Source organism: Paenibacillus sp. FSL R5-0914 (genome assembly GCF_038004525.1).
Taxonomy (GTDB): Bacteria; Bacillota; Bacilli; order Paenibacillales; family Paenibacillaceae; genus Paenibacillus_AQ.
Genome location: NZ_JBBORH010000003.1, coordinates 173,015 through 230,685, shown reverse-complemented (window position 1 = coordinate 230,685; position 57,671 = coordinate 173,015). Strand labels below are relative to the sequence as shown.

Sequence of the window (57,671 nt, the reverse complement as noted above, 5' to 3'; positions counted from 1 at the left end):
TAGTGCTGAGGCAGAAACAGCGGTCAATGCCTCCATTTCAACTCCGGTCTTTCCGGTAGTATGGACTGTTGCTTCTATATAAAGTTCATCTTCGCTGTTATCGGAGAAGCGGATGTCAATACCGGTAAGTGGGAGCGGATGGCACATCGGAATCCAGTCAGACGTCTTCTTGGCCGCCATAATTCCAGCGATCTGCGCAACGGCAAGTACGTCTCCTTTACTGATCTTGCCTTCCTTGATGGCACTAAGCGTCTCAGTTGCCATCTTGATCTTACTCCGCGCGACAGCTGTCCGCTTCGTAATCTCCTTTTCGCTCACATCCACCATACGAGCTCTTCCCTGCTCGTTAAAATGGGTCAATTCCACGGCTCACTCTCCTTTTCGGCAGTGCACTATGCCATTTTCAGTAATCAGCATGTCCATAAAGGCATCATGCTCATCCATGGGCACTTTCGGAACCAGTTGCATACCAAAGGCTAGCCCGATCCAGACAGGGGGCTTCGCAGCAGCATACTCTTCCGTCTCCCATGACGCACGCAATCGATCATAGTATCCTCGGCCGTAACCAAGCCTGCCTCCCTGAAGATCAAAAGCCAGCCCCGGAACAAACACAACATCCGGTAGTGTAACAACTTCAATCTCTTGTGAATCTTTGCCGGATACAATAGGTTCATGGATACCATACGCCCCCGGCTCAAGCTCACTCCAAGCGTTTACCATATGGACACTCATTGCACCACTTGCCGGAATGACACGCGGCAGCAGTACCCTGCGCTGGTCCTTCCACGCCTGTGTAAGAAGCGCGTTGGTATCGAGTTCAGAACGGAAAGATACATAGGCCATCAGTGAGGCTATGTCTTTCGTCTTCAGCCACTCTGATGCATGCTTGCAGACCAGAAAAGACAATTCCCTTCTCTGGTCCGAGGAGAGCTCGTTTCGGGCGATGGTCTTCTCAGTTCTTAGTTGTTGCTTTGCTTTGGAGATCACCGACTCCTTGCTTGACATCGTCGGCCACCCCCATATATTTATCCCAAGCTTATCCTTGTTTGTAAATCCAGTTTACCACTCTTCTCCCCGGTTCGCCAAGGTGGATAGGACTGTGTTTCTGGGCCAGGTCGTTATTCTCTGCTTCCGATATATCGAGCTCTCGCTTGGGAAACGCTTTTCATGTAAACTATAGAATAAGTTGTTCATACGGCTGAGGTATAAATGCCAAGGCGAAATATGCAAGGGTGGAGGTTTCATCGTTATGCTTCTTCAAGCGACAGGAATTACAAAATCATATGGTATACAGAACGTACTAGACGGCATAAGCCTTCAGGTAAATGAAAAGGAACGTGTCGGACTCGTGGGTGTTAATGGTGCCGGCAAATCAACTTTTCTGCAAATTCTGGCTGGTGAAATGTCCTATGACAGCGGTCAAATTCATAAATCAAAAGAAACTACTATCGGGTATTTAGCTCAAAATACCGGACTTCAATCTGACAAAACCATTCATGAAGAAATGATGGCAGTTTTCGCACCGCTGATCGAAGCCGAGGCTGAGCTAAGAGAGATGGAAGTAAGCATTGCCGATCCTAAACTGGCAGAGGACCCAAAACGGTACGAAGAACTGCTCGAAAGATATGCCCGCCGATCAGATTGGTTCAAGGATCACGGCGGTTATGAAATGAATACACGAATCCGCAGTGTCCTCCACGGCATGGGCTTCGGCGAGTTCCCACCGGATACACCTATCTCCACACTTAGCGGTGGCCAGAAGACTAGACTCGCATTAGCCCGCATTTTGCTTCAGGCTCCCGATCTTCTAATGCTGGATGAGCCGACGAACCATCTGGATATCGAAACATTAACATGGCTTGAGGATTATCTTCGCAGTTATGCTGGAGGAATTCTGGTCGTATCTCATGACCGTTATTTCCTTGATCGGCTTGTAACTACTATTGTAGAGATCGAGCGTCATCAATCTCGGCGTTATACAGGCAATTACAGCCGATATGTAGATTTGAAGGCTGCCGAATATGAAGCACGGATGAAGCAGTATGAGAAACAGCAAGATGAAATCTCAAGAATGGAAGATTTCGTTCAGAAAAATATTGTGCGAGCATCTACCACGAAACGTGCGCAGAGCAGACGCAAAGCGCTTGAGAAGATGGACCGTATTGATCGACCGATGGGCGATCTGAAGAAAGCCAGCTTCTCCTTCGAGCCTGACTTCATGTCTGGTAAAGAAGTGCTGCAAGTCCGTAATGTTGCGGTTGCTTTTAATGATGGTCCACCTTTGTTCAAGGACGCTTCTTTCGAACTGCGCCGGGGAGAAACTGCTGCACTCATCGGTCCCAATGGTATTGGCAAATCTACACTGCTGCAGTGTATGACCGGAACCCGCGAGCCTTCAACTGGAACTGTGAATTGGGGGACTAAGGTAAAGGTCGCTTATTATGATCAGGAACAGACCCGCCTCAATCCAAAGAACACAGTAATGGAAGAGCTATGGAGTGAATATCCAATGATTGAGGAAGCCAGAATCCGTACGATCCTTGGCAACTTCCTCTTCAGCGGTGAAGATGTTCTTAAGAAGATATCCGCGCTGAGCGGCGGCGAAAAAGCACGCGTTGCATTATCAAAGCTCATGCTGCGCGGCGCAAATATGCTCATCCTAGATGAGCCAACCAACCATTTGGATTTAGTCAGTCGTGAGGTCTTAGAATCAGCTTTAATTGATTTCGAGGGCACATTGCTCTTCATTTCTCATGACCGTTATTTCCTCAATAAAATGGCTGAACGGGTGCTTGAGCTTCATCCCGAGGGGATCGATCAATACCTTGGCAACTACGATGACTATATCGAGAAAAAACGAGAATTAGAAGAGATTGCGAAAGATGCCGCCGAATTAGCCGCCAAAAACGTCAACAAGGATGCTGCAGTTCCTGAAAAAAACGCTGTTTCCTCCTTCGAAGCGGACAAGCAAGCCAAGCGTGAAGAGCGTAACCGGAAGCGGCGTATTGCTGAGCTAGAGGAAGGCATTGCCTCACTAGAAGAGTCGATCGCTTTTATAGAGAATGAAATGACTAAACCTGAAGTTTATCAGGATTATTTAGCACTTCAAGGTCATGAAGAGGATCTGAAGAACAAAAAAACTCAGCTTACCGATTTATTTAACGAATGGGAAATCCTTGCTGACGAATAATGTAAAAGCCACTTCATAAATTTTTTTCATATTTCTTATTTTGTTCATAAACAGTTATCCACAGCTCTATACACAGGTTTCGTGTATAACTCCCTACTAAAAAAGCCCCTTAGGGGCTTTTTTTATGCGTTAAATCAGTATTTCCGAATTACAGGAATTATTATCCACCGAATTATCCACATTATCCACAATTCCCACAAGGTTTCATTGCGAATAAAAATGGTTATAAGGGCATTTTAAAAAGAGCTGACATTGCTGATTTTACGCACTTTTTACACAATTCGTAGAGAATATGTGGATAACGTTGTCCACAACTTGACAAAAGACATAACCCCACCTAAAACCTGTCATCAAAACCTAAAAAAGAACCCGCTATCTCTAAATCAGACAGCGGGTAGATGTATATTAAACGATTTGTGTAGAGAGCAGGGCAGCGTTACAGGCTGCAATATAGGCAATCCCTGCTGCCATGATAATATCTTGATGCGTAGCTGTGCCTCTAAATTTAAGACCTTCCCACTCTACCATCACAGCCGCCTCCGCCTGGGCGTTCTCTCCACTTCCAAGTGAATGCAGCTCAAGTCCCGCAAAATCGATATCCTCTGAGATGCCTTGCCCAATAGCAGCGATAATAGCTTCAAGCGGACCATCTCCAGTACTAGTATGAGAAGTTTCCTGTCCAGACTTCAAATGGCGAACCGTAACCGCGGCCACCCGGCGCTGGGCACTGCCTGCCAATACCTGAACCTCACCCAGTTCATAGACCTGAGCTTGCTGTCCAGTTGTACTGCTCACCATTTGCAGCAACTGGTCATCACTCACTACCTTTTGGCGGTCAGCGGTCTCTTTAAACGATTCATAAAGTGCATCCAGCTCCGCAGGCTCCAGCGTAATACCATACTTCGCCGCCCGGTCCTTTAGCGCATGTCTGCCAGAATGCTTGCCCAGAATGATCATGCTACGCGGGATACCCAGCCGCTCTGGGTCCATAATCTCATAGGTGCTTCGATCCTTCAGCAAACCATCCTGATGAATCCCTGACTCATGCTGGAAGGCATTTCTTCCGACGACTGGTTTGTTATAGGCGATTGGAAAATGCATCGCTCCGCTGATCAGCCGCGAAGTATCATACAGCTTATCAAGCACAATGCCTGTTTCTGCTCCAATCGCATCTCCGCGGGTTTCGAGCGCCATCACAAGCTCTTCCAGTGCGCAGTTCCCGGTACGCTCGCCGACTCCGTTCACAGTGACTTCGATCTGCGTCGCACCTCCATCAATTGCTGCCAGACTGTTGGCTACAGCCAGCCCCAAATCATTGTGACAGTGGGCACTGTAGCTTACCGTTTCTCCACCTCTTGCTCCTAGCCGCACACGTCGGAACATTTCCCCATATTCATGTGGCAATGCGTAACCGACCGTATCGGGCAGATTGATAATAGAAGCGCCTTCCTCAATAACAGCTTCAATCATTTCAATCAGATCATCGATTCCTGTTCGCGCAGCATCCATCGCCGTGAATTCAACGACATCAGAGAATTGACGCGCATAAGCCGTCATCTCGCGGGCTTTGGCTACGACTTCAGCTCTGCTCATACGCAATTGATGTTGCAAATGAATATCAGAAGAGGAGATGAACAGGTGAATCCGCCGGCGTTCAGCATCTTGGGTTGCCCGGACTGCCGCGTCAATATCCCCTTTAACCGCCCGTGCAAAACCGCAAATTTCCACATTTCGCACCTTACGAGAAATCGTCTGTACTGCTGCAAAATCACCAGGGCTCGATATCGGAAATCCAGGCTCCATCACATCAACACCCAGATCCGCAAGCTTATAGGCCAGCAGTATTTTTTGCTCTGGGGTTAGACTTGCACCCGGAGCCTGTTCACCATCTCGCAGAGTCGTATCGAAAATTTGTATACGTTTCTTTACTGGAATAATCATCTGAATTCCTCCTGTTTTCCTCTTATTGGATTCCTTACCCTAACCTATGCTTCAGCGCAGATCCACACGTCGACTTGTGGTCCTGCTAAATTCCCCACCCACTGCTGCCGGCAGCTGATACGAATGAATCCTCTGCACAATTTGGAATGTGCAGAAGGTTCACTCTTGGCGTCTTATATTGCGCCTGAGTCCATAACCCGAGTCGCTTCAATAAGAACGCAAAAACCCGCCGTCTCTAATAAAGAGACGGCGGGTTACCCCTCCGCGGTACCACTCTTTTTGACGCATAGGCTATTCATATAATCAAGCCGTTAAGCTGCGTCCAGCTCCTCTTCCCTGTCCATCCTGAGGATGTCAGGATATCTGGAAAGGTCCGATAACGGGGACAGCCGTAGGCAGCGTAATCTTATTTCCGCCGCTCCGCTCCCGGGCGAGATTCAAGACTTTCGGTGACTGCGTCGCACCACCCCGCAGCTCTCTGTTCACCGTCATTCCCTACTACTCCCGTTCTTAGCGTGTATTATATACATTCTAACTACTCAAAATCCATACAAAAAAGCCTGCCATCTCATTCAAGAGACGACAGGCTGTTAACCTTCGCGGTACCACTCTTGTTGATGCTCTGTACCGGTTAAGTTACTGCCGATTCCAATTGAACATCCACTTTACGGTCCAGTATGTTAGATACTCGACCACCCTTTCACGGAGGTTACCCGTAGACGGTGTACGAACGTTCCGGCGACAATTGCCGGTAATGCTTCCACCGTTCCGCTCCCAGACGAGTTCAGGTCCCCTTCGACTGCGTCGCACCTACCCGCAGCTCTCTTATCCCAGAGTATCCTTACTACTTCCGCTCATCGCGTTTCCTTGTATAATTGAACTGATTATACTCGTTAGCTCCAAATGATGTCAATAGGCGGATACAGACCATTGTTCCAATGAGAATCCAGGGTCTGCTACCATATCCAGCGGAGTACCGCCATCATGCTGCCACTTCACGTATGCAGCAGCTCCAATCATAGCTGCATTATCCGTGCAGTATACCGGAGGTGGAATAATAAGCTCAATGCCCTCCGCTTCACAGCGTGAGATCAAAGCCGTGCGCAGGCCAGCATTAGCAGCAACACCTCCACACAGCAATAACTGCTTGGAGCTAGTAGCTTTAACAGCGCGTACCGCTTTTTCCACCAGCACCTCAACCACAGATTCTTGGAACCCGCGGGCAATGCCTGCGACATCTGGCGTGAGACCCTTCATCTTGCTCTGATTCACAACGTTCAGCACAGCCGACTTTAAGCCACTGAAGCTGAAATCATAAGAACCCGGCTCCAGCCATACTCTTGGTAACGGTACAACCTCAGTCGCCTCGCGGGCCAGACGATCCACATGAGGTCCGCCGGGATAAGGGAACCCTAGTGCTCGTGCCACTTTATCATATGCTTCGCCTACGGCATCATCACGGGTGCGCCCGATAATTCGAAACTCACCCTCCCGCTCCATATGAACCAGTTCAGTATGTCCGCCGGACACCACTAGTGTCATGCATGGATACTGTAACTCTGCCACTAAACGGTTAGCATAAATATGTCCTGCAATATGATGTGTACCAATTAGCGGCTTACCCCATGCGAGTGCAAGGCTCTTGGCAGCTACTACCCCGACAAGTAAAGCCCCCACCAAACCTGGGCCTTGTGTAACCGCCACCGCCGACAACTGATCTGGTTCAACCCCTGCTGTAGCGAGTGCTTCTTCTATCACCAGTGTAATTACTTCCACATGCTTACGGGAAGCTACTTCTGGTACTACGCCGCCGAAGGCGCGATGTGTCTCAATCTGACTCGAGATGATGTTGGATAACACTTCAGAGCCATCTTTGACTACAGCGACCGACGTTTCATCACAACTCGTCTCAATAGCAAGTATTAGTACAGGCTGAGCTGCGCCCGTTTCTGTCTTCATTTCAAGTCCACGCTTCCTTCCATATTTCCATGCTCCTCATACTCTGGCAGATCCGCCCACATAATGAGCGCATCTTCGCGATTATCGGAATAATATCCTTTGCGTGTGCCAGCAGATCGAAAGCCTTTTTTACGATATAAATTCTGTGCTACCTCGTTCGATACCCGTACCTCAAGCGTAATGGATTTCATCCCCACATAAGATGCCGTCTTCATAAGTTCTTCAAGCAGGCGCTCGCCCCATTTACGTCCACGATAGGCTTCAAGCAGGGCTATATTCGTCACATGCGCCTCATCCACGATGGCCCACATACCGGCATAACCGATAATATGACCTGCCAGCTCCATAACCATATATTTTGCAAAATGATTATGCGTCAGCTCGTTGCGAAAAGCTTCCTCTGTCCAAGGCATCGTGAAGGCTTCCCGTTCAATGATAAGAATGTCAGGAATATCCGTTAGCTTCATCAAACGAAAAACAAGTTCAGCCTCTTGAGCTATCATTGATTCCGCTTCCGTCATGGTTTCTTTAAGCCCCCTTCTCTACTTAACCGCAGATTGGCCTCCGCTTCTGAGATCTGAGTATAGTTAGGGATCAAGCTATGGATATCATCTTTCTCTACCTGAAGCCGCGCTTCTCCAAGAAATCCTGTCCAGCGGCCTTCCATTTCATAAGGAACTGCAATAGAAACACCAAGATCCTTCAATGGACGAAGCGATTCCTCACTGCCATGAACTGCAGTCTCCCCAACAAACCAAAGAACAGCGGGCTTATTGCCTTCGACTGAAGCCTGTCCTAAACGTTCAGCTAAGTACTCCACCCAATCTGCCATCAGGCGGATGGCATCAGGCTCAAGACGGCTAGGAGCATTATTTCCCTCAGCTGCGAATAATCCTGTATACACCTGTCCTCGGCGCGCATCCATTAGTGGAATGATCCAATCAGGCCCGTAGCTGTTATTCTTGGTAGTTTGTTCCGACGCTTTGGTCATCACGTTATTCTTGAGGGCTGTTTGATATCCGCCCCACGCCACTGCATGTAGACTCGAAATACCGACAACTGGGACATCCCATGCCCATGCCAGCGTTTTGGCAGCGGTAACTGCGATACGCGTCCCCGTATACGATCCAGGACCCACACCAACAGAAATCCCGCCCAGCATTGCAGCAGTAGTTCCTGTTGCTTGCAGCGCCTGCTCAATGATCGGGAGTAAATGCACCGAATGATTCCGTTCTCCGGAAGCATTTATTTCATGCAGTAGTTCCCCATTCTCTGTAACTGCCACGCCTAATACTGCAGTTGATGTATCCAGCGCTAAAAGCCGCTTGCGCGGCTCTGTATTCTGATTCGTCATATTCCTTAACCCCACTTCTGGATCAGCTGCCGGCAAAGCTCACCATACGGCTCCCCGATTCCGGTCACCGTAATCATTCTTTCATCTGGCCCCACTGTTTCCATGTATATATGCATATGCCGCGGCGGCATTAAATCCGTAATAATACTGCTCCATTCCACCAAGCAGACCCCTTGCCCGTAGAAATACTCATCAAGTCCAAGCTCGTCCGCTTCCTGAAGCGAAATCCGATATACATCCATATGATATAGGGGCAGACGGCCCTCGTACTCTTTAATAATTGTAAAAGTAGGACTGTTTACGATCCCCTTTACGCCGAGATGCCGAGCGTACCCTTGCGAGAATGCTGTTTTTCCTGCGCCCAGATCGCCGTCCAAGCCGATAATCATCCCTGGCGTTGAAGCAGTAGCTAGAGCAGCTGCAAGCAACTCCGTATCCTGGAGGCTGTAAGAACGGTAAGTGAACACCGTTTCGTCTGTATTGTCCAACTACAACTACCACCTTTTAAAATATACCTGCCAAAAACCATTACTATTAATTATATCGGTATGCTCCATCCATCGCAACAACTGTCCCAATTCAATCTCCCATGCCAGTATGCCAACAATAGAAAAAGAGACCTCTACGCAAAAATAAGCATAAAGAGTCTCTTTTATAAAAGTGTAATTTAGCTTATCTCAGCTTTTTGAACAAACCTTGTTAATGATCTTGCTCTTCTAACCGTTCAACGCCTACCGTATGCGTATTCGTTGGTCGAGAGCCCACTTGAACCGTAGCCATTCCGTTCTGTGCATCCACATGCTCAATCCATACAGGTTCTCCATCCAAATGTACACTTACCGTCTCTTTAGAAGCATAAATATCCTGTGCTCGTTTGACGTCCACCACTGTTCTCCTCCTTTATTTTACCTACATCTCACGATTCTAATGGCGAAGTTTCTTCGAGGGTTGATTCCGCATCAAGCTTCTCCGAGTCCGAGACCTGACTTGCTTCCGGTGGAGCTATAATGCTGTCCCAATCCACAACTGTCGCTGGGATATCCTGCTCGCTCAGCGCATCGATCCACTCGTTTCCACGCGGTTCCATGACTTAGTATTCTCCTCCTCAGCTTTATTAGCCTGATTTTATATTTTCCCATGCTTCACAAAAAATGCACCCGGCTAGAAAAGCCTTTCCTGCCTCATACTAACCCAAAGCAAATAACTTAGATCAGGAGGCGTTTCTCATGCATACCGTTTGGAAAGGAGCCATCAGCTTCGGGCTAGTGCATGTTCCGGTTAAAATGTTCTCCGCTACGGAAGACAAGGACATTTCTCTGCGTTATATCCATAAGGAATGCGGCAGCCCACTGTCGTATGTACGTAAATGTCCGGTGTGTGACAAAGAGGTGGCTTGGGAAGAAATCGGCAAGGGTTATGAATATGAAAAAGGGAAGTTTGTTCTATTCGACAAAGAGGAACTGGATCAATTGACCGACGAAAGCAGCAAAAGCATTACCATACTCGACTTTGTTGATCTGACGGAGATCGATCCAATTTATTTTCAAAAAACCTATTACTTATCTCCGGATCAGGCTGGGACAAATGCATATCGGCTTCTTATGGAGGCCATGCGTCAAACTGGAAAAATTGGCATCGCCAAAATATCGATTCGTTCCAAAAGCAGTCTGGCTGCTATTCGTGTGCTGGAGGATTGCCTCGCCATCGAGACTATTTTTTATCCTGATGAAGTGCGACCGGTCTCGCAAGTGCCTGGCCTGCCCGAAGCAGGGACGGTGAATGATAAAGAGCTGGATATGGCCAAGCTGCTCATTTCACAGCTATCCACGCCTTTTGATCCGGCAAAATATACCGATGATTATCGCCAGCGTATGCTTGATCTAATCTCACATAAAATTGCAGGCGAGGAATTTCATATCGCTCCTGCCAAACAGGAAAGCAATGTAATTGATCTAATGGCAGCATTGCAGGCCAGTATTCAGGCTGTACAGCATATCCCTACAGATCCGGGTCCTTCATTAACAGATACTAAGAAAACAAAAACTAAAGCGGCTCCGGCTGCCAAAAGAAAAACAGCCAAGTCTAAAGCAGCAGCTGAGCCTGCCGATCAGCAAAACGAAGCTTCCGGGCCGATTCCAGTCATCGCACCAAAACCGAAACGCCGCAGTCCAAAAAGCAAAACAACCGTATCGTAGGAGGCTCTGGTGATGAAGCTTCAGCCTATTATTCCTTTTGAACCCATACTGGCTGGGCAGCTTCCAGCAGGCAACCAGTGGATCGCACAGATTAAATGGGATGGCGTTCGCATGTTGTCCTATTACGACGGAAGCACTACTCAGCTTATTAACAGACGTGGTAATTACCGTACAGCGCAATATCCAGAACTTACTGATGTATCTGCTTACTGTAAAGCTGACTCCGTTATTCTTGATGGTGAGATCATTGCACTGGGGGACGGCAAGCCCTCATTTCACGAAGTTATGCGGAGGGATAGCTTAAAGAATGGCTCCACCATTTCCGTCGTTAGGTATCAGGTTCCTGTCATTTATATGATTTTTGATATTCTGTTTTATAATGGCCAATCGACGATGGATCAGCCTTTATTCTCACGGCAGCAGCTGCTAAACGATATTCTGCTGCCGCATCCCCACGTACAGGCCGTACCCAGTTATACCGATCCCACAGAATTATTCGCCGCCGCTCAGATTCAGAGCTTAGAGGGAATCGTCTGCAAGGATATCAACAGTACTTATGCTCCCGGTGGAAAAGATAAACGCTGGCAGAAACGCAAAATCATTTCTGATCTTACGGCAGTAGCCGGGGGTGTAACGTTCCGAGACGGCATCGTCAATGCGTTACTTCTTGGGCTGTATGATGATAAAGGGAATTTGCATTATATCGGACATGCCGGGCCAGGAAAATTGACTGTACAGGATAAACGCGACTTAACTGCAGAGGTACAGCATTTAAAAATAGATCAAATGCCCTTTACAGCTGATCCCCAGCGAGGGAAGGGTGCTTTTTGGATAAAACCGAAGCTTGTCTTCAAAGTTCATTTTTTGGAATGGAATACCTCAGGCACTCTTCGTCAGCCGGTTACTCAAGCTAGGGTAGATCTTCCTCCCGAATCATGTACTATGGAGCAAAAAGGATAAACTCTTTCCAAAAAAACGTCCTCCCGAATTTATCGAGAGGACGTTTCTTATTGCGCTGTAAGACTCGTTACAATGGTCTCCAGCTCTGCTTTTGTCTGCGCAGTATTTTTCGTATTCGTAAGCGTATAATCAATACTTCCATCCGCACTGGACCATACAAGCTGGACTTTTAGATCTCCATGGTGAGGACCAAACACCGTGTAAACTGCTTCAACCCCGTTGATGGTCAAATTTTCATCCTGGTCACCAGGCAGCTGCGCTAAAGTAACCCCTTCCGGAAGCGTATATGCTGGAGCTGATTTTAGATTCAATCTCTCCCCATTTCGCAGATAAGTGATAGAAGTTTCTGTATCGCTCCACTTTAAGCTTTGTGAGATCACCTTTTTACCAGCAGCTTGTGCTTTAGCTTTTACCTGATCTCTGAGGGTTTTATACTCTGTACTGAAAAACTTCGGAAGCACTGGATTTAAAACGACATCCTGCAGCTTATAATCCTCCGGGAGAGAAGCTGGTATCAAGAGTGACTTTCCGCTTAATGAAGATAACTTCTGCGCTGCTTCATTTGTAGAACTGAATCTGTATGGCATATAGCTTACACTCAAATCTTCCTCTGGATTAGATTTTTTGTCATTAACATAGAGAGCCTTAATTTCTCCCGCTTGTAGGGGAACAGCATATTCTTTGGCAATCAAATCCTTAATCGTTGGCGATACCTGTGGTGATTTCTGCTCAACCGGAACCGTACCTTTGCTTTTATTATTGCTCCCCGCAGGCACTGCGCCTGCTGTTCCACTTACCGCACTCATTAACACTATCAGGCTCAAAGCCGTGATGGCCGAACTTTTTTTAATCATCATTATAATATCCTCCCTTAACCCTTGGTTATTTGATCATGCTTTTAGCTACAGCCAACATTTCATTTGTCGTCAGTTTACTGACCCGATTGTCTGAAAGGGTATATTGTATCGCGCCTGATTTATCCAGCCACACTAGCTTAGTGTTGAAACTTGCTTCTTTAGCCAAATCAGTTGTAAGAATTACTTTCCTACCGTTGACCGTCAGTTCTTTCTTAGTTTCCGAAGCTCGTACAAAAGGCACAGCTCCTTCGGGAAGTTTGGCGGGCGGCACTCCAGTTACAATGCTAAAATTGGCTTTTCCTTTGGCGTACAGCTGCATAGACAAGTTCGTCTGGCTCCAGCTGATGATCTTGCTAAACAACTGTTTGTTGGGATCACCTGCCGCCGCTGCTGCCTTTAGTTCCTGCTCTAATTGCAAATACAGCTCTGAATCATTTGCTACAGACGGTGGATAAATGATGGCTGTCGCCAGAGCAAAGCCCTTAGGAAGATTTCCAGGCTGTGGAGTAGCTGGACCCTTCAACGCTTTGAATTTAGCAGCAAAGGATTTGTAGTCTTTAAAAACAAATCCTTTGCCAGAGAAGCTGATCGTATCCTGAGGGTTAGAGACTTTGTCACGTACGTAGTAGACCAAGTACGTACCTTCCTTCAATCCCGCTACCAGGGCCTGCAGTTCCTTCTGGAGCTTCTGATCGGTTGGTACTGCAGTCTGCTGCCCAGAGGCAGCTGCGACCGAAAGAAACAAGCCAGGCGCAACCCCACTTACAACTACTCCTGTTCCTAACAAGGTTGCTGCCGAGAGCGCGATCATTGTTTTTTTGAGTTCATCATTTAGCTTCAATTTCTAACATCCTCTCCTTCTAAAAGGGTGAATGTAAGCTCACCCTGTTTTCAACTACACTTCTATAACACTCCAGCATGAGAAAAAGGGACTTTTTCTCACAAATAAAGAGGCCGCCCCAAGCAACCATCATGGCTTTTGGGACAGCCTCTTTTTTTGTTCTTAACATTACAAGTGACGCGCCAAGTGATGCAATATGTGAAGCACCTATAGAGTAATTGGGGAATTTCTCCCTAAAATTCAGAGATTTCTGTTCATCGGACTTATAATTAGGGAAAACTTCCCTGAAATTTGGCATATTCGGCAACGAATAAAGAAATTCCTATGATTATTAGGGAGGAATTCCCTGATTTCGTTCATTTAGAGCGAATATCGGTTATTTTTAGGGAGTTTTCCCCTAATTAGTTTAAAGCATATAAATCACACATAGCACATCGCCCACCGCCCCAACCAGAAGCATAGAACACTACGCGTGGCATATCGTCACATGGCACAGTAAAATCCATTACTTTTCCTATTCCATAAAAAAAGCTGCCTCCCAAGTAGATTTCACTACTTTTGAGACAGCTTCTCATATTGTACGGATAGAACAACAGTAGCTAGCGAATAAAACTATTGGCAATCACTTGCCATTGTTCACGGGTTAAACTGTTATTCAATCCATCATTTAGACTACGAATCGTCTGGCTGGATTCATCATACCAATACAAACGATTCTGGGAAGACCAAGTCTGCTCCCCCTTCTCTGTACTCGCTGCGATAAAAACTGCTTCTTTACCAGTACCTGTCATAGACCATTTTTCGGCAGTCTGACCTTCCAAGATAGACACTTGCGTTGGATAACCCCTAAAAGCGCTCTGCATTAAGGATAGTGTAATTCTTTGATCCCCCTTATGGTAGGTAACCTCAGCACTCTCTATGGCATTCACAGCGATCTTCTCCATAAACAGCTTTTGGCCTGTTTTATCGACCTTTGCTTTTTTTTGAAATTGTTCAAGCATTTCTTTATATTCTGTGCTTATCGACATGTAAGGAGAAGCGGCCTTAAAAGTGGCTTGCTCAAATTCATAACCATTAGCAAGTATGGAAGGCAGCTCGGGCCAGAAATCGCCAGTCCCTTTTAATTCTTTTACGAATTCTTGATATTTAGAATACACCGGAGAACTGAAAGCGAACTGCAATTGATTTCCATAGCCTAAACCTTTGGCTAACTTTGTAAACTCAGCATCATTCACATAATAAGCAGCCATTTCTCCAGCATTCAAGTGAGCAAGCGCCTGCTCTTTATAAGTCGCTAATAAACTCAGATACTTCTCTATCGCAGGAGAGGTCGAAGGAACAGGGGTATTATAGTGCACCGTCTTCACAACAGCCTTCCCTCCGCTGTTCACTAGTATAATAGCTCCATCCGAAGGCTTGGTGATATCAATTGCAGACTGGCTATCAAGTTCCGTTAAACTTCCAAGGCCAGACAGCTGAAGGGCACCAAACCCGATCATCCCCAGCAATATAGCTGCGGAGACTCCTGAGAGAAGTCTCTTTCTAAATTTAGATGGATGCGGGATTGTCTTCTCTTGCTTCTGCATAACAGGATCTCTCGGCTCTGAGAATGACTCCAGCTCGTCTCTGAGATTCGCCATTTCTCCGTCCATCGTTTTCTGTTGTTCATGAATCGCCCTTACCCGCTTCATAACTACTGCTTTTACATCTAGTTCGTCGCAGTTCCCCAATGCGTCCATTTTCTTTATCATTTTCTCTTCAACACAGCTTCGTTGCCCCACCATTCCGTCCCCCCTTTCTGAGCATTCATCATTTTGCCAAGCTTCGTAATCGTACGCCTGTATTTCTTCTTCACAGCATCAGTATTCTTATCGAGGATCTCCGCAATTTCCGGGAAGCTCTGTTCCTCAAAAATTCGCAGCACTAACAAGTTTCGCTCCTCTGTCTTCAGCTTCGCGAGGGCAAAAGTCAGATGCTCGTTAAATATGTAACGGTCCATCAACTGTTCCGGGCTTTCTGCAGGAGGATCCGGTTGAAAAAGCGCCATAATCTTCAAATGTCTTTGACGTTTGCGGATCAGGCTGAGGCAATGATGATAGGCAATTTTATATAGCCAAGAAGAAAAGCTCGTGATAGGGCGATATGTGCCTATGTGCTGATATGCCTTCACTAGAATATCCTGTACCGCATCCTCCGCTTCCGTACGGCTCCCAAGCAGCCGGCAGCAATAGCGGTAAATCGGCTTTTGAAAAGCTTCGACGATAAGGGCATAGGACTCTACCTCGCCTGCCTGTACCCGAACGACGGTGTGTTCGATCCCGTCCAAAATCAGCAAACTCCCCTTTCACATAACCGTATAACCTTATAACTCTTATGATCATCCAAAAGGGACACTTTGGAAATATTTTTTTCATGAAAAGGAACAGACTGGCACATAATACCCTCATTCCTATAACAGAGAGGAGGTTCAGGATGCCAGCAGCCATCAAAGGCACAATTACTGTAGACGGCCAAGAGATAACCATCACCAACCCAGAGAAGCTGCTATGGCCGAATTGCGGGATTACGAAGCGGATCTATCTGGAAAAGCTCGCCGCCCTCTCTCCCTACCTGCTGCGTTATTGTCGAGATCGGCTGCTAACCGTAATACGTTATCCGCATGGTATCTCTGGAATGTCCTTTTATCAGAAAAATGCACCTGATCCTCTTCCAGCCTTTGTCCAGACCGCTGTTCACGAGAATATTAACTATATCAAGCTGCAAGGTTTACCTGAGCTGATCTGGCTGGGTAATCTGGCTGCTTTGGAGTTTCATCCTTCTTTGCATTATGTAGGTAGCGAGCTGCCTTGTGAATGGATGATTGATCTAGATCCGTCGCGTGAGGTCGAGCCCCGTATCATGGAAGCAACTGCAATCGTAGGGACGGTCCTAACCTCCCTTGGTTTATCCTCTGTGCCCAAAACCTCCGGGGCTACCGGGGTGCAGATCATCGTTCCTATCGAGACTGGCGTTACTTTTGATGGATTGCGAAAAATCGGACACTTTGTGGGGCGTTATGTCACTGAAAAGCACCCCGATTTATTCACCTTGGAGCGTCTGAAGAAGAATCGGGGAGATAAAATCTATTTTGACTACCTCCAGCATTACAGTGGCAAAACATTAGCTGCACCTTACACACCACGTGCCAGGCCGCTTGCTACAGTATCCACACCATTGCTCTGGAAAGAGGTTCAGCAAAACGTATCTCCTACTGATTTTCATCTGCTCAATATTGAGGAACGCCTGCAACAGATGGGAGATCTTTTGGAAAAAGTGCCACCGCAGCCCGTCAAACAACTCATTGCTAAGCTTCCATAGGGATGGAATGCCACGAATAATGAGCCCAAAAACAGCAATAAGCCCGCAGCATCATTTCATGCTACGGGCTTATCAGGCGTCCCACTCAAGGACAGAAGGTATATTGTATAAGAATACGGCATATCGAGTCTTGTTCACCGTATTTATTGCTCCATTATTCGTAAAAATACCTTCTTTCAGTTAATAGTACTAAAGTGCCAAGCTAAAACGCCTGCGGCGTCCTTTTAGGATGGTAAGCTAATGAATTGCTTTCTTCTTGAAACGGCCACCTTTAACATCATGAATGTTACCTATTGCGATGAATGCACCAGTATCCCAATCCTCAACAATGGATTTAAGCTTAGCTTCTTCCAAACGGGTAATAACCACGAAGATCACTTTCTTATTCTCCCCGGAAAATCCGCCTTCTCCATCTAAATAAGTAACACCACGTCCAAGACGTTCCGTCAAGGCTTCACCGATATCACGGAATTTATCACTAATAATCCATACCGATTTCGACTGATCCAGACCCTCAAGTGTAATGTCAATTACCTTGAATGCAATGTAATAAGCAATTAGTGAGAACATCGCATTATTCCAACCGAACACAAATCCAGCTCCGGATAAGATGAATAGGTTGAAGAACATAACAACTTCACCTACAGAGAAGGGAAGCTTCTTGGCTACAAGAATCGCAACAATTTCTGTACCATCTAGAGATCCGCCAAAACGTACAACTAGCCCTACACCTACACCAAGAATGATCCCCCCAAAAACGGCAGCAAGCATAGGCTCAACCGTAAAGGCATTCACATGATGCAACATTGAAGTACCAATAGACATAAGCACAATTGCATATAAGGTAGATAAGGCAAAGGTCTTACCGATTTGCTTATAACCGATTAACAAGAACGGAAGGTTTAACAGCGTCAATAAAATCCCCAGAGGAATGTCGAATAGATGTGATAAAATAATGGAGATACCGGTAATCCCACCATCAATCATTTGATTCGGTACGAGGAATATCTCAAGTGCAACAGCCATCATTGCTGCCCCAATGGATAACATGATCATTCGCTGCGCGAACTTAGCCATTTTATGTGTTCCGGTCTTCTGCAGCTTGTTCTTTTCCTCTTTGGCAATCATTTGTGGACTCACATTCATAGAACTCCCCCTACAATTTAACAGTATAGTGTTGAAACATTCGGAAGTATAATTATAATCTATACTTTCTTACATTTCTTCTTATACAATTATTATATCACAAAATAAGCCCTAATAATGAATGGAACACGTTATATCCTTCGAAAAATTCAGATTTAGTCCTCTTTCCGCTCATAATAGCGGAGATAACAACTGACACAGCCCTTCACCGAGTTTGACAATTCTCCCTCTCTCCTTAAACTTTACAGGATCAATAAATTCACTGTGCTTTTGATCCTTCTCAAACCCTGTGACTAGAGGGGATATAGCATCAGGATGTAGCAGCACAGCAGTCAATTCAAAGTTAGAATAAAAGCTGCGCATATCCAGATTTGCACTCCCCACTGTAGCGAGCAGATTATCGATAATCATGATTTTGGCATGCATAAATCCTTTAGTATAGCGGTAGAATTTAACTCCAGCGTCTTGTAAATTTTCTAAATAAGACAAAGAAGCATGATAGACAAGCACATTATCAGGCTTCGCCGGAATGATAATTCTTACATCCACTCCACGAAGTACTGCACTTTTCAAGGCCCGGCAGATGGCAGGATCAGGAATAAAATACGGTGAAGTAATCCAAATCCGCTGTTTAGCTGCACATAAGGCGGCAAAATACATCTCTTGAGAGGCGTCCATTGCAGCATCCGGACCACTCCCTACAATCTGCACGGCTTCTTGTGACTCACAATTATGTTTTGGGAACAGACGCGGATGGCTTGTGCTTTCGCCAGAGGCCAATCTCCAATCCTTTAAGAAGACATACTGAATATAATATACTGAGTCTCCTTCGAGACGCAGATGGGTATCACGCCAGTATCCCATTTTGAGATCCTTCCCCAAATAATCATCCCCTATATTCATTCCACCCGTGAAGCCAACGAGGCCATCTACCACCAGGATCTTCCGATGATTACGGAAATTAAAACGACGGTCTAACAGAGAACTAATCGGAGGTAAAAAAAAGTGGAACTCCACCCCAGCATTTCTCATCGTTCGAATAAACCTACGACTTAATTTATGACTGCCCAGACCATCACAAAGCAAGCGTACCTTAACGCCCTGTCGCGCCTTCCGAATCATAACATCTTGAAATTGCTCACCGATCTCATCATCACGATAAATATAAAATTCCATATGTATATGTTCTTTCGCTTCTTCCATAGCTTCCAGCATAGCATCATACGCTTCTCTCGCAGATGATAATACCCTGCTCTTGTTATGACCAGTAATTGGTCCTTCTGCGATCTTAGAAAGCAAACCCAATAGACCCTTATTATTCTCAAACTGAGCGTTCCCACTCTCAGTAACATCCTTTACTACCTTAATATTGCCAGAGACATGCGAACGAATTTCACGAAATAGTGTAGTACATCTTTTGTTTAATTTTCGATTCTGTCTATAATCACGGCCCAGAAAATAATAGAATGCCAGACCCAGCGGCGGACAACAGAATGAAATGAACAACCACGCCAAAGCCCTTTGCGGGCGACGAAACTCCATAAATACAATTACTGCGACCTGAATAATAAAAAGACTTAGAATTATCGCAAAAATCTTCAATTCCCTACCCCCTTCATTAATAAAACAGTTACCAATAGACTCGCTGCGACGATTCTATTACTGGTTTTGCCGTAACTCTCTTTCTTTATTCAAACAAACCGTTGTCATGTTCCTGAAAGATATGGAATACATAGAGTAGTAAGACAATTCGGGATGAGCCTAATGCAAGTAAGGTCGTTAGCTTCGTGTATCGTAAGGCGGCTGCCATATGCCGCAGAAAGGAGAAGCCATGAAGAGTCAGCCAGATCATAACCGGATTACGCTGCTCGTCGTAAGGGATGCCGGACGCCCAGTCAAACAACTCCAGATCTCCAAGCCACTTGCGTTCGCCCTGCCGGCAGCAGCAGCCCTGTCCCTCTCCAGTCTGGTCACCTCTATGCATTTCCATGCCTCGCAGTCGATCTCACAACTGGAAGCTGAGGCAGCCGCACTATCACTAACCAATCTCCGCATGGAAATGAAGGTCGCTGACAAGGATAAGGATCTAATGCAGCTTCGTACTCAAGTCAGCGAGCTATCAGAAGAGGCAGATAATATTAAAGACAAGCTGAAGAGTGTAAATGCGCTGGAACAGGAGTTGCAGTCTTTGATTAACAAAAGCAAAGGCTCCGCCGCTGAAACAAAAGAATCAAAAACGGGATCAACCGCTTCAAACTCAACCTTAGGCTTATCGAGCCGTAACGCTGTGCCAATCCCAAATGAGACATCTTTTAAAGCTACAATCACATCACAGGTAGGCGGAGAATATATCGCGTCTTATCAGAACGAATCGCTGAATCTAGTGGAGGAAACAAAAGACGATTTCGAAGAGATCCACGGTATGCTCGATGAAATGGTGGAAAGTATTACTCAAACTATCACTCTGGCGGAGCATGCGAATAACGTTCAAGCAAATCAACAGGCAAAAAAAGCTCAAGCTGAAAAAGCCAGACTAAATGCAGCGGTACTCTGGCCTACAGATTCTAGGGTCATCTCCTCAAGCTTCGGCTACCGAACAGATCCTTTCAAAGGCTTATCCGCGTTCCATTCAGGTGTCGATATTGCCGGGAACTTAGGCGATCCTGTATATGCCGCCTTAGACGGGGAGGTCGTTACCTCCGAGCAGATGGGTGCGAGAGGCAAGTATGTCGTGATCAAGCATTCGAACGGGCTTGAAACCTGGTATATGCATCTGCAGGCAATGAATGTATCTGCGGGAGACATGGTTAATAAGGGGCAGAAGATCGGTTTGCTTGGAAACACTGGTCGAAGCACAGGACCTCATCTTCATTTCCAGGTAGTAAAGCAGAATAAAACTGTGGATCCATTGGATTATGTTAAACCCTAAACGTTAATGTAAAAATATATGAAATAGGAGGAATTTATACATGTGGAATAAGCGGCAGCAGCGTGCCTCTATCAAGTCTACTGACTCTCTGATTGGGCATGGGGGTACGCTCGAGGGTAAAGTACATTGCGATACGAACCTGAGGATTGAAGGTACCTTTAGCGGAGAAATTATATGCAGTGGTGTAGTCACTGTAGGTGAGGAAGGCACGGTGCGCTCCAGTATTAGAGCAGAAGAGATCGTTATCGCTGGTAAAGTATATGGAGATGTTACCGCAGACCGTAGGCTCATTATGACTGGTACTGGCGAGCTGCACGGTAATATTTCTGCAGGAGCACTCAGTATTATGGAAGGCAGCCTGCTTAATGGGTCCATCGCCATGCAAGAACAGCCCACCTCTGAACAAGCAGGTGAGCTCAAAAGTAATACGAAAAAGGACAAGACAGCAAAACGTTCCTCCAAAGCAGAAGAAACGCTTGAAGCCGGTTAATCCTATTTTTATCCAGCAACGTCCCGTTTACGGAAGACAAACCAGGAAACTGCTAAGAATATAACATAATACACTGCCAGCACAGCAATGGAGAAGCCTAGTGTAGCACCACCTGGACCAATATCAGATCCCATGTAGACCCTTAGATCCATATGAGTGAAAATTAAATATCTGGCCCATTCGAACACATCCGGATTAAGCAAAGCAGCGAAAATACCTTGGGCAAACATGATAAACATAGATAACCCTATCGCCAATCCACTTGCACGGAATACGGAAGAGATCATAAAAGCAAGCGTAACCGTCAAGAAAAGAGTGACATAGCGGCATAGGAGATCTATAAAGGAATACTCAGCAGGACTCCAAGCTGTAATCGAAGACAGTGTGTCTCCAGTTGGAGAGGCGAAAATAAACGATGAAGCTAAACCAAAAACAATCAATACTGCAGTACAAAGCAAGCTAAACAACACAATGCTAATGTATTTCGAGAGCAAGATCTGGGAACGGCTCCACGGGCGAATCAGCAGCATTTTGATGGTTCCCCAGGTAAATTCGCCCGCTACGGAGTCAGCAGCTATAACAACAACGAAGATCGTATTCAGGAAGAATACAACACTCACTATCATTTGGAAGCTGTCCCAAACGCCTAAGCGTGATGCAGGGTTATCTGTTGTGAAATACATAAGAGCCGGAAGAAACGCACTAAACACTGCTAGAATAATCAGCATAATCCATGTGCGAGCACGACTATATATCTTGATGTTCTCATTATGTATCAACGCTGTAAAATTACTCAATTCCTTCACCTCCTGTAACCTCTAAGAATTGATCCTCTAGCGTACGGGCAAGTGATTTGATACTGTACACTTTAATCCCACCAGCCACTAGTCTGGCATTAAACTCAGCAATTTCTTCACGTGCCGCCTCAACTACAAGCCCACCGCTCTTTAATGTTCCTTGTCCAATGAGAGCAAGTGCAGCTTCGGCATTGTCAACCTCAAACAAGGTTTCTCCGATAGGCATTGTAACATTGCCTACCTCTTTTAGCTGTTTTACCTCAAGCAGTTGCCCATTCTGAATAATGGCTACACTGTCACACATGAGCTCCATTTCGGAAAGTAAATGGCTGGAGACAAATACGGTTGTTCCTTCTTCACGACAGAGTAGGCGCAGATAGTCACGAAGCTCACGTATGCCTTGTGGATCAAGCCCATTGGTTGGCTCATCTAGAACCAGTAGCTTTGGTCGGTTTAGTAGCGCCTGAGCTACTCCAAGTCTCTGACGCATACCTAGGGAATAAGTCTTCACTTTGTCATGAATTCTTTGACCAAGCCCGACCAGCTCCACAACCTCATCAATCCGTTGCTTACTGACTCCCGGTACCATCCGTGCAAATTGTCTAAGATTCTGATACCCGGACAGAAACTTGTACATTTCAGGATTCTCAACAATAGCCCCAACACTTGCAATAGCCTCTTTATAATTATTTTTAATACTATGACCACTAATCAGGACGTCCCCACTACTAATTGAAATTAATCCCACCATCATTCGTATTGTTGTCGTCTTCCCTGCTCCGTTTGGTCCCAAAAACCCGAATATTTGACCCGGTGGGATATCCAGCGTTAAATCGCTCACCAGCGTCTTAGAGCCTATTTTCTTGGTAACTCCCTGCAGACGGGCAACAGGTTCAGACAGTATTTCTGTATTTGACACAGTATCACTCCCTTTCATTTACAAACAAGTTTACCATACCGTTTTTTTCAGAAAATTACAAAAAAGAAACAGTCTAACGTTGTTTAGACCGAGGATTCGATTTGAACAAAAAGGGACCTGGCCTCCCGCAAACGAAAGAGTCCAAGTCCCTTATATCACTTCATTCAATATTACCTGTTTTTTCAGAATGCAGGTATTTAGCCACCTACACGTGCAAGCTCGCGCATATTCGCTTCAAATGCAGCCATCAAAGCAGCCTCGCCGGTCAATCCGGTTTGCTCCACTTTGCGAATCTGCTCCATCATCCGTTTGTAATCCTTCGGAATGACACGAACAAACTTCGGCAAGCTATCTGCCCACTGATCCAATACCCGCGCTCCCGCCTTACTGCCTGTAAGCTCTACATGACGGCTAATCAGCTCGCGCAGCTCTTCGATCTCTTCTGGCTCTTCCACTCTCTCGAGAAGTACCATCTCGAGATTGCAGCGGCCGATGAAGGATCTCTCTGGATCGTAAACATAAGCGATACCACCTGACATCCCTGCCGCAAAGTTACGGCCTGTTTCACCAAGAACAACCACACGGCCTCCAGTCATGTATTCACAACCGTGGTCACCCACACCTTCTACAACAACCTTCGCTCCAGAATTACGAACGGCAAAGCGTTCACCGGCGATACCGTTGATATAAGCTTCTCCAGCTGTTGCTCCGTAGAATGCAGTATTTCCGATAATGATATTGTCCTCAGCTGCAAAGGTAGCTTTTGGAGATGGTTTGATAATAATCTTACCACCCGACAGTCCCTTACCAACGTAGTCATTGGAATCGCCTTCCACCGTAAGTGTGATCCCCTTAGGAACGAATGCACCCAAGCTTTGACCAGCAGAACCGGTGAAATGAAGACGAATTGTATCATCAGGCAAGCCGGCTGCCCCGTATTTACGTGTCAGCTCGCTACCAAGGATGGTTCCAACGGCACGATTAACGTTCGTAATCGGTAACGATGCTTCTACAACCGTTCCAGATTCCAGTGCAGGTGCAGCCAGATCCAGCAGTTTAGAGACATCAAGCGTCTCTTCCAGACCATGATTCTGACGTTTACTGCAGAAGCGTGTGCTTCCCTCTGGCATTTCCGGTACATGCAGCAGACTACTCAAATCTACGCCCTTCTTCTTCCAATGCTGCGAAGCTTGAGCAGCGTCTAAGCAATCTGTACGGCCAACCATCTCTTGAATCGTACGGAAGCCAAGACTCGCCATAATTTCGCGTAAATCCTGTGCCACAAAGGTCATAAAGTTAACTACATGCTGTGGATCACCCGTAAAGTTCTTACGAAGATCTGGATTTTGTGTCGCTACACCAACCGGACAAGTATCCATTTGGCAGACACGCATCATGATACAACCCACAGCCACTAACGGAGCAGTAGCGAAACCATACTCTTCAGCACCCAGTAATACAGCTACGGCTAGATCGCGTCCGCTAAGCATTTTTCCGTCTGTTTCCAGTACAACGCGGTCACGCAGATTGTTCAGCATCAACGTCTGATGCGTTTCGGCCAAGCCAAGTTCCCATGGAAGACCTGCATGACGAATGGAGTTCATCGGAGATGCACCTGTCCCCCCGTCATAGCCACTTACCAGGATAATATCAGCGCGCCCTTTGGCTACGCCAGCAGCAATCGTACCTACTCCGACTTCAGAGACGAGCTTAACATTAATGTTTGCACGTGGATTGGCATTCTTCAGATCGTAGATCAGCTCTGCCAAATCCTCAATCGAATAAATATCATGATGCGGCGGAGGTGAAATCAAGCCCACACCAGCTGTTGAACCGCGCACTTCAGCCACCCATGGATAAACTTTACGTCCTGGAAGCTGTCCGCCTTCCCCTGGTTTAGCACCCTGAGCCATCTTAATCTGGATCTCATCAGCGTTAACAAGGTAGTTAGATGTAACTCCAAAACGTCCGGAAGCTACTTGTTTAATCGCACTGCGACGGGAATCGCCGTTGCTGTCCGGGATATAGCGGGCTGGATCTTCTCCACCCTCACCAGTATTACTCTTACCACCGATCCGGTTCATTGCAATAGCGAGGGTCTCATGCGCTTCCTTACTAATGGAACCAAAGGACATCGCACCCGTCTTGAACCGTTTCATAATGGACTCCACTGGCTCTACTTCTTCTAATGGAATCGGTTCATAAGCTGACTTGAACTGTAATAAGGAACGAATCGTCAGATGCTTCTCACTTTCACCTTGAACAAGTGCAGCATATTTCTTGTACATCTTATAATCTCCACTACGCACGGAGTGCTGAAGCAGATGAATGGTCTGTGGGTTGAACAAATGATCTTCCCCATCGTTTCGCCATTGATAATCACCACCGGAATCAAGCACTTTATCATTTCCGTCTTTTTCCGTGAAAGCACGGTTATGATGGATAAGTGCCTCGGTTGCTACTTCCTCCAGACCAATACCGCCAATGCGGGAAGGTGTCCAAGTAAAGTAACGATCCACGAATTCCGAGTTCAGACCCACAGCTTCAAAGATCTGCGCGCCCCGGTAGGATTGAATAGTCGAAATCCCCATTTTGGAAAGAATCTTAACTACGCTCTTAGTCGCAGCTTTAATATAGTTCTTCACAGCCTTCTCATGCGAGATTCCCCGCAGTAAGCCTTGGCCGATCATATCATCCAAGCTTTCAAAGGCCAGATACGGATTGACTGCACTCACACCATAACCAAGCAGAAGTGCATAATGATGGACTTCACGAGGTTCACCGGATTCAAGCAAAATACTAACTTTTGTCCGTGTTCCTTGCCGGATCAGATGGTGATGCAAGCTCGATACCGCAAGTAGAGCAGGAATCGCAGCATTCTCACGGTCCACACCGCGGTCCGTCAGAATCAGAATGTTATGACCTTTAGCCATAACGCGATCAGCAGCCTCGTTCATACGGTCAAGCGCGATACGCATTCCTTCTGCTCCGAGCTCAGCCGGGAAAAGAATCGGAATAGACATCGACTTGAAGCCTGCACGACGAACATGACGAATTTTAGCAAAATCTTCATTCGAAAGAATCGGTGTGTGCAGCGAGATTTGGCGACAGCTTTCTGGTTCTGGTTTAAGCAAGTTACGCTCTGGTCCAATTGTAGTCGTAGTAGAGGTAACCAGCTCTTCGCGAATAGCATCGATTGGTGGATTCGTTACCTGAGCAAACATTTGTTTGAAATAATTAAATAGACGCTGCGGACGGTCTGAAAGCACAGCGAGCGGCGCATCATAACCCATGGAACCTACAGCTTCAGCGCCAGTAGATGCCATTGGTTCAAGCACCTTGCGCAAGTCCTCAAAAGTATAGCCGAACGCTTGCTGCAGCTGCTGCACATTGTCATGCTTAGGATTTGGTAGCTCAGGCGCATCTGGAAGCTCTTCGAGACTAATCAAATGCTCATCCAGCCACTGGCGGTAAGGCTTCTCAGTGGCGATAGCCGATTTGACTTCCTCATCGGAGATAATACGGCCTTCCTTCGTATCCACGAGCAGCATGCGTCCAGGCTTCAGGCGGTCTTTATATAAGATGTCCTCTGCTGGAATGTCCAGTACACCCGCTTCGGAGGATAGAATAATCATGTCGTCCTTTGTTACATAATAACGAGCAGGTCGCAAGCCATTACGGTCCAGAATAGCGCCGATTTGCACACCATCTGTAAAGCCCATTGCAGCAGGTCCGTCCCATGGCTCCATCAAAGTGCTGTGGTATTCGTAAAAAGCTTTCTTGTCGGCGTCCATACTGTCATGATTACTCCATGGTTCAGGAACCATCATCATGGCTACTTGTGTCAAGGAGCGTCCGCTCAAATAAAGAAACTCAAAGGTATTATCGAACATTGCTGTGTCCGATCCATCCGGGTTTATAACAGGTTTGATCTTGCTCAGATCTTCGCCGAACACTTCACTCTTGAACAGCGACTGGCGGGCATGCATCCAGTTCACATTTCCGCGCAAGGTATTGATCTCACCATTGTGGATCATAAAGCGGTAGGGATGCGCACGTTCCCAGCTTGGGAAGGTATTCGTACTGAAACGGGAGTGAACTAACGCGATTGCTGATTCCAGCTCTTCGTTCTGCAAATCCAGGTAGAATTGTCCGACTTGTTCTGTAGTCAGCATGCCTTTGTACACGATCTTACGACATGACAAGCTTGGGATATAGAAGGCTTCAGCCTCTTCTACACCACCGTAGCGAATCGCAAGCTCTGCACGTTTGCGGATGACATAAAGCTTACGCTCAAAAGACAATTCGTTCGTAACCGAGGCCGAGCGACCGATAAACACTTGGCGCACAAAAGGCTTTGCAGCCTTCGCAGTTTTGCCAAGCATTTCATCATAGGTAGGTACATCACGATAGCCGAGTACTTCCTGACCTTCTTCAGCAATAATTTTGCTTAAGAGAGCCTCATGTTGAGCCCAAACTTTCTCGTTATGAGATAGAAAAATCATACCTACGCCATAATGGCCTTGTTCCGGCAAAGCAAAGCCAAGCTTCTGGGCTTCACTAGCAAAGAAACGGTGCGGAATTTGAAGCATGATACCTGCTCCGTCACCAGAGTTGGGTTCGCTACCTTGTCCGCCACGATGCTCCATATTAAAGAGCATTGTTAAAGCGTTACTAACAATATCATGGGACGGTTTGCCTTTAATATGGGCTACAAATCCCATGCCGCAAGCATCTTTTTCGAACTGGGGATCATACAGGCCCTGTTTTCCGGGCAGTTCAGTGTGTCTCATCGAACGCAACCTTTCTATTATAAAGTATGGCGTAATCTTTGGAAAATTTTTCAGATTAAAATTTTAATAATTATTCAAGCCAGATTAGTGCTATTATTTTATCACCGGGGTGACAACAGCGCAATTTAAACTTTTTTATGATGCTGATTAACATTTCTTTTTGCGACACAGCTTTAGTGGACAAAAGTTTAAAAAACTCATCTATGTATAATTATGCATAAATGACGCATAAGAACTTATGCAATGAAAGCGTTTCAAGAATTTTCATCACCCTTGAATGTTTGCAAGAAAAAGGGTTCTATGATTTAAACTCAAAAAAAAGCGCCTCCCGGAGGAGACGCTTTTTAATTACTTTTTTTCAAATTATACAGTCATAGCTTGTTCACTGTTCATTCCAGCTTCATTGTCCCGACTGCGGGTCATGAAGTAAGCGAAAGTAAGAGCAAGGAACCCAAGACCGAAGATTGCAAGCACACCTACGTCACTCCACATTGCACTGAAGTCCCCTGTAGAAATTACTGATTTAAGACCACTAACTGTGTAAGTCATAGGAAGCAGTGGGTTAAAGAATTTCATCCAGTTCGGGATCAATTCAAGTGGGAATGTTCCGGCACTAGTTGTTAATTGGAAAATAAGAATAACGATAACAACAAAACGTCCCGGTTGATCCAACCAAGTAACAATGGATTGAACTACCCATGTGTAAACTAGACTAGTCAAGAATGTAAATAGGAAGAATAGCGGTACACTTTGTACTTCTAGTCCAAGTCCGTACAATACAACCACAGCAGCCAGCATAGACTGGATAAAGCTCATGATTGAGAACGTAAGCGTACGGCTGATAAAACGATTCATACGGCTTGCGCCTATTACAGCTGATTCACGCATTGGAATAACAATTGTAGAAATCAGTGCACCTACGAACAAACCAAGAGATAAGAAGTAAGGAGCAAACCCTGTGCCGTAGTTCGGTACATGATTTACAACTTGATCCTCAATCACAACCGGTTGTGCGAACATTTCCATCATTTTATCTGACTTATTCACGCTGCCTGTTTTTTCAGCAGCATCGCTAAGCTTAGTTGCCAGTTCTGTTGATCCAGATTTCAGATCATCCATACCATCTTTCAGCTCGCCTGCACCGTCAGCCAGTTTTTTCGAACCATCTGCTACAGCACTGATACCGGAACCTAGTTCGCCTACACCACTTAGCAGTTTTGAGGTACCATCGCCAAGCGCTTTACCGCCTTCAGCCAGCTTGCTGCCTCCAGCTGCAGCTTCTTTAAGCTTCGCACCAAATTGTTGCATCCCTGCATTCAGCTTATTGCCACCTGTTACAAGTGCAGATGCGCCTTGTGCCAGTTTTTGCTGTCCTGTCAAAAGCTGTGTGCTACCAGCATTTAATTGTTGCGCTCCATCATGCAACTGAGTTACACCAGCAGCTACCTGCTGTGAACCTGAGTGCAGTTGAGTTGCACCTTGTGCCAGTTGCTCTTGCCCACTGTGGAGTGCAGTAGCACCCTGTGCCAGCTGCTCTTGACTTTGTTGCAGTTGCTCACTACCTTGTGCAACAGCTGCACTAGCTGCTAGGAGCTTCTGTACGGCCGGATTCTGTGCCAACTCAGGACTAGCCTGTGCCAATTGCTGCAAGCCTTGAGCGACCGCTTTAGCGCCCTCAGTAACCTTTGTGCTACCTTCTGCGGAAGCCTGCAAGCCTGCCTCTAGCTTCGCGCTGCCATCCACGGAAGAGGTTAAACCTGCTTCCAGCTTCGCGCTGCCGTCAACTAAAGATTGTGTTCCTGCTTGTAATTTAGTAGTACCATCTACAGCAGACTTCGTACCTGCTTGAAGCTGTGTGGCACCTGTTACAGCTTGCTTCAAGCCGTCACTAAGCTGTTTACTGCCGGCAGCGCTTTGTGCAACGCCATCTTGAAGCTGTGTATGAGCAGCCGACAATTGTTGCAAACCGCCTGCCAAAGTGCTAGAACCCGTTTGAATTGCAGTAGCACCTGAATTTAAATCAGACACACCTTTAGTAAGTGGTTCTACACCATTTTGAAGTTTACCTGTACCATCTGTCAGTACAAGAAGATTATCTTTCAGCTTCAAGGCTCCGTCATCTAGCTTACCAGCGCCATCTGCGATCTTGGAAGCTCCATCTCCCGCCTCGCCCAATCCATCAGAAACTTCTGTAATCTGATTGAATACAGACTCCACATAAGCCTCTGTTACCTTAGCGGATACTTTAGATTTAATTTCTGATACAGCCGTTCCACCGATCTGTCCGGCCAGGAAGTTGTAGCCTTCATTTGGCTCATAAATAATTTTTGCCGGTTGTGGTTCATCATCCAAAAGCGTTGTTGCTTTAGCAGAGAAGTCTTCTGGAACAATAATCGCCATATAATAGGTATTGTCCTTCATTCCTGCTTGCGCTTCTTCTAGTGAAACAAAGTTCCATTGAAAGCCATCGGTTACCTTAAGCTCCTCAACCAGATCATCTCCGGCCTGAAGTTGTTTTCCTTCATAATTAGCACCGACGTCTTGGTTGACCACAGCAACCGGTAACTCATTCATCTTGCCATACGGATCCCAGAATGCCTTTAGGAAGAATCCGCTATACATCACCGGAATAAATAGGATGGCAATCATCGGAATCAGCACCTTTGGATTTCTCAGTGCTGCGCCAAGATCCTTGGTAAATACGGATAATGATTTCATTCTGGTTCTCTCCTTATGAGCTTATGCTCTCTTTAAAATGCTTTGTTTGCGAAATATTACGTAACACTAGGTGACCGTTTTCCCCATTCGGTCAATTTAGGGGATAAAAAAACGCCTTTCGGCTCTTCTTCAATGCCTAAAACAGCTTGGAAATTGTTAAGGGAAAGCAATCTAATCACGCCATCCCTATCCTGAATCAACGCTTACTGTGCCAGTCCTTCGGCGAGAAACAAATGAAAGTACATCTTGATCTGTTCCTTGTCCAAGGGAGTATGTGTTTTATTCAGTTCAGCAGTCAATACAATATATAGCCTGAACATGACTACAGATACGATTTTAGGATCGCAAGGTTTGATTTCTCCCTTTTCAAGGGCTTGTTGCACCTCCCGTTCTAAATATTCTAAAACTAAGTTCTCGATCTTCTCGAGCCCTTCTCCTGCCTGCGGCGTTCCGAATTCGCGACTCTCCTGGGAAAGCTTGATGAATAGCTCCTGCTCACTTCGAAATTCCAGCAGGGCATCCAGCACACGATGCAGGTTATCAAAGAAAGGTCTGTCTCGCCTGATCTCGCGATCAGCAATCATCTTCATTTCTACCATCATATCGCGCAGGATCTCATCAAACAATTGCTCTTTGTTTGTAAAAAAGGTGTAGATGGTTCCTTTCCCGACATTTGCGATCTTAGCAACCTGATCCATGGTAGTCGCCTTATATCCGAATAATGAAAATGATTTTGCTGCGGCCTGAAGCACCTGCTGTCTTCGATCCACCACTGCCACCTGTGCCCACTTCCTTTCTCCAGAAAATATCATTACCGCTGACTATCTGACCACTTTACTAATCCGGTCAATTGGTCATTCATTACTTTAACATGTAGCTTTGCAGTTTGCAATACTTTAGAAAATCTTTTATTTTTTTATTTATTGCAGGGTTTTAACTTTCTATTTACGTCTTATTTGTATAATGTGAGTAGAGAACAGTTTTCCCTCATCTATTTAAGAAGAAATTCCGCATTTCTATTGAAAAGGAAAGTAGCAGGTGAACTTATGCGAAAGAAAAGAGTACTGCTGTTTTCGGAAGGCTTCGGTACGGGCCACACAGGAGCAGCCTATGCTCTGGCCGAAGGAATAAAGCTGCTGAATCCGGATGTCCAGTGCCGAGTCATCGAGCTAGGTAAATTTCTTAACCCGATGGTCGCCCCATGGATTCTTTCCGCTTACCGAAAAACAGTTAGCAGCCAGCCTAAGCTGGTCGGCATGATGTATAAGACACAATATCATAAATCATTGAACCCGTTGACTAAGATGGCACTTCACCGGATTTTTTATACACATGCCTCTCAAGTGATCGAACAGCTAAAGCCTGATTTGATTATTTGCACACACCCCATTCCGGCCGCTGTCATTTCCAGACTAAAGCGTCGTGGATTGGAGGTTCCGCTGTATACGTTAATTACAGATTATGATGCACATGGTAGCTGGGTAAATTCCGAGGTCAATCGATATCTCGTCTCTACCCCACGCGTCAAATCAATTCTAACAGGCCGAGGGATTGCTCCTGAGCTTGTAACGGTCACAGGCATTCCTGTGCATCCGAAGTTCTGGGAACGATCCAACAAGACGCTGCTCCGCAAGGAACTAGGTCTAGCCGATATCCCTACTGTTCTCATAATGGGTGGAGGCTGGGGACTGATGTTCGGCAAAGAGATTATGAATTCACTCACAGCCAGAATGGATAACATCCAACTCATCTTCTGTATGGGCAGTAACGAGAAGCTTATAGCCAAAATGAAGTCCAATCCAAGGCTTAATCATCCTAACGTCAGGATTCTTGGATACACCAGTGAAATCAATAAACTGATGGATGCTTCCGACCTTCTAATCACAAAGCCTGGCGGTATGACCTGTACCGAAGGTCAGGCTAAGGGAATTCCAATGCTCTTCTATAAAGCTATTCCAGGTCAGGAAGAGAAAAACTGCCAATATTTCGTAGAGCTAGGACTAGCAGAGGTACTTGACTGTGAGGTAGTGAACAAATGGTTCTCTATGATGCTTCGTGAGTATTCTGTTCTCGAAGAGCAGCGTAAACGCCGTCTAGCCCCTGATAAACATCAACCGCAAAGTTGCGCGACTACCGTTCTGCAGATGTTAGGCAACCCCGCAGACAAAACAGCTGATATCAGAGGAGCAAGATCTCAAGCCCGAGGCGAAGAGCCTGTGTGCATTACACCATAAAGAAAAGCAGGTAGCCAGGGAAATTCCCGGCTATCTGCTTTTTTTGTATAGACATGTAATCAGGATTTATTAAATTTCTATACTTTCACCAGCTTTAAGCGGGAATCCCTCTATCCCCTCTTGTCGCAGACGATCACAGAAATCCATAGCATCCTGAGCAATATCCGGAAATGTATTGTAATGAAGTGGTATGACCTTGTCCGCTTGAAGCCAGCGCGCAGCAAGGAGCGCATCATCCGGTCCCATGGTCAGCATATCGCCAATTGGCAGAGCCGCCAAATCAATCGCAGTTCTTTCACCAATCAGACGCAGATCGCTGAATAGTGCGGTATCACCTGCATGGAATAACGTCTTCCCCTCAATCGTCAATAAAATACCTGCGGGTTGTCCAGCATAAATCCAAACGTCGCCTTCCTGAATCGATGAGGAATGAAACGCCTGAGTATATTTAACGGTAATGGCATCATAAATATGACTGCCGCCTATATTCATATGTTTAACCTTGGCACCCTTCATTCGGCAGTATTCTGCAAGCTCAAAAACTGCAAAGATCGGACAATCATTCTGTTTGGCAATTTGCACAGCATCACCTAAATGATCCGAGTGACCGTGAGTCAGCAGGACAGCATCTACAGTAATGTCATCAGGTGAAATACCGGAGTTCGGATTTCCTGACAAAAAAGGGTCAATAATAACTTTCGCTTGCTCTGTTTCTACCAGCAGCGCTGAGTGTCCGTAATAAGTGATCTTCATGACAATTCTTCCACCTCCAGGGTTATATAGTCTAGTTTACCCTATAAATAGCTGAGGTTCACAGATAAGGTCAATTATTTATAAAACGTATGATTACCAATGGTCTTCACATACTCCTGCGAATGATGTACGGTAAGATCCTGCGCAAGCTTAAGCGATAGGAAAAAATAAGTACTATCGGGAACTTCCTTCACCCCAGAGAGCGCCGCGTTCACCGCTTTAATACTATCATCATTAGGCTTGACACGTTTAAGACGCCCGTTAGCTACAGGACTGAATTGATGCTTTTGATAAATGACCTTATATATCGTGTCGGGGAAATTGGCTGACCGTAGCCTATTCAGAACAACGTTGGCAACTGCCACCTTGCCCTGGTACGGTTCACCTTCCGCCTCTGCCATTACAATTTTTTGTAGCAGAAGCAGTTCTTCTTCGGATACTGCGTAGCGCCGGGTTGCTTTACTTTGCTGCTCCTGGCTTAATAGCTCGGTCCGAGAGAAGTATAATGTTGTGAGGGGATTTTTCTGAGATGCCGAGACTGTCTTAACTACAGTCTGAGCGCTCTTTTTCGCTGTCGCTTTCTGCGCAGCTGAATTAGATTGTGCTACATCAGCCTTTACCCGAACTATGGAAGCCTGCGATGTATTTTGTGGCTTTATTTTATTCTTACTAAGCCATTCTACACTCTGCTCTGGTTTCCAAGTGGAACTGAACAGGTTAACTGTGCTGTAAAGCTTATTCGTTTGTGAAACTTTTGTAGTGCCCCTCGTCTTACTAGATTTTGATTCTTCTTGCAAATAATTAATTACCGATGCTCGGCTGGTGGATTGCAGCTTATCCATCTGCAGATTATCTATTTTCCCCTCGGCAACCTGATTAGGCTGCATTAAGCTTATGGCAGAGAAACACACTAGTATAACGCCAACAAGCAACGCGATACAGCGGTTTTGTTTAAAGATTAACATGATATTCCTCCTATTTCACGGCACATTCCTATTGTATGTAACCGAAAACGGAAGCTTTGAAAACTTAAATACCAATTTTAAAATGTAATATTTTCAATCATTTCATACATAGGAATGGCATACATTCTGGTAGCATACAACACAAAACTATCAATCGTCCAGTCTCTATGAAAGATTTTTGATCTTTTTTCATCATCCAATTTCAGTAAATTTTCCAGCAATTTATCATCAAATGAAATTTTTCCAAGGTACTTTCGAGCCACTGTGAGATGTGGTTTGTACTCCCTGGATTCGGCCGAAAAACCTAAAGGAAGTGTAGCAGTGTGTACTCTCGCAGCCAGTAAATTCAGCTCTTCTAGTTCGCCAGAAACCCCTACCCATAAAACTTTTGGAGCCTTTGGCAGACCAAATGTATTCCATTTGTCTAAGGATAGTTTGAAGGGGCGGCATTGCTCTGACATCTGCTTCAACGACATGATTAAATCCGGGATTTTCGTCTTTGGGGTGTCTCCTAAAAATTGCAGGGTAATATGATAATCCTCTGGATGAGTCCATTTTGCAAAATGAAACTTTTGAGATAGGTTAGAGCACTCTTCCGCCACAACTTGCCCAAGTTCTGAGGGTAATTTCACAGCAATAAATAATCGTTCTGAATCTTTATCCGACACGTTAGCATCCATATCAATTTCACCTTCTCCTATAGATTTGGTATCCTTATCCTATAACATTATCCATTTTCATCAAACCTTAGAGCAGGAGGAATACATCATGACTAAGTCCATAGTATGTTTACAACCACTTACAGCCGAGCAACAAGAAAGGATCAAAGCAGCAGCCCCCGGTTATACATTCATACAAGGAGACGGCAAAAATCCGGATTTACAGCTGCTAGCTGATGCTGAAATCGTAATCGGCTGGGCTAAAGGCATCGCCGATACGCTTCTTCGTCCAGATTCGCCCCTTCGCTGGGTCCAATCCTGGTCTGCTGGAATTGAGAAGCTCCCGTTAGAGCGTTTTAAGAAACGTGGAATCCTATTGACTAGTGGGAGCGGAGTGCATGCCGAGCCTATTTCTGCGGTAATCTTTGGCTTCATGCTTCTCTTCACACGTAATTTGCATACAGCTGTTCGCAATCAGATGAACCGCTACTGGAATTCTGACGGAAGTGAGAGTGAATTGTTCGGAAAGACAGCCGTTATTGTTGGAACTGGAGCCATCGGCAGCGAAACTGCCAGAATCGCTAAAGCTTTCCGGATGAAGACGATCGGAGTAAGTCGCTCAGGCAAGCCACTCGCTGATTTTGATCAAGTATATACCACTGACCATCTGCCAGAAGCTGTGAGCCAAGGCGACTTCATCATCAATATACTCCCTATCACCGATGAAACTAAGCAATTATTTAATACTGCTATCTTCTCTGCCTTTAAACAAGGCTCTTATTACATTAACGTTGGACGTGGAGCGACTACTGATACTGAGGCTCTAATCCATGCACTGAATCGCGGTCAGCTTCGTGGTGCGGGATTGGATGTATTCGAAACCGAACCCCTCCCGCAGGATCATCCACTTTGGACTATGGAGCAGGTAGTCATCACTCCTCATTCTGCTGGCATAACCGATCAATACGCTAATCGAATCGTAAATATTTTTACCGAAAATATAAATTCCTATTTATCTACTGGCACTCCATCCCTAAATCTCGTTGATTATGCCCGCCAATATTAAATTTAGTATTTGATTATTAAGAACACTTGTTCTATAATAAAAAAAATCCAGGAATCAAGCATAAAGAGAGGTTAGCGAAATAGATGTTACTGTCACACAATACAATGAGGAATGGAATCTTATCTTCCAAGAAGGATCTCGTAAGATTAAAGAGATCTTCGCTGATGCACTTATTGATGTTCACCATATTGGGAGCACTTCTGTTCCTGGGCTAAAAGCTAAACCAATCATTGATATGATGCCTGTTGTACGAAATATCGAAGTCATTGATGACTTCAACGCGCAAATGACAGAGCTCGGTTACGAATGTATGGGCGAGTTCGGTATGAGTGGCGAGGCAGCAGAACAATACGGTAATCTAAAAGAGGATCTTGCGAATCAATTTCCGAAGGACATTGAAGCTTATATGGATGGGAAAGAAGCATTTGTCACCGAACTAGAAAGAACAGCGCTTGAATACTATTCAACTTTAACTATAAACTGATCATACAAAATAGTCCCTGCATATCTATTAGGCAATCCTAATGGACATGCAGGGACCCTTATTTCACACCTGGATCGCAGCGCGCTTAATTAGAAGCTATGATCTCGTCAATATAAGCTGTAGCGGTTCCAGCCGTAGAAGGTGTAACAAACTGAATGCCAATGGCATCTACTTTCTTCAAATTCTCAGGCGATAGAATGGAATTGTTGCTGAGATCAATCGTGAACTCCGTGAATCCATCCTGAGCAGCTATCTTCGCACCCGAATCTACCCATACTGCATAGCCACCTAATTGAAGAAACAGCTTCGCTTGAACATCAGGCTGGTCAGAGACGATTCTAACTTTAGCAGTAAGCTTGGAGAATGAGCTCAGGTCAAGTGCAGCTACTTTTGATGCTGCTATAAAAGGATCTTTATCCTCTCCATTCCATGCGAAATCAAGCTTCAAAGATTGATTACCTTCAGCATATACATCAGAAGATACTGTGGCTGTACCAGAATTGATAGACCAACCGTCATTCCCCGTCTCGAAGCCATAGTGAACATCCGGGACAGCTTTCTCCAGAGATACTTCCTTCAAATAAAGCTTCGCAGTTCCTCCATCATTGGAAACATCCTCAATTTTAATCCCAATCGTCTTTACAGCAGCCAAATCTACGCCCACCCCTGCTGCTGCAGTAGGCAGTGAAATAGATAAGGTCGTATAACCCTTAGAATCTACAGGCACAGGATCACCGCTGTCGCTCCATTTCCAGTCCGCACCTGTCTTGATGAATAGACGCGCTTTAGCTGCACCACTCGAGAGCTTAACCTTAGCACTGATCGTATCCAGCCCTGTAATATTCAGTTTCTCAGGATTAATAGCAAGTTCAAAGGATTCTTTGGAGCTGCCATTTGTATCATTGCCAGTATTAATCAAATCAAATTGTACACTTGCCGCTTCTTCATTGGCATCAAATACTGGAGGTTGAGCGTTGGCAGACGAACCGTTTGTTGTAGCCCATCCTGCAATATCAGCTTCTGTAGCGAAGGCGTATAACACGCCAGGCGCATGTCCCTGCGAACCTCCATTTCCTTCTTCCGACATATCCGGAAGTGTCCCGTCATAGACCGCTTGAATATCGTCAAAGTAGAGCGAACCTTCGTGGCTCTGTCCGTCCATCGCATTCACATACAAATTAAAGCTCTGAACTTGCTTCAATCTTTCCTGTGTAAGTTCTCCGGCTTTTCCCCAGCTCATCTCCGTCAAATTCTTCAAACTTAATACTATTTTACCGTTCTTGTCTGGATTAATGACCGGATAGGCTTCGAAATATCCTCCATCAATGACAAGCTGCACCACTAGCTTAAGCGGCTCACCTTTCTCAGCGTAAGCGTTGTCTCCATCGGAAGCTACCCACATACTGAGTGCATTATAGTCGGACCAGTCCATCGAACCCAGACTTTTACCTACTCCGGTATAACCTGCATTATTAATCGTATAGTGCAGTTTCATTCCGTAATCCCCGGATGCCTTATGTTCGGAGCTTAAAGATACGCTCACATCATCTCCGCCAGCCTTAGGATATTTGGCCACCAGTGCTTCATCGCTTGAGCCATAAGATTCAAAATTATCTACCAGTGCTTTGTCAGCAACAGGTGCAGTATACGTATTATAAAGACCGATATTATCTACATAGATTGGCAATTCACCTTCCACTTCCAAACCACTGCCAACCAGAGATATCGCTAGACCAGTGGCTTCGGCTGATTTAGTAGCATTATCCAGATCAATCGAAATATCAAATTTATAATATTGTGATCCACCCACGTTAACTTTCTCAAGATCGGACAAAGATTTATAGGATGAGTCCATGCCATACTTTGTATCCCAATCTGGTGGCAACTGAATGACACTGCGTACCGCAGCATTGTTAGCCTCATTCTGAGCAGCCTCCGGAATTAACACGGAGAACTTCACACGTGTAACTTGAGACAGATCCACTCCATCCAATGCAAGATCATTCAATTGCAGCTTCAGTTCCTGCCAAGTATCCTCAGCAGACAGCCCTTCAGTAATGTTAATAACAAGCTTACCGTTAGCATCTAGTGACGCATGCTGCAAGACCGTCTTGATCGTCTCTGCGTTATTGGCGAGCCCTGACCAAGTACCATTGTTTTGGATTTGCTCCAAATCCTTGTCAGTATCAAAAGTAAGTACCTTTATTGGCGCTTCATTTATTTTTAAGAATACAGAATTAGTCTGTGTAAGTGTAGCATCTCCAGTTCCATATGCCCTCACTGTAATCTCTGCTGAACTGCCATTCAGACTAGCGTCTGGCTGCCATGAAGCGCTATAGTAACCGTCCGCACCGAGCGTCATTTCCACCTCTACTCCAGAATCACCCACAGTATAAGTCACTTTGCTAGGCACTGCATTTAATACCTTGGCCCTAATGACGGTTACGGCATCTGTTATTGTACTGATATTATTTGGAGTTACGATGTGGAGGAAAGGTTTCTTTCCTGCCACTTCAACCTCGAGATTGTACTTATTATCATCTTTCACATCGCTCGCAAAAGCCGTGAAATCATCTTTATAGAAATTCACAAAATCAGGAAGCAACTCATGATCTGCTTTGTTAGGAACATTCTTATAAGGAACATACAGATTATTACCTTCACCAAAGTTCGCCCAAGTCAGCATATAAGATATTTTTGCCGCATCAGGGTCAGCCTTGATCGCATTCAATACTTTAGTGAACCATTCCAGCTCATTATTGCCTGTTGTTTTCATACCAGCAGCACTATAACCATACTCAGATAGGGTAACAATCTTACCTTTGTCTTGAGCAAGCTGAGAAATCATCTTAAGGTCTTTAACAAGACCATTGAGGAAAGCCTCCGAACCCGCATTCTCCTTGTTGTCATACTGATCCATTCCAAGAATATCAACAAATTGATCACCTGGATAAGTCGTTAAATATTCACTTTCATTTCCATTAAAAGATCCGTTTGGTGAGAATACATAAAGGAAGTTATGAACGCCTTTAACATCACGTAGGTATTCAACTGTATATCTGTACAGTTCCGCATATTCACTCTTTGTCGTTGTAGCCGCACCCCACCAGAACCAACCTCCATTTTGTTCGTGGAAAGGACGAAACAGAACTGGAATCAGGTTGCCATCGTCATCCTTAAGATTGTTCGCAAAATCAGAGATGCGATCCAGATATTTATTAAACTCTCCATTCTTATCTCCGCCCGGCAAAATACGTGATACTACCGAGCGCGTTGCTCCTTTGGAATTCCCTGTATCGTTAAAGCTTCCACCCGTAACAAAATTGTACGGATGTGTACTTAGCGTTACAATACCACCCAAATCATGAGCCTGCTTCATTGCAGCAGATAATCCTAATCTACTCGCTTCATAATCTCCGCTAACTCCAGGAGGATTCTCATATCCATCTAAACTAAGGGTGTCCCAACCAAAAACCCCAGGATAATCACCGGTGGAGCTGTATACGTCAGAAATAACATTTCCGTTCTTATCCTTTCCGGCAAAAGAGACGGTAGTATCATGCTGATGACCGAACATAACTTGTTTACCGCTCATGCTATCCAGATAAGCAAATAATGATTTGGTAGCAGTCGATGCATCTACGTCAACGATATGAACCCCAGCTTCTGGTGTTACCGTTGGAGCAGCCGTTGCTGTAGGTTCCGGAGTAGCCGTCGGTACTGGCGTTGCTGTAGGCTCTACACTAGTTCCACCTGAGCCCCCAGGGGCCGGTGTGCTTGTTCCCTGTCCTACAAGAACTCCATCCTTCACAGTGTATGTTCCTTCTACTATAGTCACTCCATTTAAGACTACAGAGGAAGCACTTACTACAAGCTTGCTAATGGTACCTTTTGTTGTAATCAACGTTCCCGTTGCACCGTTACCAATCACAAGCTGATCAATTGTAGAACCTGAGCCTACTTCTATAATAGAAGCACTATCAATAGTCAGTTGAGTGATGACCGTACGATCCTCTATAACGACCCGAACTTTTCCTTCAGGACGATTCACTTTTACAACAGCCAATTTAGAATTTTTTAAATGAATCGAATGCTCGCCACCACCAGATATAAGTACATTACCTTGTACTGTTACATTCTCTAAGACACCCTCACCATCACCAATACCGGAGGTAAGATAAAGGTTACCTGATGCAGCTACATTCTTTAGTTCAACCCCACTTTGGTTAATGACAATATTCCCATGGATATCTCCCCCAGTGAATGTACCGGCTGTGTTGTAGTAGCCGCTAACCAATCTGTCAACGATAGTGACTACCTCTGCCCTTGTAATTGGTTCGTTCGGACGAAATGTACCATCTGGATAGCCGGATAGAATTCCACTCAATGCTAGGGTAGCCTCTTTAGCGTAAGCGCTGATGGATGCTTGGTCTGTAAAGGCACTCGCTTTAGTGCCTGGCTCCAGTGAAAAAACAGAAGCAATTAATGTTGCAGCATCTTGACGAGTTACTTCAGTATCCGCTTTCGCTTTATTATCAGGAAAACCTTTGTAATAGCCAGCTTGCTTCGCTATAGATAAAGCGCTTGCATACCAAGCTTTAGCAGGTACATCCGAGAACGACATTTCCGAAAGAGTGCTAAATCCAAATAGCTTATTAATAACACTTACAAGCTCAGCACGCGTTACTTTATGATCTGGCTTAAAAGAGCCGTCCGGATAACCTTGAATAACACCATTACCCTGCCACTTCTCTACACTTTCTCCAGCCCAGTGCGCCTTGAGGTTTTCATTTGTTTTTCCGTTAGCTAGCGCAGGCACAGCCATTGTAACGAGCATTACTGCTGTAAGAAATAGAGCAAAGCTTTTTTTGAACCTCTTCATTCGTTTTACCCTCCCGTTTTGTAAAGGTTTTCATTATTACTCAAGCAGAAGATTCGACTTCTTTATCAACCTCCCCATTTATTACCAAAAACAATTTAGTTATTATATTAGCACTAAAGTGGCATACAAACAATAACTTATTTTTATAAATAGCTATTTTGTTATAAAAACACTGAATATCAGGGTTAACAAGCCTAAATATAGTCGAATAAATAATAACGAAATACTAACAAAATATTCCCCGTTCTATAAAAAACAAACAAAAGGCCAGTCTCCAATGGATTGGAGGCTGGCCTTAACTTAATCTTCTCTTTTATCTAATCCAAGTCATAAATCGATCCGACTTTCAACCCGTATAGCTCATTGTATATTTTCTCAGCAAAGGCATCCGTCATCCCTGCGATATAATCAATCACCATATGTTCCCACGTCCAAATAGGATTCGCTTGTTTCTGATCCTTCTCAAAGCGTTGCAGCCAGTCCGATGGAATAATGGCTTTGGATGTCTGCGGATCAAGAAAAGCTCCCCATAGACGGCGCAGAATCCATTCACTACGTTTCTGAAGCCGCTGTACTCGTAAATCACGAATCATCGTGACCCAAGCGAAGCTTTTCAGCACACTTACGGTCCGTAGCATATCCTCATCTTCTTTTCCTTCCTTTATAAAGGTGACCTTCTTCCAGTCTCCATCAGGAATCACCCCAAGACTTGCGACAAAGGTGCTAACCCAATAAGCCTTAACTTCACGCCGAGTTCTGGAATAGTCGTTCTCGCAGGTTGGCATCTTTTCCATCCATACTCGAAGAAATGAACTAAGCACCTCTTCGACCTTAGCACGGATACCTTCCTCCTCCCAACCCTTCCAGAAGAAATCCTCTAACGTTGTAATTTTCTCTACGATCAGCCGCTGAATATAAGAATCATGCATAAAGTGTTCATGCACTTCAATCTTTCCAGCCTTAATTCCATCCTCCAAATCATGTGCAGAATAAGCGATATCGTCGCAAAGGTCCATCAGCTGAGCTTCCAACGTTTTCTTACCTGCTGGTATTCCCCACTCTTTGCGAATCTCCGAAATATATGCCCATTCGTGAAGGTACATTCCCTTCTTAAGTGAGGTACCGGGAAACGGATATTTATTTATTCCGAGAAGCACTGCATCCGACAGATTTAGTCCATCAATGTTCTCACGCTTCTCCAGAAACATAATCAGCCGATAATTATGAGCATTGCCTTCAAAATGCTCATAGCGCTGCTTCATCTGCTCATGAATGAGCAGCCTATCTGCACCCGTTGCTCCAGATTGCAGGGCAGTCTCATTCGTCTTCTTTTCAATAAGCTGGTCCAGAATGTTATCCAGTACCTCTTCCCCTTTATGCCCGAAAGGAGGATGACCAAAATCATGAGCAATGGCCGCGCATTCCACAACCTCTGGATCTATTACAAGTCCTGGGTTCTCAGCTTTACTTGTCTCCACCTCTGGATAAGATCTAAGCAGACTTTTCGCTGCCTCACGTGCAATCTGAGCGACTTCAAGTGAATGAGTTAGACGCGTCCGGTAATAATCACCCGTGCCAGCCCCGAACACTTGAGATTTGCCTTGCAGCCTACGAAAAGTAGGCGAATGAATCAAGCGTGAATAATCACGCTCATAAGCAGCTCTCGACGTTTCTAGGCGGGTAATTTCCGGATATTGCCGGTGTTCTCTTTTTTCAATAAGTGTCATATTCCCACCCCTAACCAAATGTCTATATATTGAACTTCATTATAAGGCATTTTCATAACAATTTTCACATCAAAATACAACGTTATCCCAATCCCAAACTGCAATGGAAGCAATCCACCAATCTAAAAGCAATTGAAATGGAGATATTAATCTTCGTAGGGAAAAAACATCTAGGAGGAATCTACTAAATGATAATGAAGAAATTGTCCGTAGCACTTCTATCAACTTGCTTAATGCTATCCGTTGCTTCTTCGGCTTCTGAAAATGGATACATTCATTAATCTTAACATTCATTAATCTTAACATTCATCACTATAACCACTGCCAGTTGTACTGACTCAAACTCGCAGGAAAAAGACTGATCATTTTTTACAAAACTAAAACTATGAATATTTTGACCCTTCAAAGGAGCATTCTAAAATAAAAAAAACAGGTGAATTCATGAAAACTAGCGGCAAAATTATGATGACTACCCTCTCTCTCTTGTTATGCTTCACGAACTCCGCTCTAGGTAGCCCGAGCAAGAACCGCGACTACTACGAAAAAAGAGGAGACATGATTTGGGAAGTACATACTAACCAAAAAGTGATTGCATTAACGTTTGATGACGGTCCTGACCCTTCTGAAACCGATCAAATATTAAAGGTATTGAGTCAATATCATGCGAAATGCACCTTCTTTGCCATAGGAAAAAGAATTGCAGCGTATCCAGATGTGGCGAAACGAGTCATTTCCGAAGGACATGAATTAGCTAACCATACCTACAATCACGTCTATTTTAGAAAACCTATTAATAAAGCCCAGTTTGAGCGGGAGCTTAATTTAACCGAAGAAGAAATCATAAAGGTTTCTGGAAAGCATAGTGCTTTGTTCAGACCCCCGGGTGGCATGTATGACGAGACACTAGTTGATACTTCAAACAATATGGGCCTAAAGCCTATTTTATGGTCCTGGCATCAAGATACACGTGACTGGAATCGCCCTGGCGTGCAGAGTATCGCGAACAAGGTTATTCGAAATGCACATAATGGTGATATCGTCCTGTTTCATGATCATGTGCATGGACAATCTCAAACCAGAGAAGCGCTCAAAATTATTTTGCCGGAATTAGAAAAGCAAGGTTTTCGATTTGTCACCGTTTCAGAATTAATCAAATTATCCAATACACAGCAGGCAGGTAAAGCACAATAGCCTAATTGCACAGGACTTCAAAATAAGGTAGTCTTGTCCTATTATGAAGTTCTGGAGGCTTTTGTCATGTCTGATAACACATCCTATACGACTGAGGAAATTGCCCGTTTACTGAAGATCTCGAAATTAAAAGTATATGATCTGATTAAAAAAGGGGAGCTTCCCTCCTACCGTGTAGGAAAACAGATGCGTGTGGATCAATCCGATTTAGAAGCCTACAAACAGAATGCTCGAAGTGGCATGACCCAATCGACATCGCCGCTGACTTTTACTGGAGCAAATCTAACACAAGTTGCCACACATTCTGGCCAATTTAATAGTAAAGCTACAGGACACAGCCTCGTGATTACGGGTCAGGATATGTCACTCGATATTCTAGCCACCTATTTGGAGCGTTGCCTGCCCACTGAGCGTCCTCTTCGTTCTTACGCTGGCAGTCTAGATAGTCTGATAGCCATGTATCAGGGCGAATCGGACATCGTCAGTACGCATCTGCTCGATGGGGATACTGGAGAATATAACCTTCCCTATATTCGTAAAATCCTTGTAGGCTTCTCTTATGTTGTAGTCCGTCTGTTGACCCGAAGTGCAGGATTGTATGTTCAAAAGGGAAATCCTAGAGGTCTTCATGAATGGTCTCATCTGCAACAGGTTGGACTTACACTGATTAATAGAGAACGTGGCGCTGGTGCACGTGTGTTATTGGATGAGCAACTCCGATTGCACGGCATTCCTGCTGCAAGCCTATCTGGATATGAGCAGGTGGAGAATAGCCATTTAGCGGTCGCCGGTAAAGTGGCACGAGGGGAAGCTGATGTGGCCATCGGTACCGAGAAAGCTGCTAAGATTGTCGATGGCATTGATTTCATTCCCTTGATTCAGGAGTCTTACGATCTAGTGATGCTTAAGAAACCGGAGCATGAGCAATGGATCGCCACCGTGATTGATATTTTACGCTCGCCAGCCTTTCAAAGTGAGCTTGGGTCCATTCACGGATATGATCTCACGAAAACCGGGACGATTATTTACGAGACTTGATAGTCACAGGCTTGTTTCTTATTAAAGGGGTTTTGTTTTAACGGTGCGTTTCTAAAGAAAAAAACCTAGTCCATCCCAGGTTACTCCTGGATGGGCTAGGTTTTTTTAAATTTATCAAAATTTCCAATCGACATTCCCACTGAAGTCAGCGGAGCGATCTCACTCGAGCATAATTAAGTACGTCGGTTCACAAACATCAACATCACAGCAGACATAACAATAATGGAGCACACCCACATCCAAGCAAGAGTCATGTTGCCGCCATCCACCGCGACATAGATCGCTGTAGGTACAGTCTGCGTGCGTCCAGGAATATTTCCAGCTACCATGATCGTTGCGCCAAATTCTCCTAAACCGCGGGCAAAACCTAGAACATACCCAGCAGCGAGTGACCGACCTGCAAGGGGCAATGTGACATAACGCAGTACCTGCAGTTCACTCGCTCCCTGCGCACGCGCCGCATCCTCAAGATCCGCTTCCACGCCTTCAAAGCCCGCCTTCACCGTACGGTAAACGAGAGGAAAAGCTACGACAACCGCGGCGATAACCGCAGCCCCCCATGTAAAAAGGATCGTATGCTCCGTCATTTGTTCATACCATCTGCCAATCCAGCTGCGACGACCTAAGACGACCAATAATACAAATCCGACAACTGTCGGCGGCAATACGAGAGGAAGAAGCATTACAGTCTCAACCAAGCTATAACCAGGAAATTTCCGACCCGCCATAGCCTTGGCCGCGGCCGTTGCAAGAATAAATACAATGATGCTGGTAATTACAGAAATTTTAACGGAAAGCCATACCGGGGCGAAGAAATCAGTCCAATTTATTTCCATCCTTATTCACCCCGCTTCTACTCATGATTTCTTATTTAAGGAAGCAAGAAGCCATAGCTTGCAAAAATATCACTAGCCTCTTTGCTTTGAAGATAATTGTAAAATTCTTTAGCTTCCTTCTGATTCTTCGAATCCTTCACGATACCCGCCGGATAATTTATGGCTTTGTGAACATGCGGGCCTACAGTAAGGGCGATCTTCGTCTTTTTTGAAGTCAATGCATCTGTCTTATATACAAAGCCTGCATCGACATTCCCCGTTTCGACGTAAGACAGAACCTGACGTACATCCTTCGCAAATACAAGTTTGTTTTGCAGCGTATCCCATACCTTCTTCGCAGTTAACGATTGCTGAGCATATTGGCCAGCGGGCACAGATTCAGGCTGCCCTACCGCTACCTTCTTAAAGGATTTATCCGTAAGTTGAGTGATTGTATTTAATGAAGCTTTTGAATTCGAAGGTACGACTAGAACCAACTGATTCTTAAGCAGAACCTTATGGTCAGAGATCAGTCCAGCATCCACTAACTCATTCATCTGTTTATCCCCTGCAGAGAAGAACAGATCCGCCGGAGCACCCTGCTCAATCTGCTTCTGTAATGTGCCAGATGCAGCATAATTAAAGACCAAATCAATATCGGGATGCTTCTTCTCATAGAGAAGCGCCATTTTATCTAAGCTATCTTGCAAGCTGGCTGCAGCGGATACTATAATCTCTGTCTTCTTGGCGGCTGCCTCTACCTCCAACCCTGCGCCCGCAGATAAATTCACAACCAAAAAAATTGCTAATACAACAAAGATCCTGACTGACCATTTCTTAAACATTTCCATTCCTCCCATTTTCACATGTATATATGTAGATGCTATTCTAGCATACGTTTTTTCGATTTTCTATAGATTGAGTTGTGTTTGGATATGTTTAGTTATATATTGTTATAATTAGATAGTTAGAAATGAGTATCTTGGACTTACTCGCAAAAAAAGGATGCCTCCGGCAACCATTTAAATGGTTGCTCAAGCACCCCATCTTTCGAATTGAACGAAGGTCAAATGAGCGTATCACTATTTATAGTGCGAACTCCATTTTTCCAACTGCTGCCTGATTACTTCACGATAATAGTACGGTTCAATGATTTCCGCTTCCTCTTCGAATCTCTTAATCCAGCGGACAAATCCTATATCTTGTTCCACGGCAACCTTAAAGTGAAAACATCTAGATTGACGATCCACTTTACTTGGCTTAAAAGGCAATTCGTCCTTCTTAATTCCTTCCATTACCCGTTCCGAGAATTTCACTTTGAATTCTACCTGTAAACTATCCCTATCGAGTGACCATTTCTGCTTCATAAAGGCTTGCACATCAAACGCTTCCTTCGAAAAAAAACGATTTAATGGCTTCACATTAGAAAAATCGTTGATATGATATGTACGAATAACACCCTGACGATGACAAAATCCAATGAGATGAAAACGACTTTCCAGCGGGACAAGACAATAAGGATCAATGGTGATCCCTTTCTCTTCTAATGCATTCTCACTATAATTCGCTTGAATACTCTTTTGCTTTAATAAAGCCTCCAGGATCGGAGTAAGAAATGAGTGTTGTTCCATATGCGAACTGCTTCTTTCTGCCCACCCCACCCCTACTTCTCTTCTTGCACGTTCTATTGTTTCTTCTCTCTCCGCCTTACGTTTATATTCAGCTGCGACTACTTTTTCATACGCGCTTTCAAAATCTATGGGTAATGCTGGTTTTATATCTTCCATAATATAGCGTAATTGCGAAAATGCGTTTGCTTCTTCTTCCGACCAATCCAAGGGATAGAGTGCAAAATTCCCAATAAAAGCATAACCTTTTCCATGCCCCAGGTGGGTTATGGGAATATGCATGGCGCTAAGCGCGTCCATATCCCGGTAAATCGTTCTCTCGCTGTTGCCGCAGCGTTCCGCCAATTCGCGGGCTAATATCCCTGGCTTGGCTTGAACAAGTGTAATAATGCGCATCAGTCGGATTAATCGGTCTGTCATATTCAGTTCCCCTTGATTTATGGTTAAATAGACCCATTATTTTATGAAAAAAAGTAAAATTGTGATAGAACTTTTTTACTATGTTACCACATTTTATATTACAATTCTTCTTATAATTTTCCGCCGAATCCGCTGAAAAATCCAATTTATGTATAGGTCTTTTTTCGCTTATGTGCATCCTCGTGCAGTGAGTCCTATATTAAATTCCACCAACGGCTTTACTTCGTTGCTGATGCTCGAACCCGATCTGTTTATACAACATTTCAGCCTCTTTAAGCAGCAAAGGATCTCCAGAGCGTACTGCGAGTAGCAACATCTTATCCGCATGTCGATTGAGCATTTCGTGAGCTTCACTATGCTGGCCTTTACTTCGTAGTGCCTCTGCTGCTTCAACCGTTTCAGCCGTCTTCAACAATTCCAGATGCTTCTCAACATAAAAGCAGCAAGTATCGCTCAGAATGCGCGTATGATGCGCGTACTCCAGCTCAAGTACCTTCACGGGAAGTTCACGAACACGCTCTACGGTTGGTTTTTTATACTTCCACTGTAGGGATAATGCTTCATATTTACCTGCTACAGAACTAGAAGTAGTGAATTCCAATCCTATGAATTTGCGTTGTCCTGTTTTTATTTTTCCAAGCTTAAGCAAGAGTGAATTTCCTTCTCCAGCCTCCATTTCACATCCATAACAGCGCTTAAAAGTTACATGTGGCTCAAGCCAAACTCGTAGTTCAATATCACGTGCAACCACTTTGTGGCTGCTTGGTCGGCTATTTTCTGAAGGCAAATTTCCTTTCCATTCGACAAGTAAAACAACATCGCGATTTCCACCTGCAAAAATACGATCTTGACCCCACGTAAATATAGGAGTAATACTTTCCATCATATTTTCCACCTCTTTCTTTTTTTGGGTCTTCTATTAATGTACCAATAATGGCGGACAACTCCATGTCATGGAATGTATGTTCGGTTCTATATTATCGACAAAAAAAGAGCCATTCTACATACTAAGTAGACTGACTCTCGCAAAAACAGCCCCTTTTGTCTGTTTATGACGAAAATTTTATGTTTTTAACTTTAACGACTCTGAAGTTTAGGCTGCACTCGCTCCCGCTTAAAAAATAGTCCCAGCGCCCATTTGGCGCAAAGCAGAGAAAATATAAAAAATAGGACTGCCCAAAATATGGCCGGCACCGATGTCATCCTTGCCAGGTTACTGGCATCTCCCGCACGAGATGGGGATACAACGGCCGCATATACGAGAAATAAACTTCCCATTACAGACTCTTCCAAGGTCAAAAAAGCTAATAACAAATAATAATATTTGCTGGCCTTTTTCCACACCACCAGCATTAAAACATTCAGCGCAATAAACCCGCCTAACCACATCATTCCGAAGCTTCCCCGCACGTACATTACCAGCATAATCAATGCTACTGTAGTAGCTAAGATAAGTCCCCAATCATGCCGTCCTTTACTGTAGAGATAGAAGAGCAGCAATGCGAATAAGGAAGCCAGCATATACCCGGATAGCGACACCAGTATCGCTCTGCCTCCATCTTGAATGGCTGAATAGGTGACCCCACTATGATTCGCGTATAGTTCAATCCGCAGCACACTGCCAGACAGCAGTAAAGTCACCAGCGCATGACCAAATTCATGAATCATCGTGTCCAAATTCCGAAACAAAGATGAGAATGGAATCAACCTCGTTAAAAAAGCAGATCCGACCAAAAATAACATTGTCTTAAGCCATTTATTCATTCCGCAGCAGCCCCTTTCCGTCCAAAGTATACGATAAATAGTCCCTCTTCTCAATCATGTTGAGCACAGCCAAATCGTTCTTTACAAGGAAGTGTAACCTCACTTCAAACAGGCAAATATTACTGACCCAAGAAGCCCTATTCACGTTTAGCGTACGCTGTCAGAAGCTGTCAAGCTGTGTTAAAATAAAAGAAATACAAGCCTAAATTGGGTGGTGATTATATAGATGAAACAACGTAAATACCGTAAATATCTACAGCTGTTATGTTCGCTCCTGCTTCTGCTGACCCTTTCCATATCTCTTCCGGCCCCAGTAGCACAAGCCAATATATTCAGTGATATCTATAATGGATTCAAAAGCTTCTCTGAGCTTCCAAATGAAGTCAATGAATTGAAAGAAGGATTTCAGCAGACAGCTGAAGAGCTACAACAGGCGAAAGATAAGCTTACGAATACCATGCAGGAAATGGAGGCCTACCGGACACAGAACGAAGCCCTGCAGGAGCAGAATCGCCAACTAACGCAGATGGTTGATGAGTTGCAAAATGACCGGACGGCACGCGAAGAATATTATCATAAAATCAAAGTGACTATTTTTACGGGGATTGGTCTAATTCTGGGGTATTTTATACTCATCCGTATTGTTCGTTTCAGCATGCTTCACCGTTCTAGAAAAGGAGACCGCCTGCGCTAATCTTGAACATTCAGTAAAGATCACATCTACAGCATGAGGGAGATGAAATATGAACATCGATGTCCAAGATGAAAGCGACAGCGGGAGCGGACAAGCCGTAGCCTTCACCCTTGGGGAGAAGGAAGAGGTTCATGTGCTGCACCCACAACAAATTATCGCTTATCAAGGGCCTGCCACTGGACGGGCAGACAGATTTATGGATGTAAAGGGCATCTATCGCAAGCGAAAATTGATTCGTTCGGATATGTCTGGCCCTTGCCATTTTGTCGCCGCCCTTCCACCAGGTTATCGGGTAAAGATTCTGCAGCTTGATGGAAAGAGCGATTTATTGTACGACTTTAAACATCTCTTCTTCTACAGCAAGGGAGTTACGATGGATACACGAGTGCTGAGTATGAAGAATGTGCTCGTTACACGAGATATTGTGAAAGTGAAATTTACGGGTAACGGCATCATTGGCATATTAACCGAAGGTACGGTATGTGAAGCTGAGCTTCATCCTTACAATCCGCTCTATGTGGATGCAGGAAGCATTATTGCCTATCCTGAGAATGCGAAGCTGGAGCTTACCGTTTACGGCAACCATTTAGCTAGCCAGCATATGAGTTATCATTGGAAGATGACGGGCCACGGCCCTGTGTTGTTTCAGGCCGGACGCCAGAATCGCCGATTTGAAAGAGATAATAACGATGATGGAATTATTAAACGATTTCTGCGCGAAGCCGTGCCATTTGGTGGAGTATTTATTAAATAGAATGCTTCAAAAAAAAGTGCGCCATGCGTTAACAATACGCAGGCGCTCTTTGTGTATTCTATCCCTATAAGGATGTTGTCTTAGCCGATAAAGGCATTCAGCATCCAAGCATGTTTCTCAATGCTGCTTCTGATGCCAATCAGCAGATCCGCAGTTGGTTGATCGCTCAATTCTTCAGCAGTAGCAATTGCATCTTGCAGTTCTTTAGCAACAGTCTTAAAGTCTCTCACGAGCTCAAGTACCATACCTTTAGCATCTTCGCCGCCGCGGGCTTCTTGTAAGTCGGACAATTCAAGATATTGCTTCATTGTGGAGGCTGGTTGTCCACCAATAGAAAGCAAACGCTCAGCCAAATCATCTGCATAACCCGCAGCTTCATTGTATAGCTCTTCAAACTTCTCATGAAGTGTGAAGAATTGAGATCCGCTAACATACCAGTGATAATGATGAAGCTTTACCCCGAGCAGGAACCAGTTCGCAGTTTGGCGGTTCAAAGCAGCTTGCAATTCAGTATGGTTCTTTAATTGTGTTGTCATTAATAAAACCTCCTATGGTTCATTTATTATAATTGTATTTAGACTCGTTCTAAATCTATATACAATTTAACACACTCTTTCGTGTTTTGCAACTATTCTGGAGATTATATGTTGTGCCGATTCTAGCACAGCTTATGTTATGAAGCCTATTATGTGTGTCACACTTTGGTAAAAGAGTCTCTTCTCTAGATTAAAGAAACATCTTCCTCCGCGGTCTTTCCTTTCCTGCTGCGGAAGAAAGCCCTCATCTCATCACGCTTACTCTTTGGACTTAGGACATACACAGTATCCCCAGGCTCAATAACAGTACTGCCATGCGGAGTGACAATCTTTTTATTGCGGATAATTGCCGTAAATAAGATATCATCTGGTAGACCTATTTCTGAAATCTTCTGTCCAGCAATCGGCATATAAGGGTTAATTCCAATATGGTTAAACTCCGAGTCTGTCTTGCCAAGAGCAACCAGCTCCATCAGGGAAGGCTGATCTGAATCTTCTTGCCCCACAAGCTTCAATCGGGATGCTAGCGGGGAAATACTAGTTCCCTGAATCACCGCCGAGGTCAGTACGACAAAGAATACAACATTAAAGAATAGTCGTCCGTGAGGCAGATCAGCCAGCAGCGGATAAGTCGCTAACACAATCGGAACGGCTCCACGAAGTCCGGCCCAAGAAATCAAAGTCTTCTCGCGGATCGTAAATTTGGAAAAGTGCAGGCTTATAAATACACCGATTGGTCTAGCTACAACCATCAGAATGACGGATAACAAGATACCTTGCCATGCCACTTCCGCCAGCTCCTGTGGAAATACTAACAAACCAAGCAGTATGAACATAAATATTTGCATCATCCAAGCAAAGCCATGACTAAAATTCATAATGGTACGGTGATACATTAGCTCGGAATTCCCAAGCGTAAGGCCCATAACATAAACAGCCAGCAGCCCGCTGCTATGTACCCATGCTGATAAACCATAGGTCAGAACAGCAAAGCCAATCGCCATTACTGGATAAAGACCTGTAGAATCCAGGTTAATTCGATTGATACAGAAAACTGCGATCTTCCCCAGCACAAAACCCAGTACTAAGCCAATGCCCATCTCCCATATAAAAGATAACAGCAGCCCCCATATCGCCATATCCGGATGCTGTATCCATTCGATTAGCGAGACTGTCAAGAATACCGCCATTGGATCGTTGCTTCCTGATTCTGCTTCTAACGTCGAGGTCAGACGTTTATCAATGTTCTTACCGCCGAGTACCGAGAAGACTGCAGCCGCATCTGTCGATCCAACGATCGCTCCAAACAGAAAGCTTTCTGGCCATGTCACATCAAGGATCAGCTTAGCGAATACCCCTACAATGGCTGTCGTCATGATTACGCCTACCGTTGATAAGGATAATGCTGGCCGAATAACAGGTTTAATATCCTTAATATTCGTCTGCATGCCACCTTCGAATAATATGACAACCAATGCGAAGATCCCGGCCATTTGCGTTAAGGAAGCATTGTTAAAAAAAACAAATTGGCTTAGCACCATCCCCGCAGCAAGAAACAGCACTAAAGCTGGCATTCCAAATTTAGTGGAGAACTTGGTGGAAAATACGCCTACAAGCAGGAGTGCTGCCAGTAATAATATAATATTATCTGCAAGTTGGGACACCGATTATTCACTTCCCTTTCTCTTCTAGCTTTAAAATATAAGAAGCTTCCTTATTTATGTACTTTATTACCCTTTTCGATATCCTTTTGAGACATTGAATAATATAAACAAGATTGGAGATTTCATTCCCCGGGCCTTATACTTTATGTAAATGCTTTCTCCCCATCGTGTGTACATATAGGAGGTTGAATGTTATGCAATTGAGATTAATTAAACCTGCGGAGCTAGACCAAGCGGCTCTGCTCGCAGATTCTGTCTTTCGTGAACCGGGTGCCACTTCAATGAAAGAACTGTTTCCACTTATTTTCCGCCCTGGACTCAGTCATTCCTACGCGGCTATTGCCGATGACGGAACGGTTGCTGCTTTCATGGGGCTCGTCCCCTCCACGATCAAGACTGGAGATGCTTTCCTGAATGTATTCTCCATAGGTGCTGTCTGCACCGATCCCGCTTTTCGGGGCCAAGGACTGGCGGGCCAACTTCTACAGCTATGCCAGAGTCACGCTGCCGAGGCCGAGGCATCGCTGATTTTTGTCTCGGGTGATCGTTCGTTATACACCCGAGCAGGGTGCGTACCGTTCGGAGGTACGCAATTTGCCGAGCTGAACGCAAGCTCAGCTCAGGCTCTTGCAGCCGCAGCAGGAGAAGAATGGACGCTGCGGCCAATGCAGCCGGGCGACTTCTTCGCCGTCTACCGGCTGCTCAATGAACGCGAAGCCGGACATGTATATAGTCCGGGTGAGCTGGCGCTGCTGCTGGGGACCGAGGCTTACGCGGGTGTGATGGGCTTGGCCCAGCGCACACTCGTAGCCGTTCGGGACGGCAGCATCGAGGGGTTCGCCGCGGTGGCTGTGCCCGCGGCGGCAGACGTGCCCGCGCCGAACGCGGCGACGGCGGTGGAATGGGCCGGCCAGCCGAGCGCGGTAGCGGCATTGCTGGCCAAGGCGGCCTTGTGCGGCGGCGTTGGCACGCTGCAAGTGCCTGTGCCGTGGCAGGAGCGCGGCTTGCTCGCGCTTCTGCGGGACGCCGGCGCCAGCTTAAGCGGCGGCGCGAACAGCGGGACGGTCTGCATCGCAGACCGGGAAGCGCTATTGCGGCAGACCGAAGGCTGCCGCAAGGGCCTCGACTTGTCGTCCGTGCAGGACGACAAGGAGCTGATCTCGCTGCTCTTTGATCCAGCGAGTTCAGAGGATTCCGATGCTATTCCTTTGCCGTATATGTCTGGACTTCGTTTCATTTAACGGATTTAAATAAGAATAAACGGAAGCCGTCCTTTTAAGGACGGCTTCCGTTTATTCTACGATGCTCCTAATTCCGCATAATGTCTCTGCCGTGAGCTACTTGGTGTATTTTGCAGGTTATTTAGTATGCGCTATAAATGATTATATAAATTCAAATGATACCCTTATTCTCTGGAGTACACCTGTAGCTCTTGAATAGACCAATAATTCCCGCCGGCTCCGTTCTGTACAATTTTGACATACCTCGTCTTCACTTTAGAAAAGGATATCTTAGTAAGCTCTTTCGTACCTTTACCAGACGTGAGTTTTTTCCAGTTTTGAGCATCGTCAGAAATATAGACTACATAGTCTCTTGGGTAATCAAACGGTGATAACGTGCTATCCAAATCTATTCTTTCAATTTCATGTGCTTCACCCAGATCAATCTGAAAATACTCACCGGAAACCTGATGTTTCCCCGTATCCCAGCGCGTGCGCCGATCCCCATCGATAGCCAGACTAGGAGCTGATGCTGCCGTATTCACATTTGAGGATACCTTCCATTTAGTACGATCTAGAGGAACCAGTCCGGTGGCTGTAATCTGAACTTTATCGGACAGTAAATTAGAGCCGGATACCCTTACCGCGTAGGTATATAACGTCCCTTCACGTAAATTATGATCCGTATATTCTGTAAGCTTCACATCGGTGGCCACCACCTTCATTTCCCCGCCGCTACCTTCAGCGCGAAGCAGCTCATAGCTTGCTCCTGGTGCCTCCAACCAATTTAATTTTACAGCTAAACCTTTTGTTGCTGCGGCTTTGAATCCTTTAGGTGCCGACGGCTTTACTTCAGAAGAAGGCTGCAAAATATACTGCACAGCCTCTCCTGGAGCAAGTGTCTCCGTAAAGGTTAACGTGGGAGTAGCCTTTTTGCCTGTTACATAACTTCTTGCTTTTTCATACGTATCCCCGTTTCCAAAACGTTCCCCTTCATACACCCCGTTTTTCGGCATAGTCACATTTACACTCACGGTCTGTGGAGTAGACTCAAAGTTAACGAAATTAACCAGTACCTTATTTGAAGTCGCTCCGCTTCCCGCAAGAGGCTTCAATGTAGAAGTATCCACGGCCCGAACATATACCAGCTTGTCAGCTAACACATCTTTGTTGGCAATTTGATAAGTTAGCGGAGCTCCATGTGTAGCATAGGCAAGACTGAGCCTTCTCATGATGCTGACACGTGAATCCTCATTATCTTTTGTATAATAAATCTCTGTGGTCGCCGGATCATGCTCTTCTAAATTAAACCCGTATTTGAATAAACTGAAATCCTTAAAAAAAGCAGCATGCTGCACAAACATATCCGCATAACCAATATGCGCACGCATGATCCGGTCGAATACAGCCGCTGTCCGCTCCGTTGCCCCGTATTGATAGGCATCCACATGACTGTCCGAGGTACCAAATTCAGTGGTCAGCATTTTTTTGCCGAGTCCATTGTCTGCGCCAGTGAAGGTCTTCAAATTCTCAGTAAAGCTTCCTCCATTACTAAAAATATAAGAGTCACCGTAGGAGTGTCCATTGGTCAAATCCGTAACCTTCTCCAGCTCCATACGTTGCTCTGGATCACGTTCCCAGCCATCCGGATCTCCACATTCCTTCCCGGTTCCCTTCTGATTACCACAGGAATCTTCACTGTAGCTCGGCCAATACGCCCAGCCCGGAGCAACAGTTTGTAAATGGGGCGCGATTTGCTTCCCCTTTTTATTCAACCAGTCCGCAATCGCCAGGTTCACTGCCTTAGAACGATTAAATAACCCTGGCTCATTATCTACCTCATAATATTGAAAATAAGGGCTATATTGTTCAAAATAATCTGTCAGCTTTTTCTCCGCATCAGCAGGCAACGATCCATCTGCCTTAAGCTTAATATCACCAGTATGCAAATACAGAGCAACCGTCTGCATGTTGTAATCCTTCAATACCTTGTAATATTCCAGCATATCTGAGCAGGATCTCCCGACATCACTGGCACAGCTGGTACGCATCACATTGCCGCTATAAGCCATCCCTAGCCATTTGATAACATAAGGCAAGTGCGTAACCGCACCTTCATCAAAGTAAAACTGCTTATTATTCACTACTGTTCCGGTCAGTGTATAGCTGCCATGAATAGGCTCGGAAATTGGAGCGTTAAGAGATTCTAAACGGAGATTATCCCAAGTCCACCAGGAATATTCGTCTTCTTTGTCACTGCAATATAAACAGCGAACCGTTTGCAGCTTCAATTCGTTCGTTCCCAGCTTCAATTGCTCCTTGGGAATGTATAATTCATAGGATTTTTGAAAGCTATATTCACTTTCTGTGCCCGATACGCCCGCAATTTGAATGATCCCTGACAATTGACGATTGGAAAATACACTCATTTGCGGCACGGATTTATAAGCATCCAGAATTCCTACGCTAAATAAGACCCCATTCTCCGGGATCTTATTTAGCTGATAGGTGATCGTTAATTCCGGCTGGGTCTTTCCATTCAAGCCTGCAGGCAAGCTCTGAAGAGCTGATGATTTGAGCGCTGAAGAAGGAACATTAAATACCTTCTTACTGCCAGAAGTGCCACTCGCAGCGAACTCAGCTGCTGAGCCATCATGTTGTCCCAGATTCCAGATCACAGTACCATCCGGTATTCCTGCTGCAACATCACTTCCTGTAGCTAATCTTGGTA

At 45.1% G+C, this 57,671-nt stretch carries 47 protein-coding genes and 1 other annotated feature (2 of these 48 running past the window's edge); of the genes, 14 read left to right on the top strand and 33 right to left on the bottom strand.

Annotation, left to right across the window (positions count from 1 at the left end; genetic code table 11):
- Together moaC and MKX60_RS24330 are read right to left on the bottom strand one after the other, a co-directional pair.
- Positions 1–366 carry the 5' portion of a cyclic pyranopterin monophosphate synthase MoaC gene (moaC, locus tag MKX60_RS24335; RefSeq protein ID WP_076299166.1) on the bottom strand. It extends 108 nt beyond the left edge of the window, so the window shows 366 of its 474 coding nt (coding positions 1–366); it begins with the start codon at positions 364–366; the stop codon falls past the left edge of the window.
- A 3-nt stretch (positions 367–369) separates the two neighbouring features.
- The gene (locus MKX60_RS24330) at positions 370–1,005 is read right to left on the bottom strand and encodes a 5-formyltetrahydrofolate cyclo-ligase (protein WP_042185271.1); all 636 of its coding nucleotides are present in this window, start codon (positions 1,003–1,005) and stop codon (positions 370–372) included.
- A gap of 244 nt (positions 1,006–1,249) precedes the next feature.
- Between MKX60_RS24330 and MKX60_RS24325 the strand changes: the two genes are divergently transcribed.
- Positions 1,250–3,190, top strand: a complete 1,941-nt coding sequence (locus tag MKX60_RS24325) for an ABC-F family ATP-binding cassette domain-containing protein (protein ID WP_341061246.1) — start codon at positions 1,250–1,252, stop codon at positions 3,188–3,190.
- Positions 3,191–3,595: 405 nt separating this feature from the next.
- Here MKX60_RS24325 and MKX60_RS24320 read toward each other — a convergent pair whose 3' ends face one another.
- The 7 genes from MKX60_RS24320 to MKX60_RS24290 all read right to left on the bottom strand — a co-directional run bounded on the left by MKX60_RS24320 (position 3,596) and on the right by MKX60_RS24290 (position 9,531).
- Entirely contained in the window at positions 3,596–5,131 is a 1,536-nt protein-coding gene (locus tag MKX60_RS24320) for a 2-isopropylmalate synthase (protein WP_042185267.1), read from the bottom strand.
- Between the two features lie 239 nt (positions 5,132–5,370).
- Positions 5,371–5,652 (bottom strand) — a binding site (T-box leader).
- Between the two features lie 388 nt (positions 5,653–6,040).
- Entirely contained in the window at positions 6,041–7,090 is a 1,050-nt protein-coding gene (tsaD, locus tag MKX60_RS24315; RefSeq protein WP_076283928.1) for a tRNA (adenosine(37)-N6)-threonylcarbamoyltransferase complex transferase subunit TsaD, read from the bottom strand.
- Entirely contained in the window at positions 7,087–7,611 is a 525-nt protein-coding gene (gene rimI / locus MKX60_RS24310; RefSeq protein WP_042185263.1) for a ribosomal protein S18-alanine N-acetyltransferase, read from the bottom strand. The genes tsaD and rimI overlap by 4 nt, the downstream gene beginning before the upstream one ends.
- Positions 7,608–8,444, bottom strand: coding sequence for a tRNA (adenosine(37)-N6)-threonylcarbamoyltransferase complex dimerization subunit type 1 TsaB (tsaB, locus tag MKX60_RS24305; RefSeq protein ID WP_341061245.1), 837 nt, complete (start codon positions 8,442–8,444; stop codon positions 7,608–7,610). Before tsaB ends, rimI begins: the two co-directional genes overlap by 4 nt.
- Before the next feature lie 5 nt (positions 8,445–8,449).
- Entirely contained in the window at positions 8,450–8,932 is a 483-nt protein-coding gene (tsaE, locus tag MKX60_RS24300) for a tRNA (adenosine(37)-N6)-threonylcarbamoyltransferase complex ATPase subunit type 1 TsaE (RefSeq protein WP_042185258.1), read from the bottom strand.
- Positions 8,933–9,143: 211 nt separating this feature from the next.
- Positions 9,144–9,329 carry an H-type small acid-soluble spore protein gene (locus MKX60_RS24295; protein ID WP_042193364.1) on the bottom strand — a complete coding sequence of 62 codons (186 nt, stop codon included), beginning with the start codon at positions 9,327–9,329 and terminating at the stop codon, positions 9,144–9,146.
- 31 nt (positions 9,330–9,360) lie between these two features.
- Complete coding sequence (locus tag MKX60_RS24290; RefSeq protein WP_156113056.1) at positions 9,361–9,531, bottom strand: hypothetical protein; 171 nt, start codon at positions 9,529–9,531, stop codon at positions 9,361–9,363.
- Positions 9,532–9,670: 139 nt separating this feature from the next.
- On the opposite strand from MKX60_RS24290, the gene ku reads away from it, so the two are divergent.
- Positions 9,671–10,639 (top strand): non-homologous end joining protein Ku, encoded by a 969-nt coding sequence (gene ku / locus MKX60_RS24285; RefSeq protein ID WP_339800844.1) that lies wholly within the window; start codon positions 9,671–9,673, stop codon positions 10,637–10,639.
- 12 nt (positions 10,640–10,651) lie between these two features.
- Positions 10,652–11,599: an ATP-dependent DNA ligase gene (locus MKX60_RS24280; RefSeq protein ID WP_341061244.1), complete on the top strand. Its 948-nt coding sequence runs from the start codon at positions 10,652–10,654 to the stop codon at positions 11,597–11,599.
- Positions 11,600–11,646: 47 nt separating this feature from the next.
- On the opposite strand, the gene MKX60_RS24275 is transcribed toward MKX60_RS24280, so the two are convergent.
- The 4 genes from MKX60_RS24275 to MKX60_RS24260 all read right to left on the bottom strand — a co-directional run bounded on the left by MKX60_RS24275 (position 11,647) and on the right by MKX60_RS24260 (position 15,626).
- Positions 11,647–12,456, bottom strand: coding sequence for a hypothetical protein (locus tag MKX60_RS24275; RefSeq protein WP_341061243.1), 810 nt, complete (start codon positions 12,454–12,456; stop codon positions 11,647–11,649).
- 25 nt (positions 12,457–12,481) lie between these two features.
- Entirely contained in the window at positions 12,482–13,297 is an 816-nt protein-coding gene (locus MKX60_RS24270) for a hypothetical protein (protein WP_341061241.1), read from the bottom strand.
- A 599-nt stretch (positions 13,298–13,896) separates the two neighbouring features.
- Entirely contained in the window at positions 13,897–15,081 is a 1,185-nt protein-coding gene (locus tag MKX60_RS24265) for a hypothetical protein (RefSeq protein ID WP_341061240.1), read from the bottom strand.
- Positions 15,045–15,626 (bottom strand): RNA polymerase sigma factor, encoded by a 582-nt coding sequence (locus MKX60_RS24260; RefSeq protein WP_445670776.1) that lies wholly within the window; start codon positions 15,624–15,626, stop codon positions 15,045–15,047. Before MKX60_RS24260 ends, MKX60_RS24265 begins: the two co-directional genes overlap by 37 nt.
- 143 nt (positions 15,627–15,769) lie before the next feature.
- On the opposite strand from MKX60_RS24260, the gene ligD reads away from it, so the two are divergent.
- Entirely contained in the window at positions 15,770–16,654 is an 885-nt protein-coding gene (ligD, locus tag MKX60_RS24255; RefSeq protein ID WP_341061238.1) for a non-homologous end-joining DNA ligase, read from the top strand.
- Positions 16,655–16,891: 237 nt separating this feature from the next.
- Here ligD and MKX60_RS24250 read toward each other — a convergent pair whose 3' ends face one another.
- Both MKX60_RS24250 and cls read right to left on the bottom strand, forming a co-directional pair.
- Entirely contained in the window at positions 16,892–17,731 is an 840-nt protein-coding gene (locus tag MKX60_RS24250) for a YitT family protein (RefSeq protein WP_231573468.1), read from the bottom strand.
- A 240-nt stretch (positions 17,732–17,971) separates the two neighbouring features.
- Complete coding sequence (gene cls, locus MKX60_RS24245) at positions 17,972–19,402, bottom strand: cardiolipin synthase (protein WP_339800823.1); 1,431 nt, start codon at positions 19,400–19,402, stop codon at positions 17,972–17,974.
- A gap of 208 nt (positions 19,403–19,610) precedes the next feature.
- On the opposite strand from cls, the gene MKX60_RS24240 reads away from it, so the two are divergent.
- Both MKX60_RS24240 and MKX60_RS24235 read left to right on the top strand, forming a co-directional pair.
- Entirely contained in the window at positions 19,611–20,729 is a 1,119-nt protein-coding gene (locus tag MKX60_RS24240; RefSeq protein WP_256716271.1) for a peptidoglycan DD-metalloendopeptidase family protein, read from the top strand.
- Between the two features lie 40 nt (positions 20,730–20,769).
- Complete coding sequence (locus MKX60_RS24235) at positions 20,770–21,219, top strand: bactofilin family protein (protein WP_076283918.1); 450 nt, start codon at positions 20,770–20,772, stop codon at positions 21,217–21,219.
- Positions 21,220–21,227: 8 nt separating this feature from the next.
- On the opposite strand, the gene MKX60_RS24230 is transcribed toward MKX60_RS24235, so the two are convergent.
- The 5 genes from MKX60_RS24230 to MKX60_RS24210 all read right to left on the bottom strand — a co-directional run bounded on the left by MKX60_RS24230 (position 21,228) and on the right by MKX60_RS24210 (position 31,225).
- Entirely contained in the window at positions 21,228–22,016 is a 789-nt protein-coding gene (locus MKX60_RS24230) for an ABC transporter permease (protein ID WP_042185240.1), read from the bottom strand.
- The gene (locus MKX60_RS24225) at positions 22,009–22,920 is read right to left on the bottom strand and encodes an ABC transporter ATP-binding protein (protein ID WP_341061714.1); all 912 of its coding nucleotides are present in this window, start codon (positions 22,918–22,920) and stop codon (positions 22,009–22,011) included. Before MKX60_RS24225 ends, MKX60_RS24230 begins: the two co-directional genes overlap by 8 nt.
- Positions 22,921–23,132: 212 nt before the next feature.
- On the bottom strand, positions 23,133–27,728 hold the full coding sequence (gene gltB / locus MKX60_RS24220; RefSeq protein WP_341061236.1) for a glutamate synthase large subunit: 4,596 nt from the start codon (positions 27,726–27,728) through the stop codon (positions 23,133–23,135).
- Positions 27,729–28,091: 363 nt separating this feature from the next.
- Positions 28,092–30,446 (bottom strand): YhgE/Pip domain-containing protein, encoded by a 2,355-nt coding sequence (locus tag MKX60_RS24215; protein ID WP_042185237.1) that lies wholly within the window; start codon positions 30,444–30,446, stop codon positions 28,092–28,094.
- A 203-nt stretch (positions 30,447–30,649) separates the two neighbouring features.
- Complete coding sequence (locus MKX60_RS24210) at positions 30,650–31,225, bottom strand: TetR/AcrR family transcriptional regulator (RefSeq protein WP_179085738.1); 576 nt, start codon at positions 31,223–31,225, stop codon at positions 30,650–30,652.
- Positions 31,226–31,492: 267 nt separating this feature from the next.
- On the opposite strand from MKX60_RS24210, the gene MKX60_RS24205 reads away from it, so the two are divergent.
- Positions 31,493–32,680, top strand: a complete 1,188-nt coding sequence (locus MKX60_RS24205) for an MGDG synthase family glycosyltransferase (RefSeq protein ID WP_076299152.1) — start codon at positions 31,493–31,495, stop codon at positions 32,678–32,680.
- 69 nt (positions 32,681–32,749) lie between these two features.
- On the opposite strand, the gene MKX60_RS24200 is transcribed toward MKX60_RS24205, so the two are convergent.
- The 3 genes from MKX60_RS24200 to thpR all read right to left on the bottom strand — a co-directional run bounded on the left by MKX60_RS24200 (position 32,750) and on the right by thpR (position 35,078).
- Positions 32,750–33,433, bottom strand: coding sequence for a metal-dependent hydrolase (locus MKX60_RS24200; protein ID WP_042185230.1), 684 nt, complete (start codon positions 33,431–33,433; stop codon positions 32,750–32,752).
- Positions 33,434–33,507: 74 nt separating this feature from the next.
- Positions 33,508–34,398, bottom strand: coding sequence for a cell wall hydrolase (locus MKX60_RS24195; protein WP_076283914.1), 891 nt, complete (start codon positions 34,396–34,398; stop codon positions 33,508–33,510).
- Between the two features lie 77 nt (positions 34,399–34,475).
- The gene (thpR, locus tag MKX60_RS24190; RefSeq protein ID WP_076283913.1) at positions 34,476–35,078 is read right to left on the bottom strand and encodes an RNA 2',3'-cyclic phosphodiesterase; all 603 of its coding nucleotides are present in this window, start codon (positions 35,076–35,078) and stop codon (positions 34,476–34,478) included.
- 88 nt (positions 35,079–35,166) lie between these two features.
- On the opposite strand from thpR, the gene MKX60_RS24185 reads away from it, so the two are divergent.
- Together MKX60_RS24185 and MKX60_RS24180 are read left to right on the top strand one after the other, a co-directional pair.
- Complete coding sequence (locus MKX60_RS24185; RefSeq protein ID WP_341061234.1) at positions 35,167–36,123, top strand: D-2-hydroxyacid dehydrogenase; 957 nt, start codon at positions 35,167–35,169, stop codon at positions 36,121–36,123.
- Positions 36,124–36,202: 79 nt separating this feature from the next.
- A complete protein-coding gene (locus tag MKX60_RS24180; RefSeq protein ID WP_341061713.1) occupies positions 36,203–36,607 on the top strand; it encodes a GrpB family protein in 405 nt (134 codons plus the stop codon).
- An 85-nt stretch (positions 36,608–36,692) separates the two neighbouring features.
- Here MKX60_RS24180 and MKX60_RS24175 read toward each other — a convergent pair whose 3' ends face one another.
- Positions 36,693–41,489 carry a glycosyl hydrolase gene (locus MKX60_RS24175; RefSeq protein ID WP_341061233.1) on the bottom strand — a complete coding sequence of 1,599 codons (4,797 nt, stop codon included), beginning with the start codon at positions 41,487–41,489 and terminating at the stop codon, positions 36,693–36,695.
- A gap of 317 nt (positions 41,490–41,806) precedes the next feature.
- On the bottom strand, positions 41,807–43,216 hold the full coding sequence (locus MKX60_RS24170; protein ID WP_341061232.1) for a deoxyguanosinetriphosphate triphosphohydrolase family protein: 1,410 nt from the start codon (positions 43,214–43,216) through the stop codon (positions 41,807–41,809).
- 555 nt (positions 43,217–43,771) lie between these two features.
- Between MKX60_RS24170 and MKX60_RS24165 the strand changes: the two genes are divergently transcribed.
- Together MKX60_RS24165 and MKX60_RS24160 are read left to right on the top strand one after the other, a co-directional pair.
- Entirely contained in the window at positions 43,772–44,407 is a 636-nt protein-coding gene (locus MKX60_RS24165; RefSeq protein WP_231573388.1) for a polysaccharide deacetylase family protein, read from the top strand.
- 66 nt (positions 44,408–44,473) lie between these two features.
- Positions 44,474–45,445: a helix-turn-helix transcriptional regulator gene (locus tag MKX60_RS24160; protein ID WP_341061231.1), complete on the top strand. Its 972-nt coding sequence runs from the start codon at positions 44,474–44,476 to the stop codon at positions 45,443–45,445.
- Positions 45,446–45,618: 173 nt separating this feature from the next.
- On the opposite strand, the gene modB is transcribed toward MKX60_RS24160, so the two are convergent.
- The 5 genes from modB to MKX60_RS24135 form a co-directional block, all read right to left on the bottom strand.
- The gene (modB, locus tag MKX60_RS24155) at positions 45,619–46,281 is read right to left on the bottom strand and encodes a molybdate ABC transporter permease subunit (RefSeq protein WP_042185211.1); all 663 of its coding nucleotides are present in this window, start codon (positions 46,279–46,281) and stop codon (positions 45,619–45,621) included.
- A 35-nt stretch (positions 46,282–46,316) separates the two neighbouring features.
- Positions 46,317–47,105, bottom strand: a complete 789-nt coding sequence (modA, locus tag MKX60_RS24150; protein ID WP_341061230.1) for a molybdate ABC transporter substrate-binding protein — start codon at positions 47,103–47,105, stop codon at positions 46,317–46,319.
- Positions 47,106–47,342: 237 nt separating this feature from the next.
- On the bottom strand, positions 47,343–48,308 hold the full coding sequence (locus MKX60_RS24145) for a helix-turn-helix transcriptional regulator (RefSeq protein WP_042185208.1): 966 nt from the start codon (positions 48,306–48,308) through the stop codon (positions 47,343–47,345).
- 199 nt (positions 48,309–48,507) lie between these two features.
- Positions 48,508–49,194 carry a hypothetical protein gene (locus MKX60_RS24140; protein ID WP_042185207.1) on the bottom strand — a complete coding sequence of 229 codons (687 nt, stop codon included), beginning with the start codon at positions 49,192–49,194 and terminating at the stop codon, positions 48,508–48,510.
- Between the two features lie 191 nt (positions 49,195–49,385).
- Positions 49,386–50,072 carry a M50 family metallopeptidase gene (locus MKX60_RS24135; RefSeq protein ID WP_060625056.1) on the bottom strand — a complete coding sequence of 229 codons (687 nt, stop codon included), beginning with the start codon at positions 50,070–50,072 and terminating at the stop codon, positions 49,386–49,388.
- A 226-nt stretch (positions 50,073–50,298) separates the two neighbouring features.
- Here MKX60_RS24135 and MKX60_RS24130 point away from each other — a divergent pair, with 226 nt between their 5' ends.
- Together MKX60_RS24130 and MKX60_RS24125 are read left to right on the top strand one after the other, a co-directional pair.
- Positions 50,299–50,766, top strand: a complete 468-nt coding sequence (locus tag MKX60_RS24130; RefSeq protein ID WP_042185202.1) for a hypothetical protein — start codon at positions 50,299–50,301, stop codon at positions 50,764–50,766.
- Positions 50,767–50,815: 49 nt separating this feature from the next.
- Complete coding sequence (locus tag MKX60_RS24125; RefSeq protein WP_042185200.1) at positions 50,816–51,520, top strand: AIM24 family protein; 705 nt, start codon at positions 50,816–50,818, stop codon at positions 51,518–51,520.
- An 80-nt stretch (positions 51,521–51,600) separates the two neighbouring features.
- Here MKX60_RS24125 and MKX60_RS24120 read toward each other — a convergent pair whose 3' ends face one another.
- Together MKX60_RS24120 and MKX60_RS24115 are read right to left on the bottom strand one after the other, a co-directional pair.
- Positions 51,601–52,056: a Dps family protein gene (locus MKX60_RS24120; RefSeq protein ID WP_042185198.1), complete on the bottom strand. Its 456-nt coding sequence runs from the start codon at positions 52,054–52,056 to the stop codon at positions 51,601–51,603.
- A 185-nt stretch (positions 52,057–52,241) separates the two neighbouring features.
- Positions 52,242–53,720 (bottom strand): potassium/proton antiporter, encoded by a 1,479-nt coding sequence (locus MKX60_RS24115; RefSeq protein WP_076299144.1) that lies wholly within the window; start codon positions 53,718–53,720, stop codon positions 52,242–52,244.
- A 194-nt stretch (positions 53,721–53,914) separates the two neighbouring features.
- On the opposite strand from MKX60_RS24115, the gene MKX60_RS24110 reads away from it, so the two are divergent.
- Positions 53,915–54,961 (top strand): GNAT family N-acetyltransferase, encoded by a 1,047-nt coding sequence (locus MKX60_RS24110; RefSeq protein WP_149646471.1) that lies wholly within the window; start codon positions 53,915–53,917, stop codon positions 54,959–54,961.
- A 164-nt stretch (positions 54,962–55,125) separates the two neighbouring features.
- On the opposite strand, the gene MKX60_RS24105 is transcribed toward MKX60_RS24110, so the two are convergent.
- A protein-coding gene (locus tag MKX60_RS24105) for a discoidin domain-containing protein (protein ID WP_341061229.1) crosses the window boundary here: on the bottom strand, positions 55,126–57,671 show its 3' portion. It continues 160 nt past the right edge of the window; 2,546 of the gene's 2,706 nt are visible here — the last part of the coding sequence; the start codon falls outside the window, past its right edge; its stop codon occupies positions 55,126–55,128.

What these genes read in the sequence shown, in the direction of transcription:
- MKX60_RS24330 (WP_042185271.1), bottom strand. Translation starts at nt 1,005, where the DNA reads ATGTCAAGCAAGGAGTCGGTGATCTCCAAAGCAAAGCAACAACTAAGA.
- MKX60_RS24325 (WP_341061246.1), top strand. Translation starts at nt 1,250, where the DNA reads ATGCTTCTTCAAGCGACAGGAATTACAAAATCATATGGTATACAGAAC.
- MKX60_RS24320 (WP_042185267.1), bottom strand. Translation starts at nt 5,131, where the DNA reads ATGATTATTCCAGTAAAGAAACGTATACAAATTTTCGATACGACTCTG.
- tsaD (WP_076283928.1), bottom strand. Translation starts at nt 7,090, where the DNA reads ATGAAGACAGAAACGGGCGCAGCTCAGCCTGTACTAATACTTGCTATT.
- rimI (WP_042185263.1), bottom strand. Translation starts at nt 7,611, where the DNA reads ATGACGGAAGCGGAATCAATGATAGCTCAAGAGGCTGAACTTGTTTTT.
- tsaB (WP_341061245.1), bottom strand. Translation starts at nt 8,444, where the DNA reads ATGACGAATCAGAATACAGAGCCGCGCAAGCGGCTTTTAGCGCTGGAT.
- MKX60_RS24290 (WP_156113056.1), bottom strand. Translation starts at nt 9,531, where the DNA reads ATGGAACCGCGTGGAAACGAGTGGATCGATGCGCTGAGCGAGCAGGAT.
- ku (WP_339800844.1), top strand. Translation starts at nt 9,671, where the DNA reads ATGCATACCGTTTGGAAAGGAGCCATCAGCTTCGGGCTAGTGCATGTT.
- MKX60_RS24280 (WP_341061244.1), top strand. Translation starts at nt 10,652, where the DNA reads ATGAAGCTTCAGCCTATTATTCCTTTTGAACCCATACTGGCTGGGCAG.
- MKX60_RS24275 (WP_341061243.1), bottom strand. Translation starts at nt 12,456, where the DNA reads ATGATGATTAAAAAAAGTTCGGCCATCACGGCTTTGAGCCTGATAGTG.
- MKX60_RS24265 (WP_341061240.1), bottom strand. Translation starts at nt 15,081, where the DNA reads ATGGTGGGGCAACGAAGCTGTGTTGAAGAGAAAATGATAAAGAAAATG.
- ligD (WP_341061238.1), top strand. Translation starts at nt 15,770, where the DNA reads ATGCCAGCAGCCATCAAAGGCACAATTACTGTAGACGGCCAAGAGATA.
- MKX60_RS24250 (WP_231573468.1), bottom strand. Translation starts at nt 17,731, where the DNA reads ATGGCTAAGTTCGCGCAGCGAATGATCATGTTATCCATTGGGGCAGCA.
- MKX60_RS24240 (WP_256716271.1), top strand. Translation starts at nt 19,611, where the DNA reads ATGCCGCAGAAAGGAGAAGCCATGAAGAGTCAGCCAGATCATAACCGG.
- MKX60_RS24235 (WP_076283918.1), top strand. Translation starts at nt 20,770, where the DNA reads ATGTGGAATAAGCGGCAGCAGCGTGCCTCTATCAAGTCTACTGACTCT.
- gltB (WP_341061236.1), bottom strand. Translation starts at nt 27,728, where the DNA reads ATGAGACACACTGAACTGCCCGGAAAACAGGGCCTGTATGATCCCCAG.
- MKX60_RS24215 (WP_042185237.1), bottom strand. Translation starts at nt 30,446, where the DNA reads ATGAAATCATTATCCGTATTTACCAAGGATCTTGGCGCAGCACTGAGA.
- MKX60_RS24205 (WP_076299152.1), top strand. Translation starts at nt 31,493, where the DNA reads ATGCGAAAGAAAAGAGTACTGCTGTTTTCGGAAGGCTTCGGTACGGGC.
- MKX60_RS24200 (WP_042185230.1), bottom strand. Translation starts at nt 33,433, where the DNA reads ATGAAGATCACTTATTACGGACACTCAGCGCTGCTGGTAGAAACAGAG.
- MKX60_RS24195 (WP_076283914.1), bottom strand. Translation starts at nt 34,398, where the DNA reads ATGTTAATCTTTAAACAAAACCGCTGTATCGCGTTGCTTGTTGGCGTT.
- thpR (WP_076283913.1), bottom strand. Translation starts at nt 35,078, where the DNA reads ATGGATGCTAACGTGTCGGATAAAGATTCAGAACGATTATTTATTGCT.
- MKX60_RS24185 (WP_341061234.1), top strand. Translation starts at nt 35,167, where the DNA reads ATGACTAAGTCCATAGTATGTTTACAACCACTTACAGCCGAGCAACAA.
- MKX60_RS24175 (WP_341061233.1), bottom strand. Translation starts at nt 41,489, where the DNA reads ATGAAGAGGTTCAAAAAAAGCTTTGCTCTATTTCTTACAGCAGTAATG.
- MKX60_RS24170 (WP_341061232.1), bottom strand. Translation starts at nt 43,216, where the DNA reads ATGACACTTATTGAAAAAAGAGAACACCGGCAATATCCGGAAATTACC.
- MKX60_RS24165 (WP_231573388.1), top strand. Translation starts at nt 43,772, where the DNA reads ATGATTTGGGAAGTACATACTAACCAAAAAGTGATTGCATTAACGTTT.
- MKX60_RS24160 (WP_341061231.1), top strand. Translation starts at nt 44,474, where the DNA reads ATGTCTGATAACACATCCTATACGACTGAGGAAATTGCCCGTTTACTG.
- modB (WP_042185211.1), bottom strand. Translation starts at nt 46,281, where the DNA reads ATGGAAATAAATTGGACTGATTTCTTCGCCCCGGTATGGCTTTCCGTT.
- modA (WP_341061230.1), bottom strand. Translation starts at nt 47,105, where the DNA reads ATGTTTAAGAAATGGTCAGTCAGGATCTTTGTTGTATTAGCAATTTTT.
- MKX60_RS24145 (WP_042185208.1), bottom strand. Translation starts at nt 48,308, where the DNA reads ATGACAGACCGATTAATCCGACTGATGCGCATTATTACACTTGTTCAA.
- MKX60_RS24140 (WP_042185207.1), bottom strand. Translation starts at nt 49,194, where the DNA reads ATGATGGAAAGTATTACTCCTATATTTACGTGGGGTCAAGATCGTATT.
- MKX60_RS24135 (WP_060625056.1), bottom strand. Translation starts at nt 50,072, where the DNA reads ATGAATAAATGGCTTAAGACAATGTTATTTTTGGTCGGATCTGCTTTT.
- MKX60_RS24130 (WP_042185202.1), top strand. Translation starts at nt 50,299, where the DNA reads ATGAAACAACGTAAATACCGTAAATATCTACAGCTGTTATGTTCGCTC.
- MKX60_RS24125 (WP_042185200.1), top strand. Translation starts at nt 50,816, where the DNA reads ATGAACATCGATGTCCAAGATGAAAGCGACAGCGGGAGCGGACAAGCC.
- MKX60_RS24120 (WP_042185198.1), bottom strand. Translation starts at nt 52,056, where the DNA reads ATGACAACACAATTAAAGAACCATACTGAATTGCAAGCTGCTTTGAAC.
- MKX60_RS24110 (WP_149646471.1), top strand. Translation starts at nt 53,915, where the DNA reads ATGCAATTGAGATTAATTAAACCTGCGGAGCTAGACCAAGCGGCTCTG.